At 58.0% G+C, this 53,915-nt stretch carries 64 protein-coding genes and 1 pseudogene (1 of these 65 cut by a window edge); 31 read left to right on the top strand and 34 right to left on the bottom strand.

Going from position 1 to position 53,915, the window contains the following annotated elements; genetic code table 11:
- Positions 1–47: 47 nt before the first annotated feature.
- Positions 48–167 (top strand): hypothetical protein, encoded by a 120-nt coding sequence (locus ABLV76_RS24440; protein WP_032425956.1) that lies wholly within the window; start codon positions 48–50, stop codon positions 165–167.
- A 71-nt stretch (positions 168–238) separates the two neighbouring features.
- Here ABLV76_RS24440 and ABLV76_RS24445 read toward each other — a convergent pair whose 3' ends face one another.
- Positions 239–1,120: a LysR family transcriptional regulator gene (locus ABLV76_RS24445; RefSeq protein WP_017898598.1), complete on the bottom strand. Its 882-nt coding sequence runs from the start codon at positions 1,118–1,120 to the stop codon at positions 239–241.
- 175 nt (positions 1,121–1,295) lie between these two features.
- Here ABLV76_RS24445 and ABLV76_RS24450 point away from each other — a divergent pair, with 175 nt between their 5' ends.
- The gene (locus ABLV76_RS24450) at positions 1,296–2,486 is read left to right on the top strand and encodes an MFS transporter (RefSeq protein WP_049115125.1); all 1,191 of its coding nucleotides are present in this window, start codon (positions 1,296–1,298) and stop codon (positions 2,484–2,486) included.
- Here the strand turns inward: ABLV76_RS24450 and ABLV76_RS24455 are convergent.
- The 8 genes from ABLV76_RS24455 to ABLV76_RS24490 form a co-directional block, all read right to left on the bottom strand.
- Positions 2,483–3,499 carry an acyl-CoA--6-aminopenicillanic acid acyl-transferase gene (locus ABLV76_RS24455; protein WP_043522477.1) on the bottom strand — a complete coding sequence of 339 codons (1,017 nt, stop codon included), beginning with the start codon at positions 3,497–3,499 and terminating at the stop codon, positions 2,483–2,485. The genes ABLV76_RS24450 and ABLV76_RS24455 overlap by 4 nt on opposite strands.
- Positions 3,500–3,520: 21 nt before the next feature.
- Entirely contained in the window at positions 3,521–4,243 is a 723-nt protein-coding gene (glnQ, locus tag ABLV76_RS24460) for a glutamine ABC transporter ATP-binding protein GlnQ (protein WP_004203768.1), read from the bottom strand.
- Between the two features lie 2 nt (positions 4,244–4,245).
- Positions 4,246–4,902 carry a glutamine ABC transporter permease GlnP gene (gene glnP, locus ABLV76_RS24465; RefSeq protein WP_004203767.1) on the bottom strand — a complete coding sequence of 219 codons (657 nt, stop codon included), beginning with the start codon at positions 4,900–4,902 and terminating at the stop codon, positions 4,246–4,248.
- Positions 4,903–4,953: 51 nt separating this feature from the next.
- Positions 4,954–5,706 carry a glutamine ABC transporter substrate-binding protein GlnH gene (gene glnH, locus ABLV76_RS24470; protein ID WP_017898602.1) on the bottom strand — a complete coding sequence of 251 codons (753 nt, stop codon included), beginning with the start codon at positions 5,704–5,706 and terminating at the stop codon, positions 4,954–4,956.
- Positions 5,707–5,833: 127 nt separating this feature from the next.
- A complete protein-coding gene (locus ABLV76_RS24475) occupies positions 5,834–6,388 on the bottom strand; it encodes a hypothetical protein (RefSeq protein ID WP_023317981.1) in 555 nt (184 codons plus the stop codon).
- A complete protein-coding gene (locus ABLV76_RS24480; RefSeq protein WP_135683077.1) occupies positions 6,385–7,713 on the bottom strand; it encodes an aspartate aminotransferase family protein in 1,329 nt (442 codons plus the stop codon). The genes ABLV76_RS24475 and ABLV76_RS24480 overlap by 4 nt, the downstream gene beginning before the upstream one ends.
- A gap of 128 nt (positions 7,714–7,841) precedes the next feature.
- Positions 7,842–8,699, bottom strand: coding sequence for a MurR/RpiR family transcriptional regulator (locus ABLV76_RS24485; protein ID WP_004203760.1), 858 nt, complete (start codon positions 8,697–8,699; stop codon positions 7,842–7,844).
- A 123-nt stretch (positions 8,700–8,822) separates the two neighbouring features.
- Positions 8,823–9,731, bottom strand: a complete 909-nt coding sequence (locus tag ABLV76_RS24490; protein WP_004203758.1) for a LysR family transcriptional regulator — start codon at positions 9,729–9,731, stop codon at positions 8,823–8,825.
- Positions 9,732–9,832: 101 nt separating this feature from the next.
- Between ABLV76_RS24490 and ABLV76_RS24495 the strand changes: the two genes are divergently transcribed.
- Together ABLV76_RS24495 and ABLV76_RS24500 are read left to right on the top strand one after the other, a co-directional pair.
- On the top strand, positions 9,833–10,942 hold the full coding sequence (locus ABLV76_RS24495) for an alkene reductase (RefSeq protein WP_043522464.1): 1,110 nt from the start codon (positions 9,833–9,835) through the stop codon (positions 10,940–10,942).
- A gap of 2 nt (positions 10,943–10,944) precedes the next feature.
- Complete coding sequence (locus tag ABLV76_RS24500; RefSeq protein WP_048326301.1) at positions 10,945–11,538, top strand: ester cyclase; 594 nt, start codon at positions 10,945–10,947, stop codon at positions 11,536–11,538.
- A gap of 88 nt (positions 11,539–11,626) precedes the next feature.
- On the opposite strand, the gene ABLV76_RS24505 is transcribed toward ABLV76_RS24500, so the two are convergent.
- Positions 11,627–12,376 carry an SDR family oxidoreductase gene (locus ABLV76_RS24505; RefSeq protein ID WP_023317977.1) on the bottom strand — a complete coding sequence of 250 codons (750 nt, stop codon included), beginning with the start codon at positions 12,374–12,376 and terminating at the stop codon, positions 11,627–11,629.
- Positions 12,377–12,542: 166 nt separating this feature from the next.
- Between ABLV76_RS24505 and ABLV76_RS24510 the strand changes: the two genes are divergently transcribed.
- Entirely contained in the window at positions 12,543–13,448 is a 906-nt protein-coding gene (locus ABLV76_RS24510; protein ID WP_348878526.1) for a LysR family transcriptional regulator, read from the top strand.
- A gap of 6 nt (positions 13,449–13,454) precedes the next feature.
- On the opposite strand, the gene ABLV76_RS24515 is transcribed toward ABLV76_RS24510, so the two are convergent.
- Positions 13,455–14,720 (bottom strand): Y-family DNA polymerase, encoded by a 1,266-nt coding sequence (locus ABLV76_RS24515; protein WP_004203752.1) that lies wholly within the window; start codon positions 14,718–14,720, stop codon positions 13,455–13,457.
- Between the two features lie 2 nt (positions 14,721–14,722).
- On the bottom strand, positions 14,723–15,142 hold the full coding sequence (locus ABLV76_RS24520; RefSeq protein WP_004203751.1) for a translesion error-prone DNA polymerase V autoproteolytic subunit: 420 nt from the start codon (positions 15,140–15,142) through the stop codon (positions 14,723–14,725).
- 270 nt (positions 15,143–15,412) lie between these two features.
- On the opposite strand from ABLV76_RS24520, the gene ABLV76_RS24525 reads away from it, so the two are divergent.
- A complete protein-coding gene (locus ABLV76_RS24525) occupies positions 15,413–15,655 on the top strand; it encodes a DinI family protein (protein WP_004203750.1) in 243 nt (80 codons plus the stop codon).
- Positions 15,656–15,840: 185 nt separating this feature from the next.
- Here the strand turns inward: ABLV76_RS24525 and ABLV76_RS24530 are convergent, their stop codons facing one another.
- Positions 15,841–16,977, bottom strand: a complete 1,137-nt coding sequence (locus tag ABLV76_RS24530; protein WP_072500806.1) for a glycosyltransferase family 9 protein — start codon at positions 16,975–16,977, stop codon at positions 15,841–15,843.
- On the opposite strand from ABLV76_RS24530, the pseudogene ABLV76_RS24535 reads away from it, so the two are divergent.
- From ABLV76_RS24535 to ABLV76_RS24545, 3 genes and pseudogenes are all read left to right on the top strand, one after another.
- Positions 16,972–17,128: pseudogene (locus ABLV76_RS24535) on the top strand (hypothetical protein). The gene ABLV76_RS24530 and the pseudogene ABLV76_RS24535 overlap by 6 nt on opposite strands.
- 95 nt (positions 17,129–17,223) lie before the next feature.
- Positions 17,224–17,724 (top strand): YbaK/prolyl-tRNA synthetase associated domain-containing protein, encoded by a 501-nt coding sequence (locus ABLV76_RS24540; RefSeq protein ID WP_048294505.1) that lies wholly within the window; start codon positions 17,224–17,226, stop codon positions 17,722–17,724.
- 117 nt (positions 17,725–17,841) lie between these two features.
- The gene (locus ABLV76_RS24545) at positions 17,842–18,288 is read left to right on the top strand and encodes a DUF441 domain-containing protein (protein ID WP_004203746.1); all 447 of its coding nucleotides are present in this window, start codon (positions 17,842–17,844) and stop codon (positions 18,286–18,288) included.
- On the opposite strand, the gene ABLV76_RS24550 is transcribed toward ABLV76_RS24545, so the two are convergent.
- Positions 18,272–19,066 carry a helix-turn-helix transcriptional regulator gene (locus ABLV76_RS24550; RefSeq protein WP_072500731.1) on the bottom strand — a complete coding sequence of 265 codons (795 nt, stop codon included), beginning with the start codon at positions 19,064–19,066 and terminating at the stop codon, positions 18,272–18,274. The genes ABLV76_RS24545 and ABLV76_RS24550 overlap by 17 nt on opposite strands.
- A 107-nt stretch (positions 19,067–19,173) precedes the next feature.
- Between ABLV76_RS24550 and ABLV76_RS24555 the strand changes: the two genes are divergently transcribed.
- A complete protein-coding gene (locus tag ABLV76_RS24555; RefSeq protein ID WP_072140547.1) occupies positions 19,174–20,349 on the top strand; it encodes a CynX/NimT family MFS transporter in 1,176 nt (391 codons plus the stop codon).
- 31 nt (positions 20,350–20,380) lie between these two features.
- Here ABLV76_RS24555 and ABLV76_RS24560 read toward each other — a convergent pair whose 3' ends face one another.
- Positions 20,381–21,073 (bottom strand): CTP synthase, encoded by a 693-nt coding sequence (locus ABLV76_RS24560; RefSeq protein WP_004203741.1) that lies wholly within the window; start codon positions 21,071–21,073, stop codon positions 20,381–20,383.
- A 145-nt stretch (positions 21,074–21,218) separates the two neighbouring features.
- On the opposite strand from ABLV76_RS24560, the gene ABLV76_RS24565 reads away from it, so the two are divergent.
- Both ABLV76_RS24565 and ABLV76_RS24570 read left to right on the top strand, forming a co-directional pair.
- Positions 21,219–21,728 (top strand): DUF523 domain-containing protein, encoded by a 510-nt coding sequence (locus ABLV76_RS24565; RefSeq protein ID WP_004203740.1) that lies wholly within the window; start codon positions 21,219–21,221, stop codon positions 21,726–21,728.
- A gap of 4 nt (positions 21,729–21,732) precedes the next feature.
- A complete protein-coding gene (locus tag ABLV76_RS24570) occupies positions 21,733–22,071 on the top strand; it encodes a DUF488 family protein (protein ID WP_074194547.1) in 339 nt (112 codons plus the stop codon).
- On the opposite strand, the gene ABLV76_RS24575 is transcribed toward ABLV76_RS24570, so the two are convergent.
- Positions 22,061–22,300 carry a DUF333 domain-containing protein gene (locus tag ABLV76_RS24575; protein ID WP_049115115.1) on the bottom strand — a complete coding sequence of 80 codons (240 nt, stop codon included), beginning with the start codon at positions 22,298–22,300 and terminating at the stop codon, positions 22,061–22,063. The two genes, ABLV76_RS24570 and ABLV76_RS24575, sit on opposite strands and share 11 nt — an antisense overlap.
- Positions 22,301–22,600: 300 nt before the next feature.
- Here ABLV76_RS24575 and ABLV76_RS24580 point away from each other — a divergent pair, with 300 nt between their 5' ends.
- From ABLV76_RS24580 to ABLV76_RS24590, 3 genes are all read left to right on the top strand, one after another.
- Entirely contained in the window at positions 22,601–23,614 is a 1,014-nt protein-coding gene (locus tag ABLV76_RS24580) for a sensor domain-containing diguanylate cyclase (protein ID WP_017898645.1), read from the top strand.
- A gap of 57 nt (positions 23,615–23,671) precedes the next feature.
- Positions 23,672–23,773 carry a YoaK family small membrane protein gene (locus ABLV76_RS24585; protein ID WP_004150782.1) on the top strand — a complete coding sequence of 34 codons (102 nt, stop codon included), beginning with the start codon at positions 23,672–23,674 and terminating at the stop codon, positions 23,771–23,773.
- A 192-nt stretch (positions 23,774–23,965) separates the two neighbouring features.
- Positions 23,966–24,091: a hypothetical protein gene (locus ABLV76_RS24590; RefSeq protein WP_004203733.1), complete on the top strand. Its 126-nt coding sequence runs from the start codon at positions 23,966–23,968 to the stop codon at positions 24,089–24,091.
- 59 nt (positions 24,092–24,150) lie between these two features.
- Here the strand turns inward: ABLV76_RS24590 and ABLV76_RS24595 are convergent, their stop codons facing one another.
- From ABLV76_RS24595 to fraE, 4 genes are all read right to left on the bottom strand, one after another.
- Positions 24,151–24,414, bottom strand: a complete 264-nt coding sequence (locus ABLV76_RS24595) for a DUF2534 family protein (protein WP_004203731.1) — start codon at positions 24,412–24,414, stop codon at positions 24,151–24,153.
- Positions 24,415–24,544: 130 nt separating this feature from the next.
- Positions 24,545–25,183 (bottom strand): leucine efflux protein LeuE, encoded by a 639-nt coding sequence (leuE, locus tag ABLV76_RS24600; protein ID WP_004203730.1) that lies wholly within the window; start codon positions 25,181–25,183, stop codon positions 24,545–24,547.
- 89 nt (positions 25,184–25,272) lie between these two features.
- Entirely contained in the window at positions 25,273–26,187 is a 915-nt protein-coding gene (gene lpxP, locus ABLV76_RS24605; protein ID WP_017898648.1) for a kdo(2)-lipid IV(A) palmitoleoyltransferase, read from the bottom strand.
- A 658-nt stretch (positions 26,188–26,845) separates the two neighbouring features.
- Positions 26,846–27,889, bottom strand: coding sequence for a fructose-asparagine asparaginase (gene fraE / locus ABLV76_RS24610; protein WP_049115112.1), 1,044 nt, complete (start codon positions 27,887–27,889; stop codon positions 26,846–26,848).
- 303 nt (positions 27,890–28,192) lie between these two features.
- Between fraE and ABLV76_RS24615 the strand changes: the two genes are divergently transcribed.
- Together ABLV76_RS24615 and ABLV76_RS24620 are read left to right on the top strand one after the other, a co-directional pair.
- Positions 28,193–29,401, top strand: a complete 1,209-nt coding sequence (locus ABLV76_RS24615; RefSeq protein WP_043519433.1) for an HD domain-containing phosphohydrolase — start codon at positions 28,193–28,195, stop codon at positions 29,399–29,401.
- A 73-nt stretch (positions 29,402–29,474) separates the two neighbouring features.
- On the top strand, positions 29,475–31,259 hold the full coding sequence (locus tag ABLV76_RS24620; protein WP_064150285.1) for a sensor domain-containing diguanylate cyclase: 1,785 nt from the start codon (positions 29,475–29,477) through the stop codon (positions 31,257–31,259).
- Here ABLV76_RS24620 and ABLV76_RS24625 read toward each other — a convergent pair.
- Complete coding sequence (locus ABLV76_RS24625) at positions 31,256–32,155, bottom strand: LysR substrate-binding domain-containing protein (protein ID WP_032425984.1); 900 nt, start codon at positions 32,153–32,155, stop codon at positions 31,256–31,258. The genes ABLV76_RS24620 and ABLV76_RS24625 overlap by 4 nt on opposite strands.
- A gap of 121 nt (positions 32,156–32,276) precedes the next feature.
- Here ABLV76_RS24625 and ABLV76_RS24630 point away from each other — a divergent pair, with 121 nt between their 5' ends.
- A complete protein-coding gene (locus ABLV76_RS24630) occupies positions 32,277–33,779 on the top strand; it encodes a UbiD family decarboxylase (RefSeq protein ID WP_004203721.1) in 1,503 nt (500 codons plus the stop codon).
- Between the two features lie 85 nt (positions 33,780–33,864).
- Here ABLV76_RS24630 and ABLV76_RS24635 read toward each other — a convergent pair whose 3' ends face one another.
- The 4 genes from ABLV76_RS24635 to ABLV76_RS24650 form a co-directional block, all read right to left on the bottom strand.
- Positions 33,865–34,275, bottom strand: coding sequence for a Spy/CpxP family protein refolding chaperone (locus ABLV76_RS24635; protein ID WP_017898654.1), 411 nt, complete (start codon positions 34,273–34,275; stop codon positions 33,865–33,867).
- Positions 34,276–34,410: 135 nt separating this feature from the next.
- A complete protein-coding gene (locus tag ABLV76_RS24640; RefSeq protein WP_004203719.1) occupies positions 34,411–35,097 on the bottom strand; it encodes an EAL domain-containing protein in 687 nt (228 codons plus the stop codon).
- A 443-nt stretch (positions 35,098–35,540) separates the two neighbouring features.
- Positions 35,541–35,696, bottom strand: coding sequence for a hypothetical protein (locus ABLV76_RS24645; RefSeq protein WP_032425982.1), 156 nt, complete (start codon positions 35,694–35,696; stop codon positions 35,541–35,543).
- A 45-nt stretch (positions 35,697–35,741) separates the two neighbouring features.
- Entirely contained in the window at positions 35,742–36,374 is a 633-nt protein-coding gene (locus tag ABLV76_RS24650) for a DNA-binding protein (protein WP_348878527.1), read from the bottom strand.
- Positions 36,375–36,941: 567 nt separating this feature from the next.
- Between ABLV76_RS24650 and ABLV76_RS24655 the strand changes: the two genes are divergently transcribed.
- Positions 36,942–37,139: a hypothetical protein gene (locus ABLV76_RS24655; RefSeq protein ID WP_004203716.1), complete on the top strand. Its 198-nt coding sequence runs from the start codon at positions 36,942–36,944 to the stop codon at positions 37,137–37,139.
- 27 nt (positions 37,140–37,166) lie between these two features.
- On the top strand, positions 37,167–37,556 hold the full coding sequence (locus ABLV76_RS24660; RefSeq protein WP_130946290.1) for an FUSC family protein: 390 nt from the start codon (positions 37,167–37,169) through the stop codon (positions 37,554–37,556).
- Here the strand turns inward: ABLV76_RS24660 and cydB are convergent.
- The 6 genes from cydB to ABLV76_RS24690 form a co-directional block, all read right to left on the bottom strand.
- Positions 37,474–38,484, bottom strand: a complete 1,011-nt coding sequence (gene cydB, locus ABLV76_RS24665; protein WP_023317966.1) for a cytochrome d ubiquinol oxidase subunit II — start codon at positions 38,482–38,484, stop codon at positions 37,474–37,476. The genes ABLV76_RS24660 and cydB overlap by 83 nt on opposite strands.
- On the bottom strand, positions 38,481–39,887 hold the full coding sequence (locus ABLV76_RS24670) for a cytochrome ubiquinol oxidase subunit I (protein WP_004203714.1): 1,407 nt from the start codon (positions 39,885–39,887) through the stop codon (positions 38,481–38,483). The genes cydB and ABLV76_RS24670 overlap by 4 nt, the downstream gene beginning before the upstream one ends.
- A 54-nt stretch (positions 39,888–39,941) precedes the next feature.
- Positions 39,942–40,829 (bottom strand): manganese catalase family protein, encoded by an 888-nt coding sequence (locus ABLV76_RS24675; protein ID WP_004140512.1) that lies wholly within the window; start codon positions 40,827–40,829, stop codon positions 39,942–39,944.
- A gap of 16 nt (positions 40,830–40,845) precedes the next feature.
- Positions 40,846–41,352 (bottom strand): ferritin-like domain-containing protein, encoded by a 507-nt coding sequence (locus tag ABLV76_RS24680; RefSeq protein ID WP_004203713.1) that lies wholly within the window; start codon positions 41,350–41,352, stop codon positions 40,846–40,848.
- 26 nt (positions 41,353–41,378) lie between these two features.
- Positions 41,379–41,873: a ferritin-like domain-containing protein gene (locus ABLV76_RS24685; protein WP_008807707.1), complete on the bottom strand. Its 495-nt coding sequence runs from the start codon at positions 41,871–41,873 to the stop codon at positions 41,379–41,381.
- 90 nt (positions 41,874–41,963) lie between these two features.
- On the bottom strand, positions 41,964–42,149 hold the full coding sequence (locus ABLV76_RS24690) for a general stress protein (protein ID WP_004150795.1): 186 nt from the start codon (positions 42,147–42,149) through the stop codon (positions 41,964–41,966).
- 629 nt (positions 42,150–42,778) lie between these two features.
- On the opposite strand from ABLV76_RS24690, the gene ABLV76_RS24695 reads away from it, so the two are divergent.
- Complete coding sequence (locus tag ABLV76_RS24695) at positions 42,779–43,972, top strand: zinc-dependent alcohol dehydrogenase (RefSeq protein ID WP_053810557.1); 1,194 nt, start codon at positions 42,779–42,781, stop codon at positions 43,970–43,972.
- A 111-nt stretch (positions 43,973–44,083) separates the two neighbouring features.
- Positions 44,084–44,311 carry a DUF1272 domain-containing protein gene (locus ABLV76_RS24700; protein WP_004203710.1) on the top strand — a complete coding sequence of 76 codons (228 nt, stop codon included), beginning with the start codon at positions 44,084–44,086 and terminating at the stop codon, positions 44,309–44,311.
- Positions 44,312–44,365: 54 nt separating this feature from the next.
- Here ABLV76_RS24700 and ABLV76_RS24705 read toward each other — a convergent pair whose 3' ends face one another.
- Positions 44,366–44,911, bottom strand: coding sequence for a cysteine hydrolase family protein (locus ABLV76_RS24705; protein ID WP_048294493.1), 546 nt, complete (start codon positions 44,909–44,911; stop codon positions 44,366–44,368).
- A gap of 290 nt (positions 44,912–45,201) precedes the next feature.
- Positions 45,202–45,843: a GntR family transcriptional regulator gene (locus ABLV76_RS24710; protein ID WP_060657020.1), complete on the bottom strand. Its 642-nt coding sequence runs from the start codon at positions 45,841–45,843 to the stop codon at positions 45,202–45,204.
- Between the two features lie 157 nt (positions 45,844–46,000).
- Between ABLV76_RS24710 and ABLV76_RS24715 the strand changes: the two genes are divergently transcribed.
- The 4 genes from ABLV76_RS24715 (at position 46,001) to ABLV76_RS24730 (ending at position 48,029) form a co-directional block, all read left to right on the top strand.
- A complete protein-coding gene (locus ABLV76_RS24715; protein ID WP_004203707.1) occupies positions 46,001–46,474 on the top strand; it encodes an OsmC family protein in 474 nt (157 codons plus the stop codon).
- A 136-nt stretch (positions 46,475–46,610) separates the two neighbouring features.
- Positions 46,611–46,934: an antibiotic biosynthesis monooxygenase gene (locus tag ABLV76_RS24720; protein ID WP_004203706.1), complete on the top strand. Its 324-nt coding sequence runs from the start codon at positions 46,611–46,613 to the stop codon at positions 46,932–46,934.
- Positions 46,927–47,319 (top strand): amino acid-binding ACT domain-containing protein, encoded by a 393-nt coding sequence (locus ABLV76_RS24725; RefSeq protein WP_004203705.1) that lies wholly within the window; start codon positions 46,927–46,929, stop codon positions 47,317–47,319. The genes ABLV76_RS24720 and ABLV76_RS24725 overlap by 8 nt, the downstream gene beginning before the upstream one ends.
- Entirely contained in the window at positions 47,316–48,029 is a 714-nt protein-coding gene (locus ABLV76_RS24730) for a winged helix-turn-helix domain-containing protein (RefSeq protein WP_200927443.1), read from the top strand. The genes ABLV76_RS24725 and ABLV76_RS24730 overlap by 4 nt, the downstream gene beginning before the upstream one ends.
- A gap of 272 nt (positions 48,030–48,301) precedes the next feature.
- On the opposite strand, the gene icd is transcribed toward ABLV76_RS24730, so the two are convergent.
- On the bottom strand, positions 48,302–49,552 hold the full coding sequence (icd, locus tag ABLV76_RS24735; protein WP_004150800.1) for an NADP-dependent isocitrate dehydrogenase: 1,251 nt from the start codon (positions 49,550–49,552) through the stop codon (positions 48,302–48,304).
- A 240-nt stretch (positions 49,553–49,792) separates the two neighbouring features.
- On the opposite strand from icd, the gene rluE reads away from it, so the two are divergent.
- The 5 genes in view from rluE to purB are tightly spaced (at most 56 nt apart) and all read left to right on the top strand, a layout consistent with a single transcriptional unit that may run on beyond the window.
- Positions 49,793–50,443: a 23S rRNA pseudouridine(2457) synthase RluE gene (gene rluE / locus ABLV76_RS24740; protein WP_032452457.1), complete on the top strand. Its 651-nt coding sequence runs from the start codon at positions 49,793–49,795 to the stop codon at positions 50,441–50,443.
- A gap of 16 nt (positions 50,444–50,459) precedes the next feature.
- Complete coding sequence (locus ABLV76_RS24745) at positions 50,460–50,918, top strand: NUDIX hydrolase (RefSeq protein WP_004150802.1); 459 nt, start codon at positions 50,460–50,462, stop codon at positions 50,916–50,918.
- A 56-nt stretch (positions 50,919–50,974) separates the two neighbouring features.
- Positions 50,975–52,081, top strand: a complete 1,107-nt coding sequence (gene mnmA / locus ABLV76_RS24750) for a tRNA 2-thiouridine(34) synthase MnmA (RefSeq protein ID WP_348878528.1) — start codon at positions 50,975–50,977, stop codon at positions 52,079–52,081.
- Between the two features lie 54 nt (positions 52,082–52,135).
- A complete protein-coding gene (hflD, locus tag ABLV76_RS24755; RefSeq protein ID WP_032455836.1) occupies positions 52,136–52,777 on the top strand; it encodes a high frequency lysogenization protein HflD in 642 nt (213 codons plus the stop codon).
- Between the two features lie 3 nt (positions 52,778–52,780).
- A protein-coding gene (purB, locus tag ABLV76_RS24760; RefSeq protein ID WP_004150804.1) for an adenylosuccinate lyase crosses the window boundary here: on the top strand, positions 52,781–53,915 show its 5' portion. Its footprint extends 236 nt past the window's final position; the window shows 1,135 of its 1,371 coding nt (coding positions 1–1,135); it begins with the start codon at positions 52,781–52,783; the stop codon falls past the right edge of the window.

Consider the following 53,915-nt stretch of genomic DNA (forward strand, 5'->3'; position numbering starts at 1 on the left):
AAACATCTCACCCTAACATCGACAGGCATTTCTGGGGGAGCGCAACAATGCGGCGCTGGCCACAACACAAAATTATTTTGCCGGACGGGGATATCCTCTCACTCTGCACTATTTTTGACTGCGGAGCAGCATTGGGCCGAATATTGCGCGGCGAGTATCGCTGTTAGCTGGCGCGGAAAAAAATCGTGGCTCGTCAGCCTCGGGCTGTCGTATCGCTACACGCCCAAGCCGCGCCCCTTCAGGGCATCGCCAGCCGATCTTGATGGGCCGCAAAGAGGGTGATGAGATGGTCGGCGATAACCCGCACGCGTCTGGACCCGGCCAGGTCGGAATGCATCACCAGCCAGAGAGTCTGATCCGCGCCGATCTCCGGCTGCAGGCACTGCAGGCCGCTGGCCCGCGCCATAAAGTGCGGCAGAACGCCCAGTCCGAGGCCCGCGGATACCGCGGAAACCTGGGCCACGAGCGTATTGGCTTCGACTTTACACGGCCGCCCTCTCAGGGTGCGCGCGATCCATTGGGCGGCCGGCAGGTGCTGGTGAGTTTCCGGCCACCCCACAAAGTCCGCCTCGCTCAGCGACAGGCCGTCCGCACCGGCCAGATAGCCGGCGGCGCCATAGACGCCAAACCCCACCGTCCCCAGTCGCTTTAACGTCAAATGCCCGGCCTCAGGCTTGACCATGCGGATCGCCAGATCGGCATCCCGACGGTGCAGGTTCACCGGCTGCACACCGCTCAGCACCTCCACCCGCAGCTCGGGATAATGGTCCAGGAGCCCTTTCAGGGAGGGCAGAATAAAATGCGTGGCCAGGTTATCCGAGGTGGCCAGGCGGACAACCCCGGCGACATGCCCCTGCAGTTGCGCCGCTTCGCCAAACGCCAGGCCTGCGTATTCCAGCGCCTCGGCCCGCGCGAGCAGGGCTTCGCCATCATCGGTCAGGCGATAGCCGCTCTGATGGCGGCTGAAGAGCGGAACGTTCAACGCCTGCTCCAGCCGATCCAGCCGGCGGGAGACCGTGGCTATCCCCATGTTCATCTTGTCGGCGGCGCCGCTCAGCGTTCCCGCCCGGGCGATGGCGAGGAATATGCGCGCATCATCCCAGTTAAATTCTGCGGTCATCTGTTTTCCATTTATGGAAAACGACTCTCCGTTTTCCGCTATTTTTTATCAGTTTCGCAGGGATGATACTGCACGCCACTCGCGGAGACAACCAGGCCATCCGGTCGCCTGCTCTCTCCTCACCTGAACGTCCGTGTACCGCGCGGAACGCTCCTTTCCTAAGGATACGCCTGATATGAAAGAGATTGCTTTACCCCTCCACCCGGCGCCGGCGCGCGTCTGGATAGCCGTCGTTGCACTCGGGATCTGCGCCTTTTCAATCGTCACCAGCGAACTGGCGCCGGTGGGCATGCTCAGCGCCCTGGCGGCGGATTTTCACCAGACTGAATCTGGCATGGGTCTCGCCGTCACCGCCTATGGCTGGGTGGGCGCCCTGGCGGCTCTGCTTTCCGGCGCAATGCCGGCGCGTATTTCCCGCAAGGCGCTGCTGGTCGGGCTGATGCTGATCCTCGCGCTTTCCTGCCTCGCCGCAACCCGGTCTTATTCGATGTTCGCCCTGATGAGCGCCCGCATGATTGGCGCCCTGGCGCATGGCGCCTTCTGGGCCTTAATTGGCATCGTCGCCGCGCAGATGGTGCCGCCGCACCGGCTGGGGCTGGCCACGGCGATCATTTTTGGCGGCGTGTCGGCGGCAAGCGTAGTGGGGGTGCCGCTGGCGAGCTTTATCGCCACCCTGGCGGGCTGGCGATACGCGTTTATGGCGATGGCCTTGCTGTCACTGGCCGCCGCTGCGGTGCTGTGCTCGACGCTGCCCGCGCTGGCCGCCCCAGCCCCCGTCAGGCTGCGCGTTTATCGTGATATTTTCCGCAATCCGCTGCTCGGTGGCCTGTATGGCGCCACGGCATGCATCATTACCGCTCACTTTGCCGCCTTCACCTACATTGAACCGCTGCTGATAAATCTGCAGGGAGTCCCGACGACCGCCCTCTCCGGCCTGCTGCTGCTGTCAGGGGTTTCCGGGCTGCTGGGTAACGTTATCGCGGGGAAGCTCATCGATCGTCATCTGAAGGGGCTGATTTTCGCTGCGCTGCTGCTGAGCGGGGGCGCGCTGGCGATCCTTGGCACCGCCCGTTTTGCGCCACTGCCATTCTGTTTTAGCGGGCTACTGTTAGCCCTGTGGGGCGCCGGCATCGCGATTGTGTTCGTCGGCTTACAGACCTGGCTACTGCGCAGCGCGGGCGCGGTCGCCCAGCCGGCGTCAGCCATTTACGTGGCCATTTTTAATGCCGCCATCGGCACCGGGGCGCTTGTCGGCGGCCAGCTGATCGCCTCAGCTGGCCTGTCGGGAATGGTGTGGCTGGCGGCGGGGATCATGGTGGGCAGTACGCTGCTGATCGCTCTGCTGAAAGCGCCCTCGGGCCGCTAAACGCTGCCCTGTAAAACCGCGTTTTCACGGTCCAGCGTGAAGACCTGCCACACGACGCGGGTCGCGCTCAAGGTAAAAATGGCCGTCGCCAGCGTATTTTCCTCATCAGGATCGTCGGGAGAAAGCCGGTAAATCGGTAACAACGGATCCTGCTGGTCGGAGAGCATCGCTTTCGCTGTCACGCCATCCAGCGGCGGGTTCGTCGCCAGCCACGCGTCCAGGCGCCGCTGGCGCGAGCCGGAGCTGCCGGTCACGATCTGTTCAATAGCCGCAAGCTGGGGATGGATCAGATGGTTGGCATGCCCGCTGGTGGCGGACAACGCGAGCACCGAGCTGCCGGAGCCGGTGGCTTCCACGCTAAACAGACGGCTATCGCCCATCTGGCCCAGGGTGTGGTGAAACGCGCCCGCGCGAGGCGTGGCGCTCAGCAGAGTGACGGCTTCCTCTAAGGTGGTGGCGTTCAGCGAGGCGCGGGCCAGAATCTGGCGCGGCATCCCGTCCGGACGATGCACGGCGCGAATATTGTTGACCGTATTGACTATCCCCTTCTCATTCACTGCGAAGGTATGTCCGCACAGGGAGCCGGGATAGGCGAAGCTGGTAAAGGCGAGGCCCACGTCCGGGGTTATGCTGACGATGGCGCAGTCTTCACGCAGCTGCGGGAAGCCGTCTTCATTGTGCGCAATGATCAACTCGCCCTCTGCGCTTCTCCCCGCCAGAGTGGTGCAGCCATCCGACGTCGAACGTACCAGATCGCCGCGACAGTTCCAGGCGAACACCTCATCCACCGGCGCCTGCAGCCCCTCCGCCATGCCCTCCAGCTCCTGCCAGATCAGCGGGAACTGAGCCTGCACGGCTGCGCGCATGCGCTGGGTCTGTTCCGTCGTTTTCAGGGCGGCCACCGTTTGCCACAGCGCCGTTTGCCTGATTTTTGTCTGCCAGGCCTCACGACCAAACGCGCCAAGCTGCTGACCGACCGCAAAGGCGGAACCACGGATTGCGATTGTTTTCATATTGTCATTATTCACTTATGTTCAGGATACGTGTTGCAAAAACTCTTGCAGACGCGGATTGCTGCTGGCCGTGAGCAGCGCCTCAGGTGAACCATCTTCGGCAATAGTGCCGCCATCAATAAAGATCAAACGGGAAGCCACCTCTCTGGCAAAGCCAATCTCATGGGTCACAATCACCATCGTCATGCCCTCTTCGGCCAGCGAGCGCATGACCTTTAACACCTCATGCCGCAGTTCAGGATCGAGGGCGGATGTTGGCTCATCAAATAACATCATTTTGGGTTTCACCGCCAGGGCGCGAGCTATCGCCACACGCTGCTGCTGACCGCCCGAGAGCTCGGCAGGATAGTGGTTAGCGCGTTCACGCAGCCCCACGCGATCCAGCAACGCCAGCGCCTGCTCCCGCGCTGTGGCCTTGCTCTGCTTGCGCACGCGAAGCGGACCGAACATGACATTCTCCAGGGCGGTCAGATGCGGGAACAAATGAAACTGTTGAAACACCATACCGGCTTCGCGGCGAATATCACACTCATTCGCGTGCGGATCCGTAATATGCATGCCCGCCACCAGCAGCGTGCCCGAGGAGATCTCTTCCAGCTTGTTAATACAACGCAGCAGGGTCGATTTTCCCGAGCCGGAAGGACCGATGATCACCACCACCTCGCCCGCTTCAATCTTTAAATTGATATCGTGCAGCACCTGAGTGGCGCCGAAGTTTTTCGCCACCGCGCTAAATTCAACCATGCTCATAAAATATGGATCCTTTTCTCAACTTGTTTTAGCAGGAAGCTCAGGCACAATGTCAAAAACAGATAAATCATCGCCACCGCCGTCCACACCTCCAGCGCCCGAAAGTTGCCGGCAATAATCTCTTGTCCCTGACGGGTTAATTCTGCCACGCCAATCACAATAAACAGCGACGTATCTTTAATACTGATAATCCATTGATTGCCTAATGCCGGGATCATCCGCCGAAAAGCCAGCGGCATAATGACATGCCACAGGGTGCTGCGCGGCGATAATCCCATCGCCAGGCTGGCTTCTTTAAATCCTTTATTGATCGACAGAATCGCGCCCCGGGTGATCTCCGCTATATAAGCCCCGGAGTTAATCACAATGGTGATAATGGCGGCAGGAACCGGGTCAATACGCACCGGCAACACCATCGGCAGGGCGAAGTAAATAAACATCACCTGCACCATAATTGGCGTCCCGCGGATTAATTCCACAAACACCAGCGATACCGTTTTGGATATTGTCCCACCTAATGCGCGGCAGGTCCCGGCCAGCAAACCAATGATTAATCCACCTAACAAACCTGATAACGAAATAATTAGCGTCAGCTGCAAGCCTTGCATCAGCAGCGGCAATGCATCCCAAATATAGCGACTGTCAAAATTCATGCTTCTACCCGTAAAGAAAATATGAGGTCGGATCGCTCCGACCTGGCAGGGTTATTTCGGCTGTTTAGCAAACCACTTTACGTAAATCTTGTCGTAGGTACCATCGGCGCGCAGGGCCTGCAGGGCCTGGTTGACTTTTGGCGTCAGGCTGCTGTTTTTCTGCATCGCAAAGCCATACTGCTGTGGCAGAATGCTGTCCGTCTCACCAGTGGATTTGACCTTGCCATTACCCGCCGTCTTCACGTAGTAAAGGACATTCGGCGAATCATGAACGACGGCATCGAGATTACCGGCCTGCAGGTCAAGGTAAGCGTTATCGATATTCGGGAACTCGATGTAATTCGCTTTATATTTGCTTTTCATAAAGCTGGCTGCCGCCGTCCCCTGCTTAAGGCCGACTTTTTTCCCGGTCAAATCACTGAATTTAACAATGGAATTGTCGGTACTTTTCACGGCTATTAACAGGTCAGCATTATAATATCCTTCACTGAAGTCCACGACCTGCTTGCGCGCATCGGTAATCGTTATTCCCGCCATCGCCACGTCCAGATTACGCGACTGCAGACCGGGGATCAGGCCGCCGAAATCCATCGGCCTTAATTCGTAGCTGATATGCATTTTCTTCGCAATCGCGTCCCACAGATCGATATCAAAGCCGACATATTTATCGCCTTGTTTAAATTCAAATGGAACAAAGGCAGTATCGACACCCACCGTTATTTTATCTTCTGCTGCTGTAACAAAACTGGCTGAACAAATAACTAATGCCAGCGTCAGCTTTAATTTCTTAAATAATCCACTCATAATTACCCTCAGCGTCAGTGAAATAGCCTACAACGAACGTCACCCTGCGAAATATCTCGCCGGAAGAATCAATAACAAGAGCTGATATACCGGGCGCAGTTTTATGCGCCCGAATAAAAACGATAACTTATGCAGAAAACAGAGAGTCAGAGGTAGCCGGTGCTGGCGTCTGGGCGCTGTTCATCACCATGGAGAGAAAACTGTAATAACCGTTTATTCCAATCAGATCCACCACGCCCTTCTCGCCCCATAACTCAATGGCTTGTTGCCAGGTCTCATCGCTGACCTTTTGCTGTTGATGCAGCTGCTGACAGAAGTCATAGACCGTCTGCTCATCGGGCCGGAGATCCACGGGCCGGCGCCTTTCCTTAATCGCCTGCACCGCCGCGGCAGCAATCCCCTTCTCGCGTGCTATCGGCGCATGGATCGCCCACTCAACCGGCTGCGACCAGTGCCGCGCGGTCAGCAAAATCGCCAGTTCAGAAAGACGCTGGCCCAGCGCGCTGCGATAGCGCAGGTACTCCCCCATACGCTGGGCATGGGCCATCAGCTCGGGGCTCCGCAGCAGCGGTTCAAAGGGCGGCAGCAAGGCGCCGCGCGGTCCGTTGATAATCTCTTCCGCTAACTGACGCTGCTGAACGTCCCATTCCTGTTCCGCCAGGGGCGGTAAACGATTGCTCATAATTTCCCCGTCTCTTCACGGATCACGCAGTTCAGGGTATCGACCACAAAATCGAGCTGCGCCGGGGTGATGATAAACGGCGGTGCAATCAGAATGTGGTCGCCAGACTGGCCATCGATGGTGCCGCCCATGGGATAGACCATCAGTCCACGCGCCATGCAGTTTGCTTTGATCGCAGCGTGCAGCTTCAGGGAAGGATCGAACGGCGTTTTGTCGTCTTTATCACGCACCAGCTCGACCCCCGCAAACAGGCCGCGTCCGCGCGTATCACCGACATGCGGTAACTCCCCCAGCACCTCGCGCAGCGCCTTGTGCAGATAGGCGCCCTGCTGTTTGACGGCGTCCAGCAAATTATCCCGCGCGATCACTTGCTGCACCGCCAGGGCTGCCGACGCGGCGGTGGCATGACAAATGTAAGTGTGACCATGCTGGAACAACCCGCTGCCCGCCTTTAGCGCGGAGACGATAGTCTCACTCGCCAGCACCGCCCCAATCGGCTGATAGCCTCCGCCGAGTCCTTTGGCGATGGTCACTAAATCGGGCACCACGTCATCCTGTTCAAACGCATGCAGCGTCCCGGTCCGCCCCATACCGCACATCACCTCATCCGCGATGTACAGGATGCCGTATTTGTCGCACAGGCGGCGGACCCCTTGCAGATAGCCCGGCGTCGGCGGCGTGGCTCCCGTCGTCGCCCCCACCACGGTTTCGGCACAGAAACCGATGATCGTTTCCGGGCCGGCCTCAAGGATGGCTTGCTCCAGCTCATTGAGCAGGCGCTCGGTATATTGCTGTTGGGTCTCGTCAGCCCGACGATCGCGGTACTCATTGCAGGCGGAGACGCGGATAACATCCATTAATAAGGGAGCAAACTGACGACGGCGCCATTCGTTCCCCCCCACCGCCAGCGCGCCCAGCGTATTACCGTGATAGCTCTGTTTACGGGCGATAAAGCGGGTGCGCGATGGCTGGCCGATCTCCACAAAGTACTGCCGCGCCATCTTCAGCGCCGTCTCAACCGCCTCAGAACCGCCCGAGACAAAGTAGGCGTAGTTAAGCTCGCCGGGCGCCGTGCGGGTGAGATGTTCGGCAAGCTGCTCGACGGCATCGCTGGTGAAAAAGCTGGTATGCGCATAGGCCAGCCGATCGATCTGGCGGTGCATCGCCGCCAGCACATCAGGATGCGCGTGTCCGAGGCAGGAAACCGCCGCCCCGCCGCAGGCATCAAGATACGGTTTTCCCTGGGCATCAAAGATATAGGCCCCTTGCGCACGTGAAGCCACCATCGGCGTGCCACGCAGGCTGCGGTGAATGACATGACTCATACTGGGTTCTGCTCCTGAATCCGCTACATGAATTGAGCGTATCTTGCAGGATCCATTTGGATCACGTCAACGAATTAAAGATATAAATGCATCCGTTATTCTTATAATTGATACATTTGAATCATTTATCAGGACTTACCGGGGATCACGTAGGCGCCAGACTCAATAAGATAGCGTTCGGCATTTTCAATTTTACTCACCGCCTCCCGGCCGTGGCGCACCACCAGCATCGCCAGCAGGCACTCCGCCAGGCCCATGCCGGAGACCACGGAAGGGAAAAATGACGGACTGTCGATGGAGAACAGCAGCGTGCAGTCTGCCGCCTGCGCTAAGGGGGAAACCGGCGAGTCGGTAATGGCGAGGATCTTCGCCCCGGCCTGCCGGGCTGCCTGTAAAACATCCAGTGATTCGCGTGAATAGGGAGCAAAGCTGGTGAGTAAGACGCAGTCCCGGGCGGTTAGTTCGCGGGTAAAGACTTCGATATTGCTGGCCAGGCCATCGATCAATGACACCTGGCGGTTAAACAGTCGATAGACATAGAACAGCGACCACGCGATCGGAAAGCTGGCGCGGAATCCGCAGATATAGACATTCTCCGCGCTATCGAGCAAGGTCACCGCCTGCTCCATCTCCTGGGCATTTTCATTTTGCGTAAAGGTCAGATTCGCCTGATGCGCCTGAAAAACCTCTTTATACAGCTGCGTTTGCGTTCCGCGGGCCATCATTTTTTCCGCTTTTGATACGTATGTATCATTGCGCAGCCCCAGATCGTCAATGAAATCACTTTTCAGCTCGCTCCAGCCGCGGTAGCCCAGTCGCTGCGCCAGACGCAGCAGCGTCGCCGGTTTTACCCCGGCTTCCGCCGCGAAGGCACGCATTGATAACACCACCAGCTGACTGGCATTTTGCAGTGAGAACTCGGCGGCGCGTTGCAGCTCGGGCGACAACCCGCCGAATTCATTAATGATTTTTTCCCTGAGATTCATGGCAGCCACTGACTGGTTTTAAGTGAAAGCTATCTAATCATATTTGAGATCAAGACTCTATAGGCTGGTCTAACACCCGGGGGCCATCCTTTGCGCTCCTGAGCATGGCGAACCGCCTGCCCGTCACTTCTCCAGCCAGTCGATAAAAAACGCCATAAACGCCGACACCTGCGGCGGTTGCAGCTTTCGCTGGGGAAAGACAAACTGCAGCCCAACCTCCTTGCGGTCTAAAGGGCTAAATCCGGTGAAGCGATCGGCAAACAGCACCTGAAGCCGCCCCTCCTCGACATCCCTCTTCACATCCCACCATGATTTACCGGCGATCCCCGACCCGCTGAGCGCCCACTGCCGCAGCAGCGCCCCATCGTCGCAGACCATCGCCGGCGTCACCCGGATGATCTGCTCTTTTCCCGCCTCCTCAAAGCGCCACTCGTTCATCACCACACCATGCCGCTCCAGCGCCAGGCAGCGGTGATGATGCAGCGCCTCGGGCGAAGCCGGCGTTCCACGGGCGGCAAGGTAAGCCGTCGAGGCCACCAGCACCCGGTGGTTAGGACGGATGTGGCGGATGGCCAGGCTGCTGTCCGGCAGATTACCGACGCGAATGCTCATATCCAGCCGGTTGGCGACCAGATCCTCCACGCGCTCGCCTAAGTAGACGGAAAAGGTCACTTCCGGGTGACGGCGGGTAAAGTCGACGATGGCCGGGCTAAGGTATTGTCGGCCAAAGTCGGAGGGGGCGGAAAGGCGAATATCGCCGCTCAGGACGCCCTCTTTTTGCGTCAGCAACGACTCGGCGTGGCGCGCCTCCTCCAGTACGCGCCGCGCGGCATGATAAAAATCTTCCCCCGCGTTGGTCAGGGTGATAGCGCGCGTGGAGCGATGGAACAGGCGGGTCTGGTAACGCTCTTCCATCGCCTTCAGGCGGGCCGTCATGGTGGCCGGCGAAAGTGACAACCGTCTACCGGCGGCGGAGAGTCCCCCCGCTTCGGCGACTGCCACCAGCAGCGCCATATCTTCCAGCTTGCCCATTTTTCGTATTTCCCGAAAAGTGAATCTATTTTTCGTCTAATTATCAAAATCAGCTCCCGACTGTAAAGTGATTTCCATTCCACTTCGCAAGGGACACCACTATGAACACGCTCTCACTTTTTGATCGTCATCGCATCGGTACGCTGCCGCTGAAAAACCGTATCGTCATGGCTCCCATGACCCGGGCGCGCGCGCTGCAGCCGGGAAATATCCCCTCCGCGCTGATGGCGGAGTATTACCGCCAGCGCGCCAGCGCGGGATTGATCGTTACGGAAGCGACGCAAATCTCTCCCGAGGGACAGGGATATTCCTGGACGCCCGGCCTGCATTCCGCAGACCAGATTGCCGGCTGGCAGTTGACGACCCGAGCCGTACATCAGGCCGGCGGCGTTATTTTTTCTCAGCTCTGGCACGTGGGACGCATGTCGCACGCCCGTTTTCATGCGGATGGTCAACCCGTGGCCCCCTCGGCGCTGGCGCCGGACGCCCAGGTCTGGGTGGTGGATGAGCAGGGCCGGGGCCAGATGGTGGACTGTTCACCGCCGCGGGCGCTCTCCCGGTCGGATATCCAGCGTATTGTCGCCGATTACCGTCAGGCGGCGCGCAATGCGATCGCGGCGGGGTTTGACGGCGTGGAAGTACACGGTGGCAATGGCTATCTGATCGACCAGTTCCTGCGGCGGACCGCCAACCAGCGTACCGATGAGTACGGCGGCAGCCTGAACAACCGGATCCGTTTTGCCCAGGAGGTGCTGACCGCCATCGGCGACGCAATCGGCCGCGAGCGGACGGGCATCCGCCTTTCCCCCTTCATTACCCAGCGCGGGATGAATGACCCGCAGGTGATCGATGCCATCCTTGCCCTGGCGGCCTGGTGCGAACAGCAGGGCATCGCCTTTATCCATCTGGCGGAGGCGGACTGGGACGATGCCCCAGCCGTTCCCCGACGCTTCCGCGACACGCTGCGCGCGACCTTCAGCGGCACGCTGATCGTGGCCGGGAATTACGATCAGCAGAAGGCGGAGCGCATTCTTGACGCCGGTCTCGCCGACCTCGTGGCTTTCGGCCGGCCGTTTATTGCCAATCCCGACCTGCCGCAGCGGCTTCTGCACCGCTGGCCGCTGGCGACCGTCAGCGATCCCGGCACGCTGTTTGGCGGCACGGCGGCGGGCTATACCGACTATCCCTTCTATACGGAGCATAAAGAGTGAAAATGACCCGCAAAATGTTACCTGCCGGCCGTGGTGTCGCGGTTGCCCGCACGCTGGCCAGACGCGGCCTCATTCGCCGTCGCTGCGCCACCGCGCTGCTGCTTGTCGCAATGTCCGGCTCCGCGTATGCAGCCCAACAGGATCTGCTAAAGCCGGCGCAACTCATCGCTGACGGCAGCCTTCCCGCAGCCACACGCGCCGCCAATGAATATGTCGCCAGGCAGTATGCCACGTTCTGGAATACCGGTGATGCCGCGCTGGCCCGGGCGGCGCTGGCGGAGAATTTTATCGATAAAACGCCCCCGGAAGGTCGCCGACAGGGGCCGGAAGGGGCGATCCTCGCCTCCAGAGCGTTTCGCCAGGCGGTGCCGGATTTACGCTGTGATGTCGAACAAATGATCGTGGCCGGTGACCGGGTGGTCTCACACTTACATTTTCATGGCCGCTTTACCGGGACCTTCGGCACCCGGCAGGGTAAGGGACAAAATATCGATTTTATCGCCACCGATATCTATCAGATCCGCGGCGGTAAAATTACCGCCAACTGGCATATTGAAGATAACCTGACGCTGATGAAACAGCTGGGCGCGCAATAAGCCGCCCCCGGAGGGTGCGTCAGCGATCGCCAACACGGCGAGCCGCCCCGGTCTCCGCTGGGACGACTCGCCTGGCGTCAGCCGGCGCTTAGATTTGCGCCAGCCCGCCGTCGACATAAATCTCTGCGGCGTTAATAAAGCTCGACTCATCCGACGCTAAAAACACCACCGTCCGGCCAATCTCCTCCGGCTCGCCCAGCCGCCCGAGCGGTACGCCGGCGGCCAGAGCATCGAACAAGCCCTGGCGATCCGCCTCCGCCACCAGCCCTCCCAGACCCGGGGTACGTACCGGCCCCGGGCTGACCACATTGATGCGGATCCCGCGGTCGCTAACCTCCAGCGCCCAGGAGCGCGCCAGGCTGCGTACTGCGGCCTTACTGGCGCTATAGATGCTGAAGTTAGCCGTCCCTTTTACCGCCGCCGTAGAGCCGGTCAAAATCACCGAGGCGCCGTCGGTGAGCAGCGGCAGCGCTTTCTGCACGGTGAACACCACCCCGCGCACGTTAGTGGCAAAAATCCGGTCAACGTGCGCTTCGGTAACGGCGCTGAGCGGCAGCATGTCTCCGCCGCCGGCATTGGCGAACAGTACATCCAGCCGGCCGGACTCGTCGGCAATGGTCGCAAATACCGCGTCAAGGTCGCTTAACACGCCGGCATCAGCGCGGATCCCGCGGGCGGCGGGTCCGATGAATCTTACCGCCGCATCCAGCTCCTCCTGACGGCGGCCGGTGATGTACACCTTCGCGCCCTGCTCCGCCAGCGCTTTCGCCGACGCCAGGCCAATCCCGGCGCTGCCGCCGGTGACTAACGCCACTTTATCCGCAAGTTTTTTGCTCATGGTGCATTTCCTTGGTTAGAGTATAAACAGGCCAGGCTCGCGAAAGCGCCCCGCCGGGTATGGAAAGCACTGTAATCGTCCCGGCGAGGCGGAAAAATGGCCTAATCTGAAAAACACTCTTCCCCTCGGTGGATAATCACCTCCAGTAACCAGGATAAAGCGAATAATGGACCGGTTTTCAGCTCTTAAAGCCTTCACCCGCGTTGTCGAAGCCGGCAGCTTTACCCGCGCCGCGGACTCGCTGAATATGCCCAACGCCACCCTCAGCAAAACCATTCAGCAACTGGAGGCGCATCTTGGGGTTTCTCTCCTGCAGCGCACTACGCGGCGTATCACCGTGACGCCGGAAGGACGGGAATACTATGAAAAGGCCCGGCGCCTGCTGGAAGACCTGGAAGAGATCGACGCCGCCTTCAATACCGCCCGCAATAAGCCAAAGGGCCATCTGCGGATCGCCATCGGCGGGTCGACCGCGCGCGATGTGCTGATCCCGCTGCTGGCGGACTTTATGACCACCTGGCCGGATATCCGTATCGATTTGCAAGTGGCCGATAAGCCCTCGGACCTGATCGGCGGCAATATTGACTGCGCCATCCACGGCGGACCGATGGAAGACTCGACGCTGATTGCCCGTAAAATCGGCGAGGCGGCGCTGGTTACCTGCGCCACCCCGGGCTATCTTCAGCGCTATGGTACGCCCGCCTCACCGGATGAACTGAACCATGGCCACCGGCTCATCAGCTACCTGTCGCCGGCCAGCGGCAGAGCGTTTCCGTTTCGTTTTGCCCGTCACGGCGTCAGCACCGAGCTGAAGACGGAGCACCATCTCGGCATCAATGAGAGCAACGCGCATATTGCCGCCGGCGAGGCGGGCTTAGGCATTGTGCAGACCTTTACCTATTCGCTGAAACCGGCGCTGGCGAGCGGCGAGCTGGTGGAGATCCTCAGCGCCTGGCGCCCGGCCCCCTATCCTTTTCACGTTGTCTATGCCCGGCACCGGCACGTCCCGCCCCGGCTCCGCGTCTTTATTGACTGGCTGGCGGCGGTTTTTCCGTCTGCGGTGCAGGGATAGCGCGCGTTATCTGACGCGGAGCAGGTCGCCGTATCGCGTGGTGTAGCGCGGCGATAGCATCTCTCGCTTCATCTGCCACTGCTGCTGGACCCCCTGGCCGGCAAAATAGAGCGCCCCCCTGCCGTTTTTCGCATTCAGCTGGTCGAGCACCTGCATCAGCCTGGCGCTGTTCTGCCGCGGGGCAAGCTCGTCGAACAGGTTCAGCTGGGCGACGCCCTGGCTGTAGAAATCGCCGAGCATCACCCCGGCCTTCTGATAGCGATGCCCCGCTTTCCAGATGGCGTCCAGGCAGTTTGTCGCCGCGGCGATAATATCCCGGGAATCCTGCGTCGGCGTCAGCAGCTTCAGTGAGGCGCTGTTGCCGTAATAGGGTTCATTCAGCGCGAAGGGGCTGGTTTTGACAAAGGCGGAGACGAACCGGCAGTACTGATGCTCACCGCGCAGCTTTTCTGCTGCCCGCGCGGCATAGCTGCAGATCGCCTGGCGCATATCCTCATAGGCCGTAATGCGATCCCCGAACGAGCGGCTGCAGATAATTTCCTGCTTAGCGGGAGCAAACTCCTCCAGCGCCAGGCAAGGCTCGCCGCGCAGCTCCCGTACCGTTCGCTCAAGCACCACCGTGAAGTGCTTGCGGATAAAGCGGATATCGCTCTCCGCCAGCTGGAGTACCGTGCCGATCCCCATTGCCTCAAGCTTTTTACCGATCCGCCGCCCGATGCCCCAGACCTCACTCACCGGCAACAGCGCCATCAGCTTCCGCTGCCGCTGCGGGCAGGATAAATCCACCACCCCGCCCGTCTGCCGCTGCCACTGCTTCGCCGCGTGGTTGGCCAGCTTCGCCAGGGTTTTGGTCGGGGCGATCCCGACGCCCAGCGTCAGATGGGTGCGCTGCTGCACCGTGGCGCGGATTTCCCGGCCAAAGTCGGTCAGATCTTTGCAGTGGCGCACGCCGCTGACATCGCAAAAGGCTTCATCGATACTGTAAATTTCGCAGCGCGGGGCGAGCTCTTCCAGGGTGGTCATTACCCGGTTGGACATGTCGGCGTACAGCTCATAGTTGCTGCTGAACGCCACGACGCCGTGGCGAAGAAACGCCGCCTTCTGCTTAAAGTAGGGTTCGCCCATTTTCACAAACGGCTTCGCCTCCGCCGAGCGGGCGATCACACAGCCATCGTTGTTCGACAGCACCACCACCGGGCGCCCCTTCAGGTCTGGCCGGAAGGCAGTCTGGCAGCTCGCATAAAAGGCGTTCACATCACAGTGCGCGAACATGATCAACCCGCCGCCTTGATGATGTAGGTCACCACGCCGAAAATATCGAGCGTCTCCTCGCGGCCGACCACGATGGGCGAATAGGCCGGGTTCATCGGGTTAAGCTGCACCCGGGGCAGAAGTTGCAGCTTTTTTACCGTAAATTCGCCGCCGACGGCGGCAATGACGATATCGCCATGCTCCGCTTTACGCGCGCTGTCCACCACCAGCAGATCGCCTTCGTCAATGCCGGCATTGATCATGCTGTCGCCTGCGGCTTTGACAAAATAGGTCGCGCTGGGATGCTGCACCAGCAGCTCGTTGAGGTCGATTCGCTTCTCGACATAGTCCTGGGCCGGGCTGGGAAAGCCGCACTGCACCAGGTCGGCAAAAAAGGGAAAGGAGACAATCTGACGTAGCTCAACCGGCGTGTAAAAGTTCATTTTTTAACCCATCACACAATACTGAATATATATACAGTAGTTTTGCCTGTTTTGCCGGTCAATATCGGCTCCAGCTATCAATCGCCAGCACTGAAATAACTCCTTGATGTCAATGGGGGTCCTCTTCAGCGCCCGCGAACCGTTTGCTGCTTTTGCGCGCAGCCCGCCCGCCGCGCGAGGGGGTAGATGCGCCGCGCCGCGGCATTCGCTTGACACTGTACATTAATACAGTAAAACTAACGCCCGCGATCAGCATACAGAGGACAGAAGATGTTTGTGGAACTGATTTATGACAAGCGCAATTTTGCCGGGCTGCCGGGCGCCAGAGAGACCATTCTTAACGAGCTGACCAAACGCATGCAGCGCATTTTCCCGGAGGCGGAAGTGCGCGTGAAGCCGATGATGACGCTGCCGGCGATCAACACCGACGCCAGCAAGCATGAAAAAGAGCTGATCAGCCGCACGGTGCAGGAGATGTTTGAAGAGGCGGACATGTGGCTCACTGAAGAGTAATGCCGCCCGTTAGTCGCGGCGCCCCCCCCTCTTTAAGAGCTTTCCCGGATGTGGCAGAGCCACGGGCAACAGTACAATAGCGGCGGTTGCAGACTGGCAATGCAACCTTCGCTCACCTGCTGGCTCTTGCATACGGCCAGCAGGTGAGCTTCCCGGGCATGCCTGCCGGCCTTTCCTCATCGCCCTCACAGCGTCTCCGGTAGCGCCGCTATAATTCTATCCGCCAGTTCGCGATGCTCATGCACCTTCCCGCATTTAACAATAATCTGTCTGGCGTTGTCATAGCCCGGGGCCCACAGCCGATTATTAAGCAGAACGTCCTTGTAGACCGCGATCAGCGGTTTGTTCCACGCCGCCGCCATGTGCACCACCGAGGTGTCCGGGGAGATAATCAGCTCCGCCAGGGCGATCAGCGCCATCGCATGGTGTAACGTGTTAAATGGGTTAATCACCACCTCCGGCGGCAGCGGGATGCGGATCTCACGCCGGTGATCGAGCAGAATAACCGCGATCCCCGGATGGCGAGCCAGCAGCTTGTCGAGCAGTTCGGCCAACTGCGTCTGCGAGAGACTGCGGTCGCCATGGCCGGCAAAAATATTAATCACTACCGCTTTTCTGCTCAGCGACGCCAGATACTGCGCCACCTCCTGCATAATCGGCCCGGGCACCGCCAGGTCGTAAGCGTCCAGCCCGCGGGTGTCCAGTTTGAGATAATCGGCGATCAGCTCGAACGTTTTCGTCACGTGCCAGCGCTGGCAGTCAAAATCAAAAGAGTGGGAATAATGCTTAATCGACGGCCATTTATTAAACCCGAGCACCGATTTCGCTTTTATTTGTCGGAAAAGCCGCAGGCGATGCACGGGAATATCGAACAGCGAAGGGTCAATAATAATATCGTACTTATTATTAGCCAGTTCATTAATAACATCGCGGGGAACGTTATGATTAAATTTTCGCAAAAAATCGGCGGACGTAACCGGTTCAGCTTCATAAATATAGCGGATCCGCGGGTTATAACGCATCACCTGGCTATTAGAGGTCGTCAGCAGGAAATCAACGATATAGCCTGACTGATGCAGGCATTTCACCAGCGCGGAATCCACCACCACATCGCCGACCGCCCCCTCATTGCGCATCAGTAAGACGGTTTTCGCGGACGACAAATCCACCGGCTGACGGCGTCGGCGATCCCAGAGCGCTTTCGCCACGCCCACCCGCAGGGCATTACGTACTTTCTTAGTAAAGTAATTTCGCCGTCTGTTGAGCTCCCTTATTTTATTAAACTTCTTGCGTGGGGAGCCCTGCATGGTTGCATCGTGCATCATCCTAACCTCATTACGGCAATCATTAATATTCTGTGTCGTCCGATAGAGACTGAGCGAAATAAAAAAAGTTCGATTGAAAATGAAAATCATTCTTTTTTTTATTTACAAAACTCATCCAGCCCTGCGGGATTGCACCACAGCACTGTGAAGCAATAATGAGTGAATAGTGAATTTGCCGGCCCACCGTTGGCAGGCCGGCGCAACAGCGCTAAGCTGGCTGCTTTATGAAGTCAGGAGGACGCTATGCTTGAAGCAGTAGAAGGTAATATCCATCAGCGGCTGTGCGCGCTGCTCGACGAACATCAGGCGCGCTATCGGGTGATGGCGCACGAGGCGGTCGGCCAGTGCGAAGCCGTCTCGGCGATCCGCGGCACCGCGCTTGGCCAGGGCGCGAAAGCGTTAGTCTGTAAAGTCAAAGGAAACGGCGTCAACCAGCATGTGCTGGCGATCCTCGCCGCCGATCGGCAGGCCGACCTCACCAGCCTGGCCCGGCATATCGGCGGCAGCAAAGCCTCGCTGGCCAGCCCGGCGGAAGTGGAAGCGCTCACCGCCTGCGCGTTCGGCGCCATTCCCCCCTTCAGTTTCCATCCGGCGCTGCGGCTGGTGGCCGACCCGCTGCTGTTTGAGCGCTTCCCACAAATCGCCTTTAACGCCGGGCGCCTGGACCGATCGATCATTCTCGATACCGAAGACTATTTACATATCGCCCGACCGGAGATCGCGACCTTTCGCCGTCTTAGCTAACCGGGCATCGGCCCTGATTTCCGCCGCATGGCGTAAAAATCCTGTTTATTCACGCCACGATGCGTAGAGTCAGCAGGATATTTTTTGGCATTCTTTTTTTGGCAAGGACCTCTGTACATGTTTGATACCACCCTGTTGATCCTGCTGGGTCTGGCGGCGCTCGGCTTTATCAGTCATAACACCACCGTAGCAATCTCCATCCTCGTGCTGATTATCGTGCGCGTCACGCCGCTGAACGCCTTCTTTCCCTGGATTGAGAAGCAGGGCCTGACCGTCGGGATCATCATTCTGACTATCGGCGTGATGGCGCCCATCGCCAGCGGCACGCTGCCGCCATCGACGCTGATCCACTCCTTTATGAACTGGAAATCGCTGCTGGCGATTGCGGTCGGGGTGTTTGTCTCGTGGCTTGGCGGACGCGGCGTCTCGCTGATGGGCTCCCAGCCGCATCTGGTGGCCGGGCTGTTGGTCGGTACGGTGCTCGGCGTCGCCCTGTTTCGCGGCGTCCCGGTCGGGCCGCTGATTGCCGCCGGGATCATCTCGCTGTTTATTGGGAAGTCGTAGCCAGGCTGCCGTGATAGCGGCCCGGCGTCTGCCCAAGCCCTTTCTTAAACATGGTGATGAAGGCGGTGGTGGAATCGTAGCCCAGCGCCTGGGCCGTCTGCTGTACCGTCTGCCCGCGGATCAGCTGCTGCAGTGCAAGGATCAGCTGCAGCTGATGGCGCCAGCGGCGAAAGCTCAGCCCCGTTTCACGCACCACCAGCCGCGCCAGATTGCGCTCGCTCATCGCGAACTCCGCCGCCCACTGGTTCAGGGTCTGCCAGCGCGCCGGATCCTCAGCCATCATCGTCACCATCTGGCGAATTTTCGGGTGGTTCGATACCGGCAGCTGCAGGTGCTCCTGCGGCTGACGGGGCAGCTCATCAAACAGAACCTGCACCAGCCGGGCCGTGGCGGGGGCGGCCAGCGACTCCCCGCCGCGTTCCGCCAGGGCGAGGATCAGCTCCCGCACCAGCGGGGAAATCTTTAACGTACAGCAGCGGTCCGGCATCGGCGCGGCGCCCGGCTCGATGAACAGGAAGCACACCTGGGCGCCGGGGGTGGCGCGGTTACTGTGGGAAAGCTGCCCCGGGACCCACACCGCATACTGCGGCGGCACCATCCACATCGCGTTCTCCACCTCGCAGGTTAAGGCGCCGTGCAGGGCGAGGATCAGCTGCCCCTTACGGTGGGAATGCGCCGGAATATACTGCTCCGCCTCCACCACCCGAATACGAAAGGCAATGGCCGATTCGTGGCCACTGTCCGGTTCATAACCATCCAGACCCAGTCCGATCATCATGTTGTCCGATATTAGCGATAATCTGTCATTTTAGCTTGATTTAAACAGAGGACAAAGTCGCTATCGTAACCCCCCTCTTTAGTTACTTTGAGAATGATATGTCTTCTGTGACCTCCTCCACCGGCCGCCGCTCCGCGCTGCTGATTGCCGGTATCCTGCTCATCGCCACCACCCTGCGCGTGGTCTTTACCGGCGCGGCGCCGCTGCTGGACGCGATTCGTAGCGACTATGGCCTGACCACCGCGCAGACCGGGCTGCTCACCACCCTGCCGCTGCTGGCCTTTGGCCTTGTCTCGCCGCTGGCGGCAGGGGTTGCCCGCCGGTTCGGCATGGAGCGCAGCCTGTTGCTGGCGATGCTGCTGATCTGCGCCGGCATTGCCCTGCGCTCCCTGCCCTCCGCTGCATGGCTGTTTATCGGCACGGCGGTGATCGGTTGCGGCATTGCGCTGGGAAACGTGCTGCTGCCCGGGCTGATTAAACGGGATTTCTCGCAGCATGTCGCGCGGATGACCGGCGCCTATTCCCTGACGATGGGCGGCGCAGCGGCGCTAGGCTCGGCGCTGGTGGTCCCCGTGGCGATGGCCGGATTCGGCTGGCGCGGGGCGCTGCTGCTGCTGATGATCTTTCCGCTGCTGGCGCTCCTCAGCTGGCTGCCGCAGTCCCGGCGTCAAGCGGAGGCCCCGCTGACCGGCTCAGGCGCCATGCATAACCGGGGGATCTGGCGGTCGGCGCTGGCCTGGCAGGTGACGCTGTTCCTCGGCATCAACTCGCTGGTCTATTACGTGATTATCGGCTGGCTGCCGTCGATTCTGCAGAGTATGGGCTATAGCGAAGCGCAGGCCGGCTCGCTGCATGGCCTGCTGCAGCTGGCGACCGCTGCGCCCGGCCTGGCGATACCGCTGATCCTGCATCGGCTGCGCGACCAGCGCGGGATCGCGGTGCTGGTCGCCCTGATGTGCGCCATCAGCGCCGCCGGACTGTGGCTACTGCCAGGGCTGGCGATCGGCTGGACGCTGCTGTTCGGCTTTGGCTCCGGAGCCACGATGATCCTCGGCCTGACGTTTATCGGCCTGCGCGCCAGCTCGGCGCACCAGGCCGCGGCGCTGTCGGGGATGGCGCAGAGCGTCGGCTATCTGCTGGCTGCCTGCGGGCCGCCGCTGATGGGCAGGATCCACGATGCCAATGGCGACTGGCATATTCCGCTGCTGGCGGTGGCGCTGATTTCGCTGGTGATGGCGATCTGCGGCGCCCTCGCCGGGCGCGACCGGGAGATTCATCCCTGAAGATGACCGGCAGCGGGCGCTGCCGGTAGGGTTATTGTGCCGCGGCGCGCAGCAACGCCTGCACCAGCGGCGCAGGACGCCCGTCCAGCGCGTGGCGCTCATGCTGGAACAAGGTGGCGACAAAAAACGGGTGCGTCACCAGCTCGACGGCGCGGATCTCACCCTCTTCATCCCAGCCGGTGACGCGCAGATCGCCCTGCTCCAGCTCCGCGGCAAACGCGCTGTCCACACCGTAGCGGCAGTGGTAGCCCTCTTCAATGCTCTCCCGACCATACGCGCGGGCAATCAGCGTATTCGCCCGCAGCTCGACGACGGCAGAAGCCTCCACCAGCGAGCAGCTGAGGGGCGCGATCACCATCCGCCCTTCGCTGTCGGTTTCCGCATGACCGGCATCCTGCCAGCCGAGCACGTTACGGGCGTATTCAATCACCGCGTGCTGAAAGCCGCCGCAGGTGCCGAGGAAAGGAATGCTGTTTTCACGGGCATAGCGGATAGCGGTAAACGCGCCTTCCGGGTGACGATACGGGCTGCCGGGAACGACCCAGACGGCATCGTACTCCGCCAGCGCGTCGCCGGAGGCGATCGACGGGGTGGCGAGCCAGTCATATTTCACCGGCTGCTCCAGCACGGCGGCAGCATCGTCTATTGCTAGGGGAATGGCCTGATGGGCAACAATATCGGGGTGATAATCGCCGACAAGGGCGAGGCGTAAAGGGGTTTTCATAGCAGGTTCCTTATGTCTGGACGAGACGAGCAGCACAAGGCACGTCAGGATAGCGATCCCCTCTGTGGAACACAATCCTTATTTTCACCCCACCGCCGTGGCCGGCGGGTGAGGTATACTGGAGCAAGCGCAAAAGGGAGAGAGGATGAAAAGTAAGCTTTTGGTCAGCGCCTGCCTGATGGGATTCCAGGTGCGATATAACGGTAGCGAGAAAGCGCAGCTGGCGGCGACCCTGTCCCGCTGGCAGCAGGCGGATCGTCTGGTGATCCACTGCCCGGAGCTGGCGGCCGGTCTGCCGACGCCCCGCCTGCCGGCGGAGATCGTCGACGGCGCCGGCGGCGATGTGCTTGCCGGGCGGGCGCGGATCGTGGAAAGCGACGGCCGCGACGTCACGGGACATTATCAGCTGGCCGCCTGGCTGGCGCTCAGCGCCGCCCGGGAAGCGGGCTGTCAGGCGGCGTTACTCACCGACGGCAGCCCCACCTGCGGCAGCCAGTTTATCTATGACGGTTCCTTTCGCGGGCGGCGCAAAGCGGGCGCCGGCGTGGCCGCCGAGCTGCTGCGCGCCCACGGCATCACGGTATTTTCCGACGGGCAGATCCCGCAGTTGCTCGCCTGGATGGCACAGAGGGAGCAGGATGATGATTCAATGTAAACGGGTGTACGATCCGCAGGAAAGCAGCGACGGCTACCGGGTGCTGGTCGACCGTCTCTGGCCGCGGGGGATTAAAAAAGAGGCGCTGGCCTGTGATGAGTGGTGTAAAGAGTTAACGCCGTCCGCTGAGCTGCGGAAAGCCTTTCACGGCGAGGCGATCGATTTCGACCACTTCAGCCAGCGCTATCTTCAGGAGCTCGACGCCCATCGCGACACGGGCCTGCGGCTGGCGGCGCTGGCGCAGCGCCAGACGCTGACGCTGCTGTACGCCGCGAAGAACACCGAGCAGAATCATGCCCGGGTGCTGGCCGCCTGGCTGGCGGCCCTGCCGGTTACGATTTAGCCGGATGGTCCCGGCGCCATAGCGCCCACTCATCGAGAGTTTCGCCGCTGGGCAGCTTGCACTGGGTGCTGACGCCCTGCGGCGTTTGCACCGGCACCCGGATGCCGCCGGATTGCTGACAGTAGACCGCCGCGGGATTGGGCATGCCGATGGTTTTCGTCGGCGCGGTGGGCTGCGGCTGGGCACAGCCGGCCAGCGCCAGGGGCAAAATAGCCAGTAACTTTTTCATCTTTTCTCCCTTTCTCCAATTCCCGGGGATTTTAGCCTGAATCTCCATGGTTTCTCCATCTTGCCTGCACTTTTCCCCCGTAGAGTAGCCCCTGTTCTCGAACTGACCAGAGAACAGATCATTCCATAATCAATGAGTTTTTCCCCGTCGCCCCCGACGGGGCTTTTTTCCCGGCGAGCCGACAAGTATTCCCCAGAAAGATGTGATAAATTTAAAAATATCACTGTTTATTCGACGCTGATGTCCGTTTGCAGCCCAATATGCTGGGGTGACGTTTGGCGTGCTGGAGCTGTATTATTCATGTCAGATTTTATTCTTGCCCGGGTGTCGCAAACCCTCGCTACGGAACAGTCCCTGGAAACCCTGGTGCGCCAGCTGCTGGAGATGCTGGAGGCGGTGACGCGAATGGAGTCCACCTACCTTACCCGCATCGATATTAACGCCCAGCGGCAGCAGATCATGTTCGCCCACAACAGCAGCGAAATGCAGATCCCGGAAGGATTTTCCGTCCCCTGGGATGAATCTCTGTGCAAACGCGCCCTTGAGGATCAGTGTACGTTTAGCAATGACGTCGCCCGTCGCTGGCACTCCTGCATCGCCGCCCAGGAGCTGGGGATCGCCACCTTTTTAAGCATTCCTGTGCGCCTGGCCGACGGCTCTCTGTTCGGTACCCTCTGCGCCACCAGCCGGCAACAACAGCCTTATAACCTTGAAGGTGAACAGGTCATGGGCCTGTTCGCGAAGCTCATTTCCCACTACGTGGAAAAAGACACCCTGGTGCAACAACTGCAGGCGGCAAACGTCGCGCTGGAGCTGCATTCGTCGACCGATGAGCTCACCCAGCTCCCTAACCGCCGCGCGCTGTTTAAGCAACTGGCGCTACGCTTTGCCTCCGCCCGCGCTCAGCAGCAACAGGTCGCGCTCATTTTTATCGATCTCGACGGTTTCAAAGCCATTAACGATCGGTTCGGCCATCCGTGCGGTGACAGCTTTCTGGTGCAGGTCGGTGAACGACTCACCGCCGTCGCGCGCCGTGAAGATATCGTTGGCCGCCTTGGCGGCGATGAGTTTTTGATCGTCGGTAGCGCCCAGCCGCCTGCAGCGCAGCAGGCGTATGTCACCACCCTGCGCCAGGCCCTGTGCGGGGTCTACTTCCTCGGCGAACAGCGTATCAACTATGAGGGCGCCAGCTTCGGGGTGGTCATCTGCGATCCGCAGAGTATCGATGTTGAAGCGGCCTTACGCGCTGCCGATGAGGCGATGTATCAGGATAAGAAGTCTCGCCGGCAGGAGAATTTTATTCATATTGACTAAAGTCACGCGATATCCAGTATCATGCAGGGCATCATTCGTGGGTACAGGGACACTATCATGAAATTGGGTATTCTTTTCCCGGTGGCGATCTTTATCATCGCCGTCGTCTTTCTCGGCTGGTTTTTTGTCGGCGGCTATGCGGCGCCGGGCGGGGCATAATGAAAAAAAGCACCATTATTATGCTGGTTGTCGCCATCGTGGCGGTGGCCGGCGCCCAGTTCGGCTGGTGGTGATCGCCGCGACGATATTGCGGAGTTGTCCTATCCCATCAATAAGTTAACGCTTTACACTCACGTTATCCGCCGCGGCATTCTCGGCCACGGGGAAAGAAAAATAGCGGGAGAAGTAAGGATGAAAAAGCCGATCGTGTTACCGTTGATTATCGCGCTGTGCACGCTGTTATCGGGATGCATTGTTGACGATGGGTATCACCACCATCGCCACCACCACCATCACCACTATCATGACGATGATTAATGCTTCACGCTGTTGATGAGCCGATAAGACAGGGCGAACCGCGGTTCGCCCGTTGACGCTTAATCCTGACGCTCGTCGCCGAGGAAAATAAAGCCGAGCGGAATAGCGAAGAGCGCGGTAAAGACGATGCTGTAAACTGTCACCATCGCCCCCTGCAGGAAGAACATAGACGTCGTCCACTCCGAGTACGGCATATTGTACTCGCTCACCACGCCGCCAAAGGTCGCCCGTCCCACCACCGCCAGCGCGATAGCAAACACCGCCGCGAGCGACAGACAGTATTTTTTGCAGTTTTTATTGCTGAGGAGTTTTTGCAGAATCATCCGGGCTTCCTTTTTGCTGTGCGATAAACGGCTGTATATGTAACACCAATGCAATAAAAAATGAAGGGTTTTTGTTACAGGACAGAATAAGAGGCGGCGGGCCGGTCTGTGGGTAACCGGCCCGTGGGGATCAGGACTGCAGGGTAGCCAGGCGCGCGGCGAACCCAACGAAAACCAGGCCAATCAGGCTGTTGCCAAGTTTAGCCAGCTTCTTGCGGGTTTTGACGTAGCGGGTGACAAACGAGCCGGAGAGGATCAAAAAGCTCATATAGCAGAAGCTAATCACCTCAAGGGTCAGCGCCAGAATAAAGAACGCCACCCCGGGGGCTTTGGCGTTGACATCGATAAACTGCACGAAAAACGACACATAAAACAGAATCGCTTTCGGGTTGGTAAGGCTCAGGGTCAGGGAACGCTTGAGGATCGCGCTCGCCGGCTCTGCGCTGGCGTCGGCCTGGCCGTCACGCTGGGTCAGCACCGCATAGAGCATTTTGCCCCCCAGCCACAGCAGGTAAATCGCCCCGAGGTAACGGACGACGTTAAACAGCACCGGCGTGGTCTTAATCAGCGTCGCCACGCCGGCAAAGGCCAGAAACATCAGCACCGCGTCGCCAATAAAGACGCCCGCCGCCGCCAGATAGCCTTTCTTCACGCCGTGGGCAATGCCCGTCTTCAGCACAAAAAACGTATTAGGGCCAGGGACGAGGATGATAAACACCGCCCCGACCAGGTAAGTCAAATAATTCAGAACACCAAACTCAGCGAACACTCTGCACTCCTTCGCGCACGACTAAAACATGATCCGGCTCACGTTACCCCAACTGTCGGGATTTTGAAAGCGCAGCCTGTGCGGGAAGGTTAATAGACGGAAGGTTCACCCAGCGGGCGGGTTTTAAAACGGCGATGCACCCACAGATACTGCTCAGGGGCGCGGAGGATCTCGCGCTCAATCACCTTGTTGATATAGCCGGCGGCGATCTGCTTATCCTCACCGGGATAGTCATTCATCACTTCGCTAATGTGCAAGCTGTAGCCCTGGCGATCCAGCTTGCGCACCATGCTAATGCTCAGCATTTTCGCCCCCGATAAGCGGGAAAGCACATAGGTGCCGTTGGTGGTTGCCGCTTGCGGGACGGAGAAAAACGGCGCAAACACGCTGCCCTTGGGGCCGTAATCCTGGTCCGGAGCAAACCATACCGCCTCGCCTGATTTTAAGGCATGTACCAGGCCGGTCAGGTTGTTGCGATCGATCATCGCTTTGTTCGAGCGCAGGCGACCGCGGGTTTGCACCCACTCCATCAGCGGACTGTTATGCGGACGATAGGTGGCCATCATTGGACGACACAGCCCCATGGCGCGCCCGCCCAGCTCCAGCGACATAAAGTGCACGCCGACGACCATCACCCCTTTCCCGCCGCTAAGCGCATGATTAAGGTTGGCAAAGCCCTCGACATCAAACCATTTTTTGACCCGTTCGTCGCTCCAGAACCAGGCCATGCCGGTTTCAATCAGCCCCATTCCCAGCGACATAAAGTTTTGATCGATCAGGGTCTCGCGCGCCGCCGGCGACATCTCCGGGAAGCAGAGTTCAATATTGCGCCGGGCGATATGTTCGCGGCGTTTGAGAAAACGTCGGGAAAGACGACCCGCGCTGGTGCCGATAAAATGCAGCAGCGGATAAGGCAGTTGTACAATCAACCAGAGGATGCCGAGCCCAAACCAGGTCAGCCAGTTGCGCGGGTGTAAAAGTTGTTTATTAAATACGCAGGCCATGATTTTTCCTGTAAACATTAATTATGTGGTAACGCTTAAGGAAAACAGAATCCATTTATCATCATTAGGCGGTACGTACAGCAAGTAGGACAATACTAATCCGCTGAAATTCCCTCCGGCAAGTAAAAAACAGCGTGCTGACAAAAAAACATAATTGCGGCACAAATGTTACTAAATGTAAACTTAAATCTTATCCTCTTCTTAATATATTCATCGTGCATATCATTTTCACGCTAATCATCAGCGTTACTACCGGACATAATCGAAACCCGACGCGAGAACGCCTTGTCTGCCGGGGTCTGATGCCCGCTCAGCCACACGGCCCGCAGCCTGCCCGCGTCTCCAAGCTCTTCGTCTGTGCCGCGAAAAAATAAAAGGGTTCCCCCTTCAGCGTGACTCATTTTTTATCCGTCAGCATAAGGAATATTAAAATCGCCTTAAGGGAATAATTAAGAATAGACTTATTTAAAGATGCTTTAAAAATAAGCGCCCTGGCAATTGTTTGCGCGTTAATACCGCCCTTACCCGCCGCTGAAAAAATATTTCTTTACGCCTTACCGGCATAAAGCACCGTGTTTAGCGCGGACAGTGACCCGACATCGGGTCACTGTAGGGCAAACCGCAGCGAAGACGTGATGGACGCCCCGGCGGCAGAGGATCAGTAGGTGTGGAAATATTGCTGGATCAGCAGCGGATCTTTGGTCTGCGTCAGCGCCGTCATCAGCAGAATACGCGCTTTCGCTGGATTGAGGGAATCGGCCACCAGCCCGGGCTGGCTGTCGTCCGGCGGCACCACGCCGCTGCCGGTGCGGGAGGCGCGCACCACCACGATGCCCGCCTGCTGCGCTTTTTTAATACCGGCGGCGCTACGTACCGACACCGAACCTGCCCCCGTGCCGGCGTAAATAATACCGTCGGCATGATGGGCGATCGCCGCATCGTACATATACTCCGGGTCGTCCTGGTAACCATAGATGATTACCACTTTCGGCAGGGCCTTCAGCTGACGCACATCGAAGACCGAGCGCAGGGTGTGGATCTTATCCACCCGCGTTTCAAACTGGGGTTTTCCCCCCACCACGACGCCAAGATACCCCTCCTCCGGCGCCCGGAAAGTATCCAGCGAGGTGGCATTGGTTTTGGTGACGAAGCGCGCCGCGCCGATGCGGTCGTTAAGCACCACCATTACCCCGCGCCCGCGGGCATCCGGGTCGGCGGCGACGGTGACGGCTTCCAGCAGATTCATCGGCCCGTCGGCGCTGATCGCCGTCGCCGGACGCATCGCGGCGGTAAAGACCACCGGTTTATTGCTTTTCACCGTCAGATTGAGGAAATAAGGGGTTTCATCGAGGGTGTCGGTGCCATGCGTGATCACCACGCCATCGACATCATCCCGGGCTAATAACGCATTCACCCGCTTCGAGAGCTGCAGAATAATATCGCTGGTCATATTCTCACTGCCGATATTCGCCACCTGCTCACCTTCGACGTGGGCAATTTTACTGATTTCCGGCACGGCGTTAATCAGCGTCTGCACGCCAATTGCCCCGGCTTTATAGCCCGTCGTCTGGGTATTGCTGGCCGCCGAGCCGGCAATCGTCCCGCCGGTGGCTAAAATGACAATATGCGGTAAACGCGTCTCGCTAAACGCCAGGCTGCTTATCGTCAGTAACGCAATGGCAAGTAATGCTCTAAAATTCATACAGGTCACTCCCTTCATAGACATTAATCAAACTTACGCTTGCTTAATGCAAAGGGCTTGCCAGAATTGATATCTTTTACGGGGGGTAAATGGTTAACTATCAGACAATAATAAGGTTCTCGCCTCAACATCGCCCAAATCTGGTGCATGACTGGATCTGAACCGGGCAGGCGCCATGACCCCATACATTATGAGTTTTTACCCGTTCAGCAACACACAACACGCATTGCGATCAGATTATCGACACTTCCGTCACCCTCGAGGTCATTTATGCCCGCCAGGTGACGCGAACGGAGAACAGAAATGCGCATTGCCCTGAAGTCGGCCCTGATGCTGACCACCAACGTCATTCAGATCATTAACCCTGAACTGCACCGGCATATGCAACGAACGGCCTTAATCGCGCTGACGCTGGCGCAAAGGCTGGGGCTGCCTGCCGAGCGTCAGCAGACCATTTTTTGCGCCGCGCTGCTGCACGATATCGGCGTACTGGGTGATAGACGCACCATCCATTCGCTGGATGCCATCGATAATATCCACGATCCGCATCAGCGCCAGGGGGCGGCGATGCTTGAGGGGTTAGCAACCTTCCAGCCCATCGTCCCCTTTATTCGCGACCACCACTTTAGCCCGGAGCACCGCGGCAGCCGCGAACAGCATATTGTCTATTTCGCCGATGCCTTTGAACGGCTGCTGCCGGCGGATAGCCGCGTGGCCGCGTGGCCCACGCGGGCAGTGGTGGAGCAGTTCGTCACCCTGCACCGGGAGATCGATCCGCTGCTCTGCGATACCCTGTGCGAGGTCGCTGAAAATGCGAGCTTCTGGCAGCACCTGCATCCCGGGCATATTCAACGGCTGCTGGAAATTATTGCCCCCATCAACACGCTATATCTGGATATTGACGGTCTGAAAGATGTCTGCCTGCTGATTGCCAAAATTGTCGACACCTACAGCAGCTTTACCGCCAGCCACAGTATTATGGTGGGGGAAATCGCCCGCCAGCTTGCCCATTGGATGCAGCTGCCAGAGCCCACCTGCCAGCAAATACAGGTTGCCGGCTATCTGCATGACATTGGTAAGGTTTATATCCCTCTTTCTATTCTGGAAAAAGAGGGGGAGCTGGATGACGACGAGCTGAGTCAGGTACGCGAGCACAGCTACATGACCGGAGATCTCCTGAGCGACTACAGCGAGCTTGGCGACATTATCAACTGGGCCTCGAATCATCATGAAAAACTGGACGGCAGCGGCTACCCTCTGCATCTCGAAAAGGATCACCTGACCCTCGCCGACCGGATTATCTCCATCGCCGATATTTTCACCGCCCTGACCGAAAATCGCCCTTATCGTAAAGGGATGGCCTGGCAGGAGGCCTTACAGATTATGGAAACGGATGTTATAAATGGCGCTCTGGATCGCGATGTCTTTCTCGTTTTACGCCACCATGCGGAAACGCTACACGCCATCATTCTTCAGACCCTTGAACACCCCCGCAGCGAGCACCGTCCCTGAAGCGGGCCGCCGTCATAACCGGGGGCGGGTTCTATAATTAAAACCGCTTCATCTGCATGCAAGGAAACACAGGGTGAGAATCGCCACCATCACCAACTGGGCCTACGGGATCACCGTCGGCCTGACGCTGGCATCCGGGAGCGCCATGCTCATGGCCTCCAGCGCTGACCGCGTCGAACGCCAGGCGGTACAGCAGCGCCAGGTCTTTGATACCCTCTCCGACGAGGTGGAAAACGACGCCTGGGCGTTGTCTGACCTCGCCCGGCTATACGTGGTTAAGCCCTCGCCGGAGACGCTGGAGCAGTATCAGCAGCTGCAGCGGAGCGACAAAAGCATTGAGCTGCGGCTGGCCAGATTGAAAGATAACGGCGCCAACCGCGAGGAGCTGGCGCTGCTGCACGATGGCCTGCAGATTGCCGCTGAACTTCAGGATGAACAGCAGGCCGCCCTGGCGCATGTCGCCAACGGCGATGCGCCAGCGGCCATCGCGATACTGTATGGCAAAGCGTACGAGACCGAGCTGGAACGTATGCAGACGCAGATCGATCGCTTCCGCCAGATGCTCGAAAATCGCGCCGCCGTTGCCATTGACCAGGCTACCGACCGCTCGCGGATCTGGCGAACCCTGTCGGAAATCATGGTCGGCCTGACCGCCCTGATGTTTTTGTTCGTCCTCGGCTTTATTCTCAAACGCCGGGTGCTCTACCCGGTGGTTCGCCTGAGCGACGTGGTGCAGCGTCTCGCCTCCCAGGACTATGCGGTGGAGACGCCGCAGTTCACTCAGGTGGATGAGATTGGCGATATGGCCCAGGCCATCCGCATTTTTCGCGAGAACGGCCTGGCCCGCCAGCAGCTGGAGCAGCAGCGCGACGCCGACTGGGCGATCCGCGAACTGCTGGCGCGCATGACCCAGCGGCTGCAGGGCTGTGAAACCATTGAGGATGTGATTAAGGTGGCGGAACTGTTTGCGCCGAATATCGCCCCGACGATCCCCGGGAAACTGTATATTCTGGATACCGATCCCTGGCAGATGCGCTGCGTGGCGCAGTGGCTGGCGCCCGCCGGGGAGACGACGCCCTTTTCACCCGACGACTGCTGGGCGATACGTCGGGGACTCAGCCATCCGCCGGTGCAGGGCGAACCCGATATCACCTGCTATCATCTGCCGGAGGCGCACGCCGGCCAGTCGCTCTGCGTACCGCTTATCGCCCAGGGCGAAGCCATCGGGCTGCTGACCTTTCAGAACGTTACCGCCAGTGACGCTCCTTCCCGGGCCTACCTTGAGCTGATGGCGGAAGCGCTGGGCCTGGCGCTGGCCAATCAGCGTTTACGCAGCGCCCTGCTGGAAAAAGCGCTGTTCGATTCCCTGACCGGCCTGCGTAATCGCCATCATCTTGACGAAGCGCTGCATTCACAGATGGCGCTGGCGGTCCATACCCACACCCCGCTGAGCTGTCTGATGATCGACATCGATCATTTTAAAGCCATCAATGATCGCTACGGCCACGAGGCCGGGGATCTGGTGATTAAGAGCGTCGCCACCATCGTGCAGCGCGCGGTGCGCGATATCGGCATGGCTTTCCGCTACGGCGGCGAGGAGTTTCTGGTGCTGCTCCCCGGCATTGACGAAGCCGAGGCGCACCAGTGCGCCAGCGAGATCTATACCCAGGTGCATAATATGACGCTGCGCGATGGTCTGACCGAAATAGGTCAGGTGGATGTGTCGATTGGTATCGCCAGCTATCCGCAGCATACCCAAAGCGACAGCCTGCTGCGCGCGGCGGACGCCGCGCTGTACCGGGCGAAAGAGCTGGGCCGCTCAAGGATTGTCAGCTTTGGCCGCCTGAAGACCGGTTAACCGGGTGAGTGCTCAGTCGCATTGAGCAGCGAGATGACTTTCCGTACTACCGCCGAACGGATATGGCGGTGGTAAACCATGCTCAGCTCACTCTCCGCCAGCCGGTCCTGAAGATCGATGTACACCACGTTATCGAGGCGTAAGGCCCGCGCCGAGACCGGAACCAGGGCCACCCCGACCCCGGCGGAGACCAGGCTAATCATCGAGGTGACGTCGTTGACCCGCTGCGCCACCTGCGGCGTAAAGCCCGCGACGCGGCAGGCGTCAATAAATACCTGCTCCAGCCCGGTGCCCTGCGGATCGTTAAGAGAGATCCAGTTATCCGCGCGCAATGAGGCCAGATTGAGCGCCCCTACCCCTGCCAGTGGATGCTGCTGATAGAGCGCCAGACAGAGCTTTTCCCGCATAAACGGCCTGACCACCAGCGCGTCCGGCGGCGAGGCCAGCGGCGCGCGGATGATGGCGATATCCAGGCGCAGATCCAGCAGCGCTTCGTAGAGCATTTGCACATCGCCATGCACCAGCGACAGCTCAATCCCCGGCCAGTCGGCGCGCAGCTCGCGCAGGAGCCCCGGCAGTTTGCTGTCGTACATCGCGCTGGAGACATACCCCAGATGCAGTCTTCCCTGCTCGCCCCGCGCGGTGCGCTGGGCGTCAAGTGCCGCCTGGTCGACCATCTCCAGCGCCAGCCGCGTCTTCTGCCAAAAGGCCTCGCCCGCGGCGGTCAGGGTCAGACGGCGGTTAGCGCGGGAGAAGAGCACCACCCCCAGACGCTGCTCGAGCTGTTTGATCTGCTGGCTGAGGGCGGGCTGGGCGATATGCAACCGCTCCGCCGCCCGGTGCATATGTAACTCTTCGGCAACGACCACAAAATGGCGTAACGCTCGCAAGGACATGGCCGGACTCCGGTGGGCTTGATTGATAATAAAAATATTATCAATAAATCATGAATGATGCAATTGATAACCATTAGCCTGCAAAGCATACTGTGCGCATCGACACGCTAAGGAGAACATCATGACCGCACCGATTCAGGATCTGCGCGACGCCATCGCGCTGCTGCAACAGCATGACAATCAGTACCTCGAAACCAATCATCCGGTGGACCCTAACGCCGAGCTGGCCGGCGTCTATCGCCATATCGGCGCCGGCGGCACCGTGAAGCGCCCCACCCGCATTGGCCCGGCGATGATGTTTAACAATATTAAGGGCTATCCGCATTCGCGCATTCTGGTGGGCATGCACGCCAGCCGCCAGCGGGCAGCGCTGCTGCTGGGCTGCGAAGCTTCGCAGCTGGCGCTGGAGGTGGGTAAAGCGGTGAAAACACCGGTCGCGCCGGTAGTGGTCCCGGCCGACAGCGCCCCCTGTCAGGAGCAGATCTTTCTGGCCGACGATCCGGACTTTGATTTGCGCACCCTGCTCCCGGCGCCCACCAACACCCCGATCGACGCCGGCCCCTTCTTCTGCCTGGGCCTGGCGCTGGCCAGCGATCCTGACGACGCCTCGCTCACCGACGTCACCATCCACCGCTTGTGCGTGCAGGGCCGGGATGAGCTGTCGATGTTTCTTGCCGCCGGCCGCCATATCGAAGTGTTTCGCCAGAAAGCCGAGGCAGCCGGAAAACCGCTGCCGATAACCATCAATATGGGTCTCGACCCGGCCATCTATATTGGCGCCTGCTTCGAAGCCCCCACCACGCCGTTTGGCTATAACGAACTGGGCGTGGCCGGCGCGCTGCGTCAGCGCCCGGTGGAGCTGGTGCAGGGCGTCAGCGTCCCGGAGAAAGCCATCGCCCGCGCCGAGATCGTTATTGAAGGCGAACTGCTGCCCGGCGTGCGCGTCAGAGAGGATCAGCACACCAACAGCGGCCACGCGATGCCGGAATTTCCCGGCTACTGCGGCGGCGCCAACCCGTCGCTGCCGGTGATCAAAGTCAAAGCGGTCACCATGCGGCACAATGCGATCCTGCAGACGCTGGTGGGACCGGGGGAAGAGCATACCACCCTCGCTGGGCTGCCGACGGAAGCCAGTATCTGGAATGCCGTCGAGGCTGCCATCCCGGGCTTCTTACAAAATGTCTACGCCCACACCGCGGGCGGCGGTAAATTTCTGGGGATCCTGCAGGTGAAAAAACGTCAGCCCGCCGACGAAGGTCGTCAGGGACAGGCTGCGCTGCTGGCACTGGCGACCTATTCCGAACTGAAAAACATCATTCTGGTTGATGAGGATGTCGATATCTTTGACAGCGACGATATCCTGTGGGCGATGACCACCCGCATGCAGGGGGATGTCAGCATCACCACCCTCCCCGGTATCCGCGGTCACCAGCTCGATCCTTCCCAGACGCCGGAATACAGTCCGTCGATCCGCGGGGAAGGTATCAGCTGCAAGACGATTTTTGACTGCACGGTCCCCTGGGCGCTGAAGCCACACTTTGAGCGTGCGCCGTTTGCCGATGTCGACCCGCGTCCGTTTGCTCCGGAGTATTTCGCCCGTCTGGAAAACGGCCACGGTCAGTAAGTCAGTCAAGCTGGGCGACTGGCGCCGGACACGCGGCGTCTGTCGCCCGATTCAGCGCCATCCGGAGCGGATGGCGAAGGCCGGGTTAATTAATCGCCGCGGCGAGGTCTTTTTTCACCTGCTCACGCTGCTCGGCAGTCAGCACCTGGCTGACGTCAAAGTAGTATTTCACACGATAGTAGCGCACCTGCTGATCCAGCTGGCCAAAAGCAGCCAGCTGCTGTTTGACTTTAGCTTCATCCCATTTCCCGGAGTGAATAACGTCGGCCAGGGCGCCGTCCTGATAGCCGCTGATTTTAATCTGGCTCACATTGTTTTCGAATCCCTGACGCAGCGCCTGGATTTTGGCGACCTGCTCCTCACTCAGCTTCAGATGCTGGACGACCGGGTCCTGCGAGACAGACGGCACGTCAGCCGAGGTCGACGCCTGGCTGGCGGCAGTGAAGCAGGTGGTCAGCGCAATGGCGATCAGGGTGTTACGCAAGCGTGTATTCACAATGAGTTATCCTTCAGGCAAGTAAAAGAGACGGGATTATCATCGCGGGAATAAAGCCTATCTGTAACAAAGCATTCGTTTAAAACTGGATAAGAAAAGAATGGCAGGTCACCGAAACCTCGCCCCGGTGGGGGCTCAGCAGCAGAGAAAGATATATTCATCCTTCCAGTAACGGCCCTGACCAATGATATCCCCGGCCGCAGTGATTAACCGTTTTTGCTTTTCGGTTTCGATCCCCTCCACAATCACATGCCCGGTCAGGGTATGAATAGCCTGTAACAGCCCAGGCAAAGCGGGATCGTTTTCTTTGTCCCAGAAATAATCTTTATCCACTTTGACGCAATCGAAGCGAAATCGCTCCAGCAGCCGGAAAGTCGTGCGTCCGCGACCAAAGTCATCCAGCCAGACCGGGCAAAGCGCCGCCAGCGTGCTCAGCGCCGTCAGTTCGCGACCGGCGATAAACTCATGAAAATTCTCATTTATTTCCAGGGCGATGTATTTACTGGCGCGCAGAAAATCACACAGATAGCGGTCGGTCAGAATAAAATGGCTTAATAAATCATCAATATTCAGTGAGATCGGCTTATTATCGACCTGGGAAAAATCAAAGACGGAAAGCAATTCGATTTGCCGGGTAAATAGTGCAAGCTTGTCGCGTTCGGTGAGCGTGGAGAAAGAAAACGTGGGCGCGGAGGTGTTATTTTGTGCGGGTGCTATAATGTCTTTAGTGAGCAATTCCCACGAGTGGTAGGCACCATCATCGCTAATAGCGGGCTCCAGAACGAAGCGATAAGAGGTATTTTTCACGTTTTCTTTAACCATTTAAAAAATACCAGAAATAAGAAAGGGTTAAAGCATGTCATATATTTCCCGCCAACAAAAATAGTTTAAAATGATCGATAAGAAACATTCGATAGCCAAAAGCTATCAAGATATAATTTATTGATCGGTAAAGTGAATTAATATAAATTTGCCACCGCTGTCATACCCACCTAAGTCAAAATTAAAATATCGTTTCAAAACAGCCAGTTACAAAATAATCCATCACCAGGCATTGCGGCTTCATGCTTTTTCCCTACGGGGAAAAAAGCATGGAGTAATAAAACCGAAAAAAACAAGCCGCCAGTTTTTGGCATTTTTATGCCGAAGATCAATAACGCATCACCCGGCACGGCCCGCCTGCCACGCCTGCCACGCCTGCCACGCCGTCTGCAGGCGATAAATCAGGCAGACGGGTCAACGAAACGTCATATTTTCCCGCTATCTTACTGGCAAAAGAGGCGAAGTGGGAAAAGGGTAGTGAGAAGAATATACGGGGTTCCGCTGGCGCTGATGCTAGTCATGCTCAGCGCCAGCGCGTGGCTGGAACCGGCTCCGCGGCATGCCGCCAGAGGCCTGTGCGTCTGGTTTGATGGAGCAATGGTCGACTGCCTGCAGAGGCAGCGGCTGGGCGAAGGGAGGCCCGCTCACGCGCTGGCCAGACGATAAACCGGTACCCGCAGGGTGGTATTGAACAGAGTGTCGCAGACCTCCACCTCCTCAGTGATAATGGCCATACCGGACCGGCGCAGCTGGGCAATGTCCGCCGCTACCCGCTGACTGCCGAACCAGAACAGGGCATCCAGCGCGGTAACCGGCAGGCCCGCGATTAATGCCTGCCGGAGTCGATCCCGGGCTGGTTTAATCTCCCGGGCGATCTGCTGGTACGGCGCCGCTGTCTGGCCCGTCGCCTCGACGCGACGAATACGGTTTGTCAGGTGGTAATGGAAGCTCTCCGGTACAGCCTGTAAATCCTGCTTCAAACTGTAGACGCAGCCGTAACGTTTGCCGTTGAAAACGGCGGCTTTACGACTGAGCTGCAGCGTCTCGCGGACGTCGGCGATCAACTGCGGCGCGCGCACCAGCAGCAGGCGAAAAGGCAGCTCGAAGCTGGTGACATAGTCGACGTTCAGCAACGCAATGCGCAGACGCTCCTCTGCCCCGGCCTGCAGCTGACGGCACTCCTGATAGACTTCTCGCCACTGCTCCCGCAGCCGCGACGTTTCACCGGCTTCGGTAAACTGGTATTTTTCAATATCGTAATCAATTCTCCCGAGCACCGCACATTCCTTCCTGAATCAGTCCCGGCGTTATACTATCATCCTCCGGCGCGGTACCCTATGCCCATCGCCGTCGCCTCTGTCGGTTATTTACGATAAAGATAACGGGTGATGACCACATCAAGAACAAACAGCAGGAAAATAACGCTGCTTAACCACAATAAGCCTGCGAATAAATCAAGTAATTGCATCGTTGTTCCCTCGCCGTTGGCCATAAAAATAAAGCCCCATCACCATAAGGTAGTTAAGAACTACCTTAACAGCCACAGATTAAAAATTATTTAGCGATATGAAATCCCGAGCCCTTGCAGGTTCATTTTACTGACATCAAATTGTCATCAAACAATGTCTATCATCAGCCGACGCCGCAGGATGGTTCCTGCCGTCATGGTATCGCCGGCAAACGCGCGACCGCACGGTTTAACAACACGGAATAATATCGCCCTACCTCACTCTTACTGTCATTGCATAATCTTATATCAGGCGCCATTACCATTCTGCTGAATAATCCGGAATGCGCTATAAGTCATAAACGCCCTGCTGATTGGTTGACCATGGAGAAATACGATGCCCAGCGAAAAAGCCCGCAGCCTTGACCATTTCTATGAATTACTGGCGACAGGACAACATCAGAAAATCGAACTCGATTTTGACGTCGCCGCAGACGATTTTTTTAAAATCGCCACCGAGTTTGGCGACATTGGCGCGAGGATCACCCGGGTGAATGAGCGATTTATTATTAAGATCAAGTCGCCGAAAGCGTAAGCTCCAGCCCACCCTTCCTGGCGGGCTCTGTGGCTCGCAGGGAGTCACAGCCTGCCCCTGATTGAACGCACATCGCGTGGGTACGCTTTCCTGTTGGCGGGTGACACCTTGCGCCTGTTGGGCTTTGCCGCCGTCTCCAGGCCCGGAACCCTTTTTGACCCTGCGGTGATCCGGGTGGAGAAGATAACGATCGGTATCTTAAGCGCCGACCTGACCGACGGCTTCGGGCTGCCGGTGCGCCCCCATATTGACACCCTGCCCAAGCAAGAAGGGAACGGGGCCGGTCTGCCCGCGACTATCTGGTTCATTCCCGGGCCGCCGGCGCGTATCTCGCTCAGTGATAGCCTTCACTGCCGGACACTTTGCCGCGAAAGACGTAATAGCTCCAGGCGGTATACATCAGGATCACCGGGATGATCAGCAGCGCCCCCGGCAGCATAAATACCTGGCTGGAGGGCGGCGCGGCGGCATCCCACAGGGAGATGTGCGGCGGAATAATGTTCGGCCAGACGCTGATTCCCAGCCCGCTGAAGCCGAGGAATATCAGGCCCAGCGTCAGGATAAAGGGACGAGCATGGCTTGCGGGGCGCGCGCTCAGGCGCCAGATCCACAAGCTCAGGGTCAGCACCAGGATCGGCACCGGCACGAACCAGAAGAAATTGGGCAGCGTAAACCAGCGTTCCGCCACATAGCGCCAGCCCAACGGCGTCCAGACGCTGACCACCGCGATCACCGCCATCAACGCCAGCAGCGCCTTGCGGGTCAGCTCGCGCATCCGTTGCTGCAACGCGCCTTCGCTTTTCATGATCAGCCACGTGGTGCCCAACAGCAGATAGGCTACTACCAGCCCCAGACCGCAGAACAGATTGAAGGGGGTAAGCCAGTCCAGCGTCGAGCCGGCGAAGCGGCGGTCGGCTACCGCAAAGCCGTTGATAAACGCGCCGACGACAATCCCCTGGCTGAAGGTCGCCAGCAGCGAGCCGCCAGCGAAGGCATAGTCCCAGAAGGTGCGATGCGAGGGAACCGCTTTAAAACGAAACTCAAACGCCACGCCGCGGAAAATCAGGCCGATGAGCATCGCCGTCAGCGGGATAACCAGCGCATCGGTGATCACCGCGTAAGCCAACGGAAAGGCGCCGAACAGCCCTGCCCCGCCGAGCACCAGCCAGGTTTCGTTACCATCCCAGACGGGCGCCACGCTGTTAACCATCACGTCGCGCTCTTCGGCGTCATGCACCACGCTGAACAGCATTCCGATGCCTAAATCGAAACCATCCATCACGATATACATCAACGTGGCGAAGACAATGATGACAAACCAAATCACCGAGATATCGATGCTCATGATGCGTTCTCCTCATCCCGCACCGGCTCTGCCGCCGAGAGCGGACGCGCCGGGGTGCCTGCGGTTTGCGAGGTCAGCTCCGTCACCGGCTGCGGCCCTTTTTTGATAAGCCGGAAGATATAGTAATACCCCACGCCAAACACCGCGCAGTAGACCACGATAAACACCAGCAGGCTAATAGCCATCTGCAGCGTACTGTGCAACGACACCGCGTCCCGGGTGCGCAGCAAACCGTAGATCACCCACGGCTGACGGCCCATCTCGGTGGTCACCCACCCGGCGACCAGCGCAATCAGACCGGCGGGACCCATACAGAGCGCAAACCACTGGAAGGGACGCGAATGGTACAGCCGCCGCCGATAGCGAAGCCAGGCGCTGCAGATCCCTAAGGCGATCATCAACACCCCCATCCCCACCATAATGCGAAACGACCAGAACACGGCGGGCGAATAGGGCCGGTCCTCTTTCGGGAAATCTTTCAGGGCCGGCACCTGCTTATGCAGGCTATGGGTGAGGATCAGGCTGCCCAGCGCCGGGATCTCCAGGCCATAGCGGGTGCGCTCCTGCTCCATATCCGGCAGACCAAACAGCAGCAACGGGGTGGCCTCGCCGGGCCGGTTTTCCCAGTGCCCCTCAATCGCCGCAATCTTCGCCGGCTGATGTTCGAGGGTATTAAGACCGTGCATATCACCCACCACCGCCTGGATCGGCGCCACCAGCAGCGCCATCCACATCGCCATCGACAGCATTTTGCGGATGGCCGGCGAGTCGTTGCCGCGCAGCAGATGCCAGGCGGCGGAGGCCCCGACGAACATGGCGCTACTGAGAAACGCGGCGATCGCCATATGGAATAAGCGATACGGGAACGAGGGATTAAAGATAATCGCCAGCCAGTCCTGCGGGATGAGGTGGCCATTTTCGAGGGTAAAACCCTGCGGCGTCTGCATCCAGCTATTGGAGGCGAGGATCCAGAAGGTGGAGACCAGGGTGCCAAGGGCTACCATGCAGGTGGTAAAAAAATGCAGCGCTGGCGGCACCTTGCTCCAGCCGAACAGCATCACGCCGAGGAATCCCGCTTCGAGGAAGAAGGCGGTCAGCACTTCATACAGCAGCAGCGGGCCGGTAATACTGCCGGCAAATTGAGAGAATCCGCTCCAGTTGGTGCCGAACTGATAGGACATGACTAATCCGGAAACCACGCCCATACCAAAATTGACGGCGAAAATTTTCAGCCAGAAGTTGTAGAGCGAGCGCCAGACGTTATCCCGGGTTCTCAGCCACATCCCCTCCAGCACCACAAGGTAGCTGGCAAGGCCGATGGTGATGGCCGGAAACAGAATATGGAAGGAAACGGTAAAGGCAAATTGCAGTCGGGCCAGATGAAACGCGTCAAATTCAAACATAATCCGCACCATCATTGTGAAACGCCCCGGCCGCAGCCGGGGCTTATGCGAACATCACTTAGCCGATGATGACGTGTTTTGCTTACCGGCGCCGAGTTCGGCGCCGGTCAAAGGATCACCCTGCGGGTCAGACTGTGTTCGCTTCAGCATCGCTTTGCACAGCGCTTCCTGCTCCGGCGTCAGGCCGACAGAGGCGCTGCCATCTCCGCCATCCACGGCCGGCTGCGGATCCTTGACATAATCGAAGTGTTTGTCACTGTTCCAGCTGCCGCGTACTTCTCCACCCTCAGACATATTGTAGTAGGTGTTCGCGTACTCGCTAATGGGCGGCAGTTTGCCCGGCGGATAGTTATTACGAATCGACTGCAGCGCTTTCTCAAAAGAGAGCTGATGCGCCGCTTCGCGAGTCATCAGGAACGCCAGCGCGTCCTTCACGCCGGGATCGTCGGTCACGTTGATCAGCCGTTCATAGACGATCTTCGCCCTCGCCTCCGCCGCGACGTTCGATCGCAGGTCTGCGGTGGGTTCGCCGATAGTATCAATGTAGGCCGCTGTCCACGGCACGCCCGCCGAGTTGGTCAGCGGAGTACCGCCGCCATAGAGCAGCGACGTAATATGGCTGTCGTTGCCGTTGGCGGTGAGCGAACGATAGAGTTCCGCCTCGCTCTCGGTGCCCTCCGCCAGCGCCCCTTTGGCGCCTTTATTTAGCATGCCGACCAGGGTGCCAATGATCTCCAGATGGCTTAGCTCCTCTGTCGCGATATCCATCAGCATGTCTTTACGGCCGGGATCGTCATCGCTTAATCCCTGAGTGAAATAACGACACGCGGCGGCCAGCTCGCCCTGAGGGCCGCCAAACTGTTCGAGCAGTAAATTCGCGAGCCCCGGGTTGGGTTCAGCAACGCGCACGGTATACTGCAGTTGTTTCACATGACGAAACATAGGCCTGCCTCCTGGGTTATTTTTTCGCTTCTACGCCGTCAGCATCTGAACGCAGGAGAAACTGCTCCGTGGTCTGAGGAATATGTTTGATCAGCCAGTCGGCCATTTCCCGCTCTTCCGCCAGGATGGCCTCAATGGCTGGGATGGAGGCGGTATCGCCCGCTTTTTCAGCGGCCGCCAGCAGAGAGGTATAGCAGGCGATCTCAAACTGCTCGAAAACGTACCCGCTGATCGAGCCTTTGACGATTTCATCGGAAGGAAACATTCCGCCAATGGACTGGCCAAGAGCCGCCATTTTACTCATCGAATCTTTAATCACCGAGCGCGAAATGTCGTTGCGGTCGAGGATCTCTTCCAGCACGGTAATTTGCCGTTTGGTCTCATTAATATGCTGTTCGATTCTGGCACGGAGATCCGGATAATTATCGATACGGCCAGCCATTGATTCCAGCATGGATTCTGCCTGTTTTTCCATGGCATGCGCATCTCGTAGCCAGTCATGATAATGTTCAATGTGATTCATCGTGATTTCCTCGTGTCAGGGAGCGTTTATTTTTCCGCTTTTTTATTAATATTACCTACCGCCAGGTCGGTTAATTTAACATCGGTTTGCTTTTCTTCTTCCAGGGTTTCGGCCAGCAGTTTGACCGCTTTTTTATAACCCAACTGTTCCGCCAGGGTAACCAGGGTACCGTAACTGGCAATTTCGTAATGCTCGACCTTTTGCGCAGCGGCAATTAACGCGGCATCGCGTACCTCATTTTTTTCCGTGCTCTCAACGACTTCATTGGCCTCTTCGATCAATCCTTCCATGGCCACGCATTTCATGCGTTTGATTTTCAGACCAGATTCCTGCTCAATAATCTGGTCTATACGTTCAATCTGGCCCTGGGTTTCTTCAAGATGAGCATTGAACGCCGCGCTGAGTTTTTCACTGGACGCCGCTCTGGCGAGTTTTGCCAGCCCGCGGGTTAATTGTTTCTCTGCGCTGTAGGTATCTGAGAGCAGGTGAATAAATACATCTTCAATGCTTTTCATATTCATAGAAATACCTTCTGGAGTCAGAAAATAACTGCGAGTCTGTGACAGACTCGCAGGAGATACTTTCACTTCAGGGTGCAAGGAAAAGGATAATCAGGAATTATCGGACTTGCGGCCACCGCCGTGGCTGTTTTGTCCGCCTTTTTTACCCGCTTCAGACGCACGCTGCGGATCATTTTTAAAGTTCCCGCCGCTGTGCTGACCACCTTTACGACCTGCTTCAGAAGCTTTTTCACGGTCTTCAGCAAAATTTCCGGAACCACCACGATGCTCTGCCATATTTCACCTCATGTATATCGGTTATGTCAGTACGATACGAAAATATTCCGTATCACTCGTCGTTCGATATTTAAATCTAGCGGGTAATGCTGGTTAGTCAAATTATTATCCCGTGTTTTTGATGCCTTTTAGGAGTAATTCGGAATAATTCTACAAAACACATCAAAAATAACCAGACGGTACATTCCCGCTAACTTACTGTGTTCAGGGAAATAATGCACACAGAGCACCACTGTGGCAAAGAATTATTTATACCGGCGGAGTACTCCTGTTGGGTTATATAACGAAGCGGCAGTAACGCCCTTAGTCTGGTTGAAATTCAGATTTTTTCTTTTTTTAAGGCAAAAAAAAGCCGCTGGGGAAGCGGCTGGAAAATAAAACGGAGCGAATATCATGCCCGATTAAGCCTGGCATACATAAGGGGAATAGGCAAATAACCTCAAATAACCTCAACAAACCAGCCGCTAAATAAGCGAAGCGTGGAATACATTCACTGAGTGGAATATCACGCAGTTCCATTATAAGTACTCTACGCTTTATTTTTACTGTGGTTTATCGGCGGCAATAACGTTAGGTCACAATGCCTTTTCGCCTGCTGCTATCAGCCATTCTCTCCAGGAGAAGACTTTATGAAAGCACTCACTTATCATGGCCCCCATCATGTCAGCGTCGACACCATGCCCGACCCGGCCCTTGAGGCGCCGGACGATATTATTCTGCGCGTCACGGCGACGGCGATCTGCGGTTCCGATCTGCACCTTTACCGCGGTAAGATCCCCGGCACGCACCATGGTGATATTTTCGGCCATGAATTTATGGGGGAAGTGGTGGAAGCCGGTTCCGAGGTCACCGCGGTTCGTAAAGGCGATCGGGTGGTTATCCCGTTTGTCATCGCCTGCGGAGACTGCTTCTTTTGTCGCCTGCAGCAATATGCCGCCTGCGAAAGCACCAATAGCGGCCAGGGGGCGACGCTCAACCGAAAAGGCATTTCGCCACCGGCGGCCCTGTTCGGCTACAGCGATTTGTACGGCGGGATCCCCGGCGGCCAGGCGGAATATGTGCGGGTTCCCAAAGCCAATACCGGACCGTTTAAAGTGCCGGACACCTTACCCGATGAAAAGGTGCTGTTTCTGTCAGATATTCTGCCTACCGCCTGGCAGGCGGTAAAAAACGCCGAGGTCAAACCCGGCAGCAGCGTGGCTATTTTTGGCGCCGGCCCGGTTGGCCTGCTGTGTGCCTCCTGCGCCAGGCTCAATGGCGCAGAGCAGATATTTATCATCGATCATAACGATTACCGACTCGACTTCGCGCAGCGGCGCTATGGCACGATCCCGATAAACTTCGACCACCATGACGATCCGGCGCAGTGGATTATCGACAACACCGCCGGCCATCGCGGCGTCGATGCGGTGATTGACGCCGTCGGCTTCGAGGCGAAAGGCAGCCTTACGGAAACCGTCCTCAGCACCCTGAAAATCGAGGGCAGCAGCGGGAAAGCGCTGCGCCAGTGCATCGCTGCCGTGCGCCGCGGCGGCATCGTCAGCGTGCCCGGGGTTTACGCCGGTTTCATTCACGGATTTATGTTTGGCGATGCCTTTGATAAGGGGCTGACCTTCAGAATGGGGCAAACCCACGTCCATGCCTGGTTGCCGGATCTACTGGCGCTTATTGAGCAAGGGTTGCTCACCCCGGAGGAGATTGTCACTCACCATATGCCTCTGGAGGAGGCCGCGCGCGGCTATCAGATCTTTGAGAAACGTGAAGAGGCATGCCGCAAAGTGATCCTCGTGCCGGGGATGCAGCCCGGAAAGGCAACGCTTTGAGGCGGAGATTAACGCAGCGAAATCCCTCGGAGGCCAGTCTGCGCCGTGCTATAAAAACAGCATGCGCTGGCCGGCCGTCGCTGATACAGCCGTTAACCACAGGGGAAGGAAATGCTCGAGTTACGCCCGAATTGCGAATGCTGTGATAAAGATCTGCCGCCAGACTCACGCGAAGCGTTTATCTGTTCGTTCGAGTGCACCTTTTGCCAGGACTGCATGACGGCGCGGCTTAACGGCCATTGCCCGAACTGCGGCGGCGAACTAGTGCGGCGTCCGGTGCGTCCCGAAGAGGCGCTCCGGCGCCACCCCGCCTCCACCCTGCGCCGCCATGGGCAGTAAAACCGGATGAGCAGGCGTAGCGAAAAGGAGCCCTCGGGCTCCCTTTCTTCATCCTTATTTCGCTGCCGAAAAGCGCCACTCTGCGGCGGTCGACAGCGTCACAAATGGCCCGGCAAGGGTGACATTGTGATGGCCAATGATGTCAGGCGCTGATAAACGTTCGTTATCCATGGTTGAGTGCGCATCTGAGATCAGCACCGTCCGTAATCCCAGCGCCGATGCCGCTCGGCAGGTCGTGTCCACGCAGAATTCGGTTTTCATCCCGGCAATAACCAGCTGTTTTACGCCGGCCTGAGCGAGCTGATGCGCAAGGTCAGTTTGCTGAAAACAGGAAGGGTACTTTTTAATAAAGACGATATCCCGCTCGCCGTTAACACCCATCTCAGGCAGCAGTTGAGTTAATGGACTTTGCGCGGAGAACGGAGAGTCGTCAGCTCCGGTATGGCGGGCAAAGAAGACGGGCACCTCAGCCTGTCTCGCTTTTTCAATCAGCAGGCAAACGTTCGCCAGAAGCGCATCGGCCTGATACGGGGAAACCGGGCCACGGAAAAGCCCCTGCTGCATATCGATAATTAACAGGGCATGCTCAGATGAAATCATGATGGGTCTCCATTCAGTCTGTCACGAACGGAGAGGACGCTCCCCGTCCACATTGGCGGGGAGTGAGGATCTGTTTGTCAGGAGCCGGTCACAGATACGCCCACACCACCGCAGGTTACGGTCGTGGTGGTGACGGTGGTGGTTGGCTGCACTGACGTAATCATTATCTGACCTTCACTTATTCCTTACAGATAAAACATAAGCGCCATTAAAACGGCTCTTTTCTTATAGCATTGAGCTGAGACGGATGGCAATTTATGCGTGAACAACGCAGCCGCTTTACGCAACCATTAACGGCTTACAATATAGGCGCGAAGGATTTCACCTGCTGAAAGAATATGTTTCACAGTATATGCCCGAGCCTCCTGTGGATTATTTTGCTGGCAGGCCATCAGGATCTGCTGATGCTCATCCTGGAATTTCAGCGTATCCGACAGCAGTCTGTTCTGAAAAAGCTCATATCTTTCAATCTGCTCGCGCAATTCACCGATCATCTTCAACAGGCGCTGATTGTTACACTTCCGATACAGCAGTTCATGAAACTCCCGGTTATACCTCCCCTGCTGCTCGGGTTCAGAAGCGCTACTCAGCAGCTGATGCACCAGCTCTGCCCGGGCAAGCGTTTCCGGGTCCATATTCTCCAGGCTATGAAAAATGGCTTCACCTTCCAGGAGTGCCCGCAGCTGATAAATTTCATCGACATCTGCGGCCGTCAGCGTTTTCACCACCGCGCCACGATTTCTGAAAATCTCAACCAGACCTTCGCGCTCAAGCTGCTGTATCGCTTCTCTCATTGGGATACGGCTGACAGAAAACTGGCAGGCCAGGTCGCGCTCCACAAGCCGGTCGCCATCTCGCAATGCCCCCTTGTTGATTAAGATTTTTAACTCACTGGCAAGGATATCGGCGGTCGAACGGGTAGCAGCGTTCATTTGGCTCTCTTTACATCATTCATAAATGGTATACCATTATACCATTCGAGCCAACGTCATGACAACCTTGCGATTCTACCTGCGGCTTCGTTCAGGCAATGCAACTGGGCGATACCGCAGTGAAGAAATTCATCCCTCTATAGAGAAAGGCAAACCAATGGAACATGCTTATACCAGTCATATCACATGGACCGGCAATCAGGGCACGGGTACCTCGGGTTACAAGGCTTATGCCCGGACCTGGGATATCGCGGTAAAGGGAAAAGAACCCATTCATTGTTCAAATGATCCATTACTGGGCGGCGATCCCGGCAAAATGAACCCGGAAGATCTCCTGCTCTCTTCTCTCTCTGCCTGTCACATGCTGTGGTACTTACATCTGGCCTCAGATGCCGGCATTACGGTCATGGAATATCAGGACTCGCCGGTGGCAACGGGTGAAGTATTAAAAGGGGGCGCGGGTCGCTTTATTTCTGCTACCCTCCGGCCGAAAATCACCGTATTACCAGGTACCGATCTCGACGCCGCCGCGGCCCTTCATCAGCAGATCCATCACGTCTGTTTTATCGCCCGATCGGTCAATTTCCCGGTCAGCTACCAGCCTGAATTTATTATCTTTAACGCAGAGTAACTCGTTTCTGGCGCGATCATCCGGTGCGCAGGAAATGTGGCTGGGGTATCCAACCTCAGCCACACTTCGCTGCACGCCGAAGCATCCTGCTCTGGTCGTCATTAGACTGCACGGACATTCACCACGGAGCAGACTTATGATTGCAGTACTTTTTGAGGCCGACGCCTTACCGGAAGCACAGGAAAGATATCTTCAGCTGGCGGCCGGGCTGACGCCTTTGCTTTCAGACACGCCGGGGTTTATTGCCATCGAGCGTTTTCAGAGCCTGAATTCGCCCGGCAAAATCCTTTCGCTATCCTGGTGGGAAGATGAAGCATCGGTGGCCAACTGGCAGCAAAATGAGCGGCATCTGGCTGCCCAGCGCGAAGGCAAAGCATCGATTTTTTCATACTACAGAATACGCGTTGCCCGCGTGTTCCGGGATTACTCATCGGATCGGGGAGCACAGCCAGATGTATGATATTCACATCATTCTCAGCAACACGCCGGGCTCGCTTGGCGCAATGGGTATAGCGCTGGGCAACAACGGTGTGGGCCTCGAAGGTGGTGGGGTATTCACCACGCCTGATGCCGGACATGCGCATTTTCTGGTGGAGGACGGTGAGACAGCCCGCAGGGTGCTGACCGAGGCCGGCTTTACGGTCAGCGATGTATGCCGTCCTCTGATACGTAAGTTACCCCAGGAACGCCCCGGGGAACTGGGAGACATTGCCGACACCCTTGCCCGCAACGGTATTAATATTCTGGTACAGTACAGCGACCACCGTAACCGGCTCATTCTTCTTACCGATGATGACACCCGGGCAGCGGAAGTGACCAAAAAATGGGCCATACTTTCTGAATGAATCTCCTGAAAACGCAGCAAGACAGTGAGCCAGAGGCGGCACTGGAAACCGCGATGGCGATGGTGGCCTCTGCCCTCTCTGACCCGTCAAGGGTCAGTATTCTCTGCGCGCTGATGGACGGGCGCGCATGGACGGCGACCGAGCTCAGCACGGTCGCCGAGGTCTCCGCCTCCACCACCAGCGGACATCTTGCCCGGCTGCTCAGCAACGGGCTGGTGGTGTGTCTCGCGCAGGGGCGCCACCGCTATTACCGCCTGGCAGGCGCGCATATCGCCGGGCTGCTGGAAAACCTGATGGGCGTCTCAATGCAGTCGCATAAGGCGCTGGCCACCAGCACGCCGGTGACGCTTCGCTACGCTCGCACCTGCTACGACCATCTGGCGGGCGAGCTGGCGGTGAAGATTTATGAGTGTATGCTGCGGGAAAAATGGCTGACGGCCGATGGCCTGGCCCTGACGTCAGCCGGTAAAACCCAGCTTGAAAGTCTGGGCGCGGTACTTAACGCTCGCCCGCGACGTAAGCCTTGTTGCCCCTGTCTTGACTGGAGCGAAAGACGTTTTCATCTGGGAGGCGACGCCGGTTCGGCGCTGATGGCGCTGTTTGAGCAGAAAGGATGGATAACCCGCGCGCCGGGATATCGGGAAGTGCAAGTGACGGATAGCGGCAGAGCGGCGCTGTCCCGGCTGTTTAATCTGAAGGTGGGTGGATAGCCTGAGTTTAGGCTACATCACATTTTCGCCGAACGGCACCGGTTTATGCCGGTCGGGCCATCAGTAAGACCCCTGGCGTTCAATCCATACCCACTTGCGATCTCGCGGTAAACTGAGCTAGCCCTGTTGTAAGCGCATGGCTTTGATGGACATTGTGTTGCGGGAAATCGACCATGGTACCGCGCAGCGAGCGTCCGGCAAAATAACGGCCTGAATGCGATAAAAAAACGGGAGCCCATCGGCTCCCGCTTTTACTTAATCCACCAACGGGATTACATGTTCGCGATAATCGCGTCGCCAAACTCTGAACATTTCAGCAGTTTAGCGCCTTCCATCAGACGTTCGAAGTCATAGGTCACGGTCTTAGCGGCGATAGCGCCTTCCATGCCTTTGACGATCAGATCTGCGGCTTCGAACCACTGCATGTGGCGCAGCATCATCTCTGCGGACAGGATGATGGAGCCCGGGTTCACTTTGTCCTGGCCAGCATACTTCGGCGCAGTACCGTGAGTCGCTTCGAACAGCGCGCACTCGTCGCCGATATTGGCGCCCGGGGCGATACCGATACCGCCAACCTGTGCCGCCAGCGCGTCAGAGATGTAGTCGCCGTTGAGGTTCATACAGGCGATAACGTCGTATTCCGCAGGACGCAGCAGGATCTGCTGCAGGAAGGCGTCGGCGATCACGTCTTTTACCACGATCTCTTTACCGGTGTTCGGGTTCTTGATTTTCACCCACGGGCCGCCGTCGATCAGCTCGCCGCCGAACTCTTCGCGAGCCAGCTGGTAGCCCCAGTCTTTGAACGCGCCTTCGGTGAACTTCATAATGTTGCCTTTGTGCACCAGAGTGACGGAATCACGATCGTTGGTGATCGCATACTCAATGGCTGCACGAACCAGACGTTTGGTGCCTTCTTCAGAGCACGGCTTGATGCCGATGCCGCAATGTTCCGGGAAGCGAATTTTCTTCACGCCCATCTCATCGCGCAGGAATTTGATCACTTTGTCTGCTTCAGCAGAGTCGGCTTTCCACTCGATGCCTGCATAGATATCTTCGGAGTTTTCACGGAAGATAACCATGTCGGTCAGTTCCGGGTGCTTAACCGGGCTCGGGGTGCCCTGGTAGTAACGTACCGGACGCAGGCAGACGTAGAGATCCAGCTCCTGGCGCAGCGCCACGTTCAGGGAACGAATGCCGCCGCCGACTGGGGTAGTCAGAGGACCTTTGATAGCAACGCGGTAGTCACGAATCAGATCGAGGGTTTCAGCTGGCAGCCAGACATCCTGGCCATAGACGTGGGTCGATTTCTCACCGGTGTAAACTTCCATCCAGGAAATTTTACGCTCGCCCTTATAGGCTTTCTCAACGGCGGCATCAACCACTTTCAGCATCGCTGGGGTAACGTCAACGCCGATACCGTCACCTTCAATGAACGGGATAATCGGATTGTGAGGGACGTTCAGTTTGCCGTTTTGCAGGGTGATTTTTTGACCTTCCGCCGGAACTACTACTTTGCTTTCCATTAACCTCTCCTTCGAGCGCTTCTGGTTCTGCTCTTCCCTCTTCACGCGAGCCTGGTGTTGGCTGAGTCGGCCAGCTTCGGAGTACCGGGTCATCCCGCTAACCGGAGCTATCGCGTCCGTGTCGCCTTCCTGCCTGTGTTGCGAATCGGTTTGAGCAATTTTTTGTTAATAATTTGTAATGAGCATGTCAATACTACCTGAATGTTTGCGTCCATGAAAGGCATTCGTAATTAGGCTATAATGCGGCAATTGATAGAGCCTGAAAATACCATGCAGAAAACTTCATTTAGAAAACATCGCGTTGAGCGATTCAGCACACAACAAGTCACCAGACAACGTAAAGAACGCCAGCCAAAAACTGTGATCTTGTTCAATAAACCCTATGATGTGTTGCCGCAATTTACCGACGAGGCCGGGCGCAGCACGCTGAAAGATTTTATTCCCGTGGCGGGCGTCTACGCCGCAGGTCGACTCGATCGCGACAGCGAAGGCCTGCTGGTGCTGACCAACGACGGCGCGCTGCAGGCGAAGCTGACCCAGCCGGGTAAACGCACCGGCAAGATCTACTACGTCCAGGTGGAAGGCGAACCCACGCCCGAGGCGCTGGCCGCTTTGCGCGACGGCGTCACCCTCAACGACGGCCCCACCCTGCCTGCCGGCGTAGAACTTGTGGAGGAGCCCGCCTGGCTGTGGCCGCGCAACCCGCCGATTCGTGAGCGCAAATCGATCCCCACCCGCTGGCTGAAGATCACGCTCTACGAGGGACGCAACCGTCAGGTGCGCCGGATGACCGCCCACGTCGGCTTCCCTACCCTGCGGCTGATCCGCTACGCCATGGGCGGCTACACCCTCGACGGGCTGGCCAACGGCGACTGGCGCAAAGCCGAATAACCGAAAAGGAAAAGCGATGTTTAAACCTCATGTCACTGTTGCCTGCGTGGTTCACGCCCAGGATAAATTTCTCATCGTCGAAGAGACCATTAACGGCAAAGCATTGTGGAACCAGCCGGCGGGCCATCTCGAGGCCAATGAAACGCTGCTGCAGGCCGCCGAACGTGAACTGTGGGAAGAGACAGGCATTCGCGCCACGCCGCAGCACTTCATCCGCATGCATCAGTGGCTGGCCCCCGATAACACCCCGTTTCTGCGCTTCCTGTTCGCCATCGAACTTAGCGATCTGTGCGCCACTGAACCGCACGACAGCGATATCGATCGCTGCCTGTGGCTCAGTGCTGAGGAAATTCTTAACGCGCCAAACCTGCGCTCGCCGCTGGTTGCCGAAAGCATTCGCTGCTACCTGCAGGACCCGCGCCAGCCGCTGTCGCTGATTGGCGCATTTAACTGGCCGTTCACAGGGGGTGAATGAACGGTGAGCGCGTGCTAGAATACGCCGCCTCGAAGTTCAATGTAGCGAGTATTTCCATGTCAGAAAGCCAGAAAAAAGTGATCGTCGGCATGTCCGGCGGCGTCGACTCCTCGGTCTCCGCGTACCTGTTGTTGCAGCAAGGGTATAAGGTGGAAGGCCTGTTCATGAAGAACTGGGAGGAAGACGACGGCGAGGAATACTGCACCGCCGCCGCCGACCTTGCCGATGCGCAAGCGGTCTGCGATAAGCTGGGCATTGAACTGCACACCGTTAACTTTGCCGCCGAATATTGGGATAACGTCTTTGAGCTCTTCCTGGAAGAGTACAAAGCCGGCCGCACGCCGAACCCGGATATTCTGTGCAATAAAGAGATCAAATTTAAAGCCTTTCTCGAGTTTGCTGCCGAAGACCTCGGCGCCGACTACATCGCCACCGGGCACTATGTGCGCCGCGCCGATGTCGACGGTAAAAGCCAGCTGCTGCGCGGACTCGACGGCAATAAAGATCAGAGCTACTTCCTTTATACCCTTAGCCACGAGCAGATTGCCCAGAGCCTGTTCCCGGTGGGTGAACTGGAAAAACCGCAGGTGCGTAAGATCGCCGAAGAGCTGGATCTGATCACCGCGAAGAAAAAAGATTCCACCGGCATCTGCTTTATCGGCGAGCGTAAATTCCGCGATTTCCTTGGCCGTTACCTGCCGGCGCAGCCGGGCAAAATCCTCACCGTCGACGGCGAGGAGATCGGTACCCATCAGGGGTTGATGTACCACACCCTGGGCCAGCGTAAAGGGCTGGGTATCGGCGGCACCAAAGAGGGTAGCGAAGATCCATGGTACGTGGTCGATAAAGACGTTGAGAATAATATTCTTATCGTCGCCCAGGGCCATGGCCATCCGCGCCTGATGTCCGTCGGTCTGATTGCCCAACAGCTGCACTGGGTAAACCGTGAACCGCTGCAGGGCACCCTGCGCTGCACGGTGAAAACCCGCTATCGCCAGACCGATATCCCCTGCACCGTTACCGCGCTGGATGAAGACCGTATCGAAGTCCGCTTCGATGAGCCGGTCGCGGCGGTGACACCGGGCCAGTCCGCGGTATTCTATTTGGGTGAAGTGTGTCTCGGCGGCGGAATTATTGAACAACGACTGCCTCTGCAGTCCTGAACGCGCGTTATTTCCGCCGGGACGAACCGCCCCGGCGGCTGACAAGGAGTATGTGTGGCGAAGAATTACTATGACATCACCCTGGCGCTGGCTGGCGTTTGCCAGGCGGCGCGACTGGTTCAGCAACTGGCGCATCAGGGACATTGCGACAGCGATGCCCTGCATGTGTCGCTGAACAGCATCATCGACCTCGATCCCGAGTCGACGCTGGCGGTGTTCGGTGGCAGTGAAGCCAATCTTCGCCTCGGCCTTGAAACGCTGCTCGGGGTGCTCAATACCAGCAGCCGTCAGGGCCTCAATGCGGAACTCACCCGCTATACCCTGAGCCTGATGGTGCTGGAGCGCAAGCTCGCCGCCAGTAAAGGGGCGATGGACACGCTCGGCAACCGCATCGCCGGCCTGCACCGTCAGCTGGAGCACTTTGACCTGCAGTCCGAAACGCTGCTCAGCGCCATGGCGGGCATCTATGTCGATGTGATAAGCCCGCTGGGCCCGCGTATTCAGGTGACCGGCTCCCCTGCCGTGCTGCAAAGCCCGCAGGTGCAGGCGAAAGTTCGCTCAACGCTGCTTGCGGGTATTCGCGCCGCGGTGCTCTGGCATCAGGTGGGCGGCGGACGTCTCCAGCTTATGTTTTCCCGTAATCGTCTGGTTAACCAGGCAAAGCAAATTCTTGCTCATTTAACCCCGGAGTTGTGATCTATGGAATTATCCTCACTGACCGCCGTTTCCCCTGTAGACGGCCGCTACGGCGATAAAGTCAGCGCGCTGCGCGGTATCTTCAGCGAATTCGGTTTGCTGAAATTCCGCGTTCAGGTGGAAGTACGTTGGCTGCAAAAACTGGCCGCCCACGCAGCGATCAAGGAAGTTCCTGCTTTTGCTGCCGACGCAAACGGTTTCCTTGACAAAATCGTTGCCGATTTCAGCGTCGAAGACGCCGAGCGCATCAAAACCATCGAGCGCACCACTAATCACGATGTGAAAGCGGTAGAGTACTTTCTGAAAGAGAAAGTCGCTGACATCGCCGAACTGCACGCCGTGTCGGAGTTTATTCACTTCGCCTGTACGTCCGAAGACATCAATAACCTCTCCCACGCGCTGATGCTGAAAACCGCCCGCGACGAAGTGGTTCTGCCTTACTGGCGCAAACTGATTGACGCGGTAAAAGATCTGGCGACCCAGTACCGCGATGTGCCGCTGCTCTCCCGTACCCACGGCCAGCCAGCGACGCCGTCCACCATGGGTAAAGAGATGGCGAACGTCGCCTACCGTATGGAGCGCCAGTACCGTCAGCTGAACCAGGTGGAAATCCTTGGTAAAATCAACGGCGCGGTGGGTAACTACAACGCCCACATCGCCGCCTACCCGGAAGTCGACTGGCATCAGTTCAGCGAAGAGTTCGTTACCTCGCTGGGCATTCAGTGGAACCCGTACACCACGCAGATCGAGCCGCATGACTATATCGCTGAGCTGTTTGACTGCATCGCGCGCTTTAACACCATTCTGATCGACTTCGATCGCGACGTGTGGGGCTACATCGCGCTCAACCACTTCAAACAGAAGACCATCGCCGGGGAAATCGGCTCCTCCACCATGCCGCACAAGGTGAACCCGATTGACTTCGAAAACTCCGAAGGCAACCTCGGCCTGGCCAATGCGGTCATGCAGCACCTGGCCAGCAAACTGCCGGTTTCCCGCTGGCAGCGCGACCTGACCGACTCCACCGTCCTGCGTAACCTCGGCGTGGGCATCGGCTATGCGCTGATCGCCTATCAGTCCACCCTCAAAGGGATCAGCAAGCTGGAGCTGAACCAGGATCGCCTGCTGGACGAACTGG

The sequence above is a fragment of the Klebsiella sp. GB_Kp047 genome, from assembly GCF_040065235.1.
Taxonomy (GTDB): domain Bacteria; phylum Pseudomonadota; class Gammaproteobacteria; order Enterobacterales; family Enterobacteriaceae; genus Klebsiella; species Klebsiella quasipneumoniae.

Excerpts from the sequence above, each read along its gene's own strand:
- ABLV76_RS24440 (WP_032425956.1), top strand. The coding sequence starts at position 48 with ATGCGGCGCTGGCCACAACACAAAATTATTTTGCCGGACGGGGATATC.
- ABLV76_RS24445 (WP_017898598.1), bottom strand. The coding sequence starts at position 1,120 with ATGACCGCAGAATTTAACTGGGATGATGCGCGCATATTCCTCGCCATC.
- ABLV76_RS24450 (WP_049115125.1), top strand. The coding sequence starts at position 1,296 with ATGAAAGAGATTGCTTTACCCCTCCACCCGGCGCCGGCGCGCGTCTGG.
- ABLV76_RS24455 (WP_043522477.1), bottom strand. The coding sequence starts at position 3,499 with ATGAAAACAATCGCAATCCGTGGTTCCGCCTTTGCGGTCGGTCAGCAG.
- glnQ (WP_004203768.1), bottom strand. The coding sequence starts at position 4,243 with ATGGTTGAATTTAGCGCGGTGGCGAAAAACTTCGGCGCCACTCAGGTG.
- glnP (WP_004203767.1), bottom strand. The coding sequence starts at position 4,902 with ATGAATTTTGACAGTCGCTATATTTGGGATGCATTGCCGCTGCTGATG.
- glnH (WP_017898602.1), bottom strand. The coding sequence starts at position 5,706 with ATGAGTGGATTATTTAAGAAATTAAAGCTGACGCTGGCATTAGTTATT.
- ABLV76_RS24475 (WP_023317981.1), bottom strand. The coding sequence starts at position 6,388 with ATGAGCAATCGTTTACCGCCCCTGGCGGAACAGGAATGGGACGTTCAG.
- ABLV76_RS24480 (WP_135683077.1), bottom strand. The coding sequence starts at position 7,713 with ATGAGTCATGTCATTCACCGCAGCCTGCGTGGCACGCCGATGGTGGCT.
- ABLV76_RS24485 (WP_004203760.1), bottom strand. The coding sequence starts at position 8,699 with ATGAATCTCAGGGAAAAAATCATTAATGAATTCGGCGGGTTGTCGCCC.
- ABLV76_RS24490 (WP_004203758.1), bottom strand. The coding sequence starts at position 9,731 with ATGGGCAAGCTGGAAGATATGGCGCTGCTGGTGGCAGTCGCCGAAGCG.
- ABLV76_RS24495 (WP_043522464.1), top strand. The coding sequence starts at position 9,833 with ATGAACACGCTCTCACTTTTTGATCGTCATCGCATCGGTACGCTGCCG.
- ABLV76_RS24500 (WP_048326301.1), top strand. The coding sequence starts at position 10,945 with ATGACCCGCAAAATGTTACCTGCCGGCCGTGGTGTCGCGGTTGCCCGC.
- ABLV76_RS24505 (WP_023317977.1), bottom strand. The coding sequence starts at position 12,376 with ATGAGCAAAAAACTTGCGGATAAAGTGGCGTTAGTCACCGGCGGCAGC.
- ABLV76_RS24510 (WP_348878526.1), top strand. The coding sequence starts at position 12,543 with ATGGACCGGTTTTCAGCTCTTAAAGCCTTCACCCGCGTTGTCGAAGCC.
- ABLV76_RS24515 (WP_004203752.1), bottom strand. The coding sequence starts at position 14,720 with ATGTTCGCGCACTGTGATGTGAACGCCTTTTATGCGAGCTGCCAGACT.
- ABLV76_RS24520 (WP_004203751.1), bottom strand. The coding sequence starts at position 15,142 with ATGAACTTTTACACGCCGGTTGAGCTACGTCAGATTGTCTCCTTTCCC.
- ABLV76_RS24525 (WP_004203750.1), top strand. The coding sequence starts at position 15,413 with ATGTTTGTGGAACTGATTTATGACAAGCGCAATTTTGCCGGGCTGCCG.
- ABLV76_RS24530 (WP_072500806.1), bottom strand. The coding sequence starts at position 16,977 with ATGCACGATGCAACCATGCAGGGCTCCCCACGCAAGAAGTTTAATAAA.
- ABLV76_RS24540 (WP_048294505.1), top strand. The coding sequence starts at position 17,224 with ATGCTTGAAGCAGTAGAAGGTAATATCCATCAGCGGCTGTGCGCGCTG.
- ABLV76_RS24545 (WP_004203746.1), top strand. The coding sequence starts at position 17,842 with ATGTTTGATACCACCCTGTTGATCCTGCTGGGTCTGGCGGCGCTCGGC.
- ABLV76_RS24550 (WP_072500731.1), bottom strand. The coding sequence starts at position 19,066 with ATGATGATCGGACTGGGTCTGGATGGTTATGAACCGGACAGTGGCCAC.
- ABLV76_RS24560 (WP_004203741.1), bottom strand. The coding sequence starts at position 21,073 with ATGAAAACCCCTTTACGCCTCGCCCTTGTCGGCGATTATCACCCCGAT.
- ABLV76_RS24565 (WP_004203740.1), top strand. The coding sequence starts at position 21,219 with ATGAAAAGTAAGCTTTTGGTCAGCGCCTGCCTGATGGGATTCCAGGTG.
- ABLV76_RS24575 (WP_049115115.1), bottom strand. The coding sequence starts at position 22,300 with ATGAAAAAGTTACTGGCTATTTTGCCCCTGGCGCTGGCCGGCTGTGCC.
- ABLV76_RS24580 (WP_017898645.1), top strand. The coding sequence starts at position 22,601 with ATGTCAGATTTTATTCTTGCCCGGGTGTCGCAAACCCTCGCTACGGAA.
- ABLV76_RS24585 (WP_004150782.1), top strand. The coding sequence starts at position 23,672 with ATGAAATTGGGTATTCTTTTCCCGGTGGCGATCTTTATCATCGCCGTC.
- ABLV76_RS24590 (WP_004203733.1), top strand. The coding sequence starts at position 23,966 with ATGAAAAAGCCGATCGTGTTACCGTTGATTATCGCGCTGTGCACGCTG.
- ABLV76_RS24595 (WP_004203731.1), bottom strand. The coding sequence starts at position 24,414 with ATGATTCTGCAAAAACTCCTCAGCAATAAAAACTGCAAAAAATACTGT.
- lpxP (WP_017898648.1), bottom strand. The coding sequence starts at position 26,187 with ATGGCCTGCGTATTTAATAAACAACTTTTACACCCGCGCAACTGGCTG.
- fraE (WP_049115112.1), bottom strand. The coding sequence starts at position 27,889 with ATGAATTTTAGAGCATTACTTGCCATTGCGTTACTGACGATAAGCAGC.
- ABLV76_RS24615 (WP_043519433.1), top strand. The coding sequence starts at position 28,193 with ATGCGCATTGCCCTGAAGTCGGCCCTGATGCTGACCACCAACGTCATT.
- ABLV76_RS24625 (WP_032425984.1), bottom strand. The coding sequence starts at position 32,155 with ATGTCCTTGCGAGCGTTACGCCATTTTGTGGTCGTTGCCGAAGAGTTA.
- ABLV76_RS24630 (WP_004203721.1), top strand. The coding sequence starts at position 32,277 with ATGACCGCACCGATTCAGGATCTGCGCGACGCCATCGCGCTGCTGCAA.
- ABLV76_RS24640 (WP_004203719.1), bottom strand. The coding sequence starts at position 35,097 with ATGGTTAAAGAAAACGTGAAAAATACCTCTTATCGCTTCGTTCTGGAG.
- ABLV76_RS24655 (WP_004203716.1), top strand. The coding sequence starts at position 36,942 with ATGCCCAGCGAAAAAGCCCGCAGCCTTGACCATTTCTATGAATTACTG.
- cydB (WP_023317966.1), bottom strand. The coding sequence starts at position 38,484 with ATGAGCATCGATATCTCGGTGATTTGGTTTGTCATCATTGTCTTCGCC.
- ABLV76_RS24670 (WP_004203714.1), bottom strand. The coding sequence starts at position 39,887 with ATGTTTGAATTTGACGCGTTTCATCTGGCCCGACTGCAATTTGCCTTT.
- ABLV76_RS24675 (WP_004140512.1), bottom strand. The coding sequence starts at position 40,829 with ATGTTTCGTCATGTGAAACAACTGCAGTATACCGTGCGCGTTGCTGAA.
- ABLV76_RS24680 (WP_004203713.1), bottom strand. The coding sequence starts at position 41,352 with ATGAATCACATTGAACATTATCATGACTGGCTACGAGATGCGCATGCC.
- ABLV76_RS24685 (WP_008807707.1), bottom strand. The coding sequence starts at position 41,873 with ATGAATATGAAAAGCATTGAAGATGTATTTATTCACCTGCTCTCAGAT.
- ABLV76_RS24690 (WP_004150795.1), bottom strand. The coding sequence starts at position 42,149 with ATGGCAGAGCATCGTGGTGGTTCCGGAAATTTTGCTGAAGACCGTGAA.
- ABLV76_RS24695 (WP_053810557.1), top strand. The coding sequence starts at position 42,779 with ATGAAAGCACTCACTTATCATGGCCCCCATCATGTCAGCGTCGACACC.
- ABLV76_RS24700 (WP_004203710.1), top strand. The coding sequence starts at position 44,084 with ATGCTCGAGTTACGCCCGAATTGCGAATGCTGTGATAAAGATCTGCCG.
- ABLV76_RS24705 (WP_048294493.1), bottom strand. The coding sequence starts at position 44,911 with ATGATTTCATCTGAGCATGCCCTGTTAATTATCGATATGCAGCAGGGG.
- ABLV76_RS24710 (WP_060657020.1), bottom strand. The coding sequence starts at position 45,843 with ATGAACGCTGCTACCCGTTCGACCGCCGATATCCTTGCCAGTGAGTTA.
- ABLV76_RS24715 (WP_004203707.1), top strand. The coding sequence starts at position 46,001 with ATGGAACATGCTTATACCAGTCATATCACATGGACCGGCAATCAGGGC.
- ABLV76_RS24720 (WP_004203706.1), top strand. The coding sequence starts at position 46,611 with ATGATTGCAGTACTTTTTGAGGCCGACGCCTTACCGGAAGCACAGGAA.
- ABLV76_RS24725 (WP_004203705.1), top strand. The coding sequence starts at position 46,927 with ATGTATGATATTCACATCATTCTCAGCAACACGCCGGGCTCGCTTGGC.
- ABLV76_RS24730 (WP_200927443.1), top strand. The coding sequence starts at position 47,316 with ATGAATCTCCTGAAAACGCAGCAAGACAGTGAGCCAGAGGCGGCACTG.
- icd (WP_004150800.1), bottom strand. The coding sequence starts at position 49,552 with ATGGAAAGCAAAGTAGTAGTTCCGGCGGAAGGTCAAAAAATCACCCTG.
- rluE (WP_032452457.1), top strand. The coding sequence starts at position 49,793 with ATGCGGCAATTGATAGAGCCTGAAAATACCATGCAGAAAACTTCATTT.
- ABLV76_RS24745 (WP_004150802.1), top strand. The coding sequence starts at position 50,460 with ATGTTTAAACCTCATGTCACTGTTGCCTGCGTGGTTCACGCCCAGGAT.
- mnmA (WP_348878528.1), top strand. The coding sequence starts at position 50,975 with ATGTCAGAAAGCCAGAAAAAAGTGATCGTCGGCATGTCCGGCGGCGTC.